This is a genomic window from Veillonella montpellierensis (assembly GCF_947090115.1).
Classification (GTDB): Bacteria; Bacillota; Negativicutes; order Veillonellales; family Veillonellaceae; genus Veillonella; species Veillonella montpellierensis.
The window spans coordinates 1-57,671 of record NZ_CAMUMS010000003.1 but is presented as its reverse complement, the minus strand read 5'-3'; the positions used below and the strand labels follow the sequence as shown (position 1 = coordinate 57,671).

53 protein-coding genes, 1 other RNA gene and 1 other annotated feature (1 of these 55 running past the window's edge) are annotated in these 57,671 nt (G+C 33.6%); of the genes, 41 read left to right on the top strand and 13 right to left on the bottom strand.

All coding sequences use genetic code 11. The annotated features are described in order from the left end of the window. Together P6940_RS02255 and P6940_RS02250 are read right to left on the bottom strand one after the other, a co-directional pair. Nucleotides 1-166, bottom strand: the 5' portion of a protein-coding gene (locus tag P6940_RS02255) for a (2Fe-2S)-binding protein (RefSeq protein WP_028257074.1). Its footprint begins 59 nt before the window's first position; only the first 166 of its 225 coding nucleotides appear in the window; its start codon is at nt 164-166; its stop codon lies beyond the left edge, outside the window. Between the two features lie 220 nt (nt 167-386). Further along, complete coding sequence (locus P6940_RS02250) at nt 387-656, bottom strand: (2Fe-2S)-binding protein (RefSeq protein ID WP_051211951.1); 270 nt, start codon at nt 654-656, stop codon at nt 387-389. 131 nt (nt 657-787) lie between these two features. Here P6940_RS02250 and msrB point away from each other — a divergent pair, with 131 nt between their 5' ends. Continuing rightward, nucleotides 788-1,774 (top strand): peptide-methionine (R)-S-oxide reductase MsrB, encoded by a 987-nt coding sequence (gene msrB / locus P6940_RS02245; RefSeq protein ID WP_071838021.1) that lies wholly within the window; start codon nt 788-790, stop codon nt 1,772-1,774. 4 nt (nt 1,775-1,778) lie between these two features. After that, nucleotides 1,779-2,450 carry an HAD hydrolase-like protein gene (locus P6940_RS02240; RefSeq protein ID WP_277293083.1) on the top strand — a complete coding sequence of 224 codons (672 nt, stop codon included), beginning with the start codon at nt 1,779-1,781 and terminating at the stop codon, nt 2,448-2,450. 28 nt (nt 2,451-2,478) lie between these two features. Here P6940_RS02240 and P6940_RS02235 read toward each other — a convergent pair whose 3' ends face one another. After that, entirely contained in the window at nt 2,479-2,985 is a 507-nt protein-coding gene (locus tag P6940_RS02235; RefSeq protein ID WP_028257072.1) for an S-adenosylmethionine decarboxylase family protein, read from the bottom strand. 241 nt (nt 2,986-3,226) lie between these two features. Between P6940_RS02235 and P6940_RS02230 the strand changes: the two genes are divergently transcribed. The 16 genes from P6940_RS02230 to bioF all read left to right on the top strand — a co-directional run bounded on the left by P6940_RS02230 (nt 3,227) and on the right by bioF (nt 19,972). Next, the gene (locus tag P6940_RS02230) at nt 3,227-3,724 is read left to right on the top strand and encodes a CtsR family transcriptional regulator (protein ID WP_028257071.1); all 498 of its coding nucleotides are present in this window, start codon (nt 3,227-3,229) and stop codon (nt 3,722-3,724) included. 6 nt (nt 3,725-3,730) lie between these two features. Beyond that, nucleotides 3,731-5,113 (top strand): DNA repair protein RadA, encoded by a 1,383-nt coding sequence (gene radA, locus P6940_RS02225; RefSeq protein ID WP_277293082.1) that lies wholly within the window; start codon nt 3,731-3,733, stop codon nt 5,111-5,113. 41 nt (nt 5,114-5,154) lie between these two features. Continuing rightward, a complete protein-coding gene (locus P6940_RS02220) occupies nt 5,155-6,312 on the top strand; it encodes a PIN/TRAM domain-containing protein (RefSeq protein ID WP_277293081.1) in 1,158 nt (385 codons plus the stop codon). Nucleotides 6,313-6,327: 15 nt separating this feature from the next. After that, complete coding sequence (gene ispD, locus P6940_RS02215; RefSeq protein ID WP_277293080.1) at nt 6,328-7,533, top strand: 2-C-methyl-D-erythritol 4-phosphate cytidylyltransferase; 1,206 nt, start codon at nt 6,328-6,330, stop codon at nt 7,531-7,533. Between the two features lie 18 nt (nt 7,534-7,551). Continuing rightward, the gene (gltX, locus tag P6940_RS02210) at nt 7,552-9,021 is read left to right on the top strand and encodes a glutamate--tRNA ligase (protein ID WP_277293079.1); all 1,470 of its coding nucleotides are present in this window, start codon (nt 7,552-7,554) and stop codon (nt 9,019-9,021) included. Between the two features lie 369 nt (nt 9,022-9,390). Then, nucleotides 9,391-9,591, top strand: a binding site (T-box leader). A gap of 60 nt (nt 9,592-9,651) precedes the next feature. Continuing rightward, entirely contained in the window at nt 9,652-11,106 is a 1,455-nt protein-coding gene (gene cysS / locus P6940_RS02205; protein WP_277293127.1) for a cysteine--tRNA ligase, read from the top strand. Continuing rightward, nucleotides 11,096-11,575: a Mini-ribonuclease 3 gene (locus tag P6940_RS02200; protein ID WP_038151694.1), complete on the top strand. Its 480-nt coding sequence runs from the start codon at nt 11,096-11,098 to the stop codon at nt 11,573-11,575. The genes cysS and P6940_RS02200 overlap by 11 nt, the downstream gene beginning before the upstream one ends. A gap of 17 nt (nt 11,576-11,592) precedes the next feature. Further along, nucleotides 11,593-12,324 carry a 23S rRNA (guanosine(2251)-2'-O)-methyltransferase RlmB gene (gene rlmB, locus P6940_RS02195; protein WP_028257064.1) on the top strand — a complete coding sequence of 244 codons (732 nt, stop codon included), beginning with the start codon at nt 11,593-11,595 and terminating at the stop codon, nt 12,322-12,324. Beyond that, a complete protein-coding gene (locus tag P6940_RS02190) occupies nt 12,321-12,857 on the top strand; it encodes an NYN domain-containing protein (RefSeq protein ID WP_038151693.1) in 537 nt (178 codons plus the stop codon). The genes rlmB and P6940_RS02190 overlap by 4 nt, the downstream gene beginning before the upstream one ends. A 219-nt stretch (nt 12,858-13,076) precedes the next feature. Continuing rightward, on the top strand, nt 13,077-13,733 hold the full coding sequence (gene sigH / locus P6940_RS02185; protein WP_277293078.1) for an RNA polymerase sporulation sigma factor SigH: 657 nt from the start codon (nt 13,077-13,079) through the stop codon (nt 13,731-13,733). A 21-nt stretch (nt 13,734-13,754) separates the two neighbouring features. Continuing rightward, nucleotides 13,755-13,991: a preprotein translocase subunit SecG gene (secG, locus tag P6940_RS02180; protein WP_156004851.1), complete on the top strand. Its 237-nt coding sequence runs from the start codon at nt 13,755-13,757 to the stop codon at nt 13,989-13,991. A gap of 71 nt (nt 13,992-14,062) precedes the next feature. Further along, a complete protein-coding gene (gene rnr, locus P6940_RS02175; protein WP_338114764.1) occupies nt 14,063-16,498 on the top strand; it encodes a ribonuclease R in 2,436 nt (811 codons plus the stop codon). 15 nt (nt 16,499-16,513) lie between these two features. After that, nucleotides 16,514-16,984: an SsrA-binding protein SmpB gene (gene smpB, locus P6940_RS02170; protein ID WP_028257060.1), complete on the top strand. Its 471-nt coding sequence runs from the start codon at nt 16,514-16,516 to the stop codon at nt 16,982-16,984. Between the two features lie 285 nt (nt 16,985-17,269). Beyond that, nucleotides 17,270-17,764, top strand: a complete 495-nt coding sequence (locus P6940_RS02165) for a hypothetical protein (RefSeq protein ID WP_038151692.1) — start codon at nt 17,270-17,272, stop codon at nt 17,762-17,764. Between the two features lie 80 nt (nt 17,765-17,844). Continuing rightward, nucleotides 17,845-18,621: a 6-carboxyhexanoate--CoA ligase gene (locus tag P6940_RS02160; RefSeq protein WP_277293077.1), complete on the top strand. Its 777-nt coding sequence runs from the start codon at nt 17,845-17,847 to the stop codon at nt 18,619-18,621. 190 nt (nt 18,622-18,811) lie between these two features. Beyond that, complete coding sequence (gene bioF, locus P6940_RS02155; protein ID WP_277293076.1) at nt 18,812-19,972, top strand: 8-amino-7-oxononanoate synthase; 1,161 nt, start codon at nt 18,812-18,814, stop codon at nt 19,970-19,972. A gap of 306 nt (nt 19,973-20,278) precedes the next feature. Here the strand turns inward: bioF and ssrA are convergent. Continuing rightward, nucleotides 20,279-20,622: a transfer-messenger RNA gene (ssrA, locus tag P6940_RS02150) on the bottom strand. A 317-nt stretch (nt 20,623-20,939) separates the two neighbouring features. Between ssrA and P6940_RS02145 the strand changes: the two genes are divergently transcribed. The 12 genes from P6940_RS02145 to glpT all read left to right on the top strand — a co-directional run bounded on the left by P6940_RS02145 (nt 20,940) and on the right by glpT (nt 37,507). Beyond that, a complete protein-coding gene (locus P6940_RS02145; RefSeq protein ID WP_277293075.1) occupies nt 20,940-21,350 on the top strand; it encodes a TetR/AcrR family transcriptional regulator in 411 nt (136 codons plus the stop codon). Nucleotides 21,351-21,502: 152 nt separating this feature from the next. Then, nucleotides 21,503-22,642 carry an efflux RND transporter periplasmic adaptor subunit gene (locus P6940_RS02140; protein WP_277288080.1) on the top strand — a complete coding sequence of 380 codons (1,140 nt, stop codon included), beginning with the start codon at nt 21,503-21,505 and terminating at the stop codon, nt 22,640-22,642. An 11-nt stretch (nt 22,643-22,653) separates the two neighbouring features. Further along, complete coding sequence (locus tag P6940_RS02135) at nt 22,654-25,767, top strand: efflux RND transporter permease subunit (protein WP_277293074.1); 3,114 nt, start codon at nt 22,654-22,656, stop codon at nt 25,765-25,767. A 210-nt stretch (nt 25,768-25,977) separates the two neighbouring features. After that, a complete protein-coding gene (locus P6940_RS02130) occupies nt 25,978-27,258 on the top strand; it encodes a manganese-dependent inorganic pyrophosphatase (RefSeq protein ID WP_028257054.1) in 1,281 nt (426 codons plus the stop codon). A 75-nt stretch (nt 27,259-27,333) separates the two neighbouring features. Continuing rightward, nucleotides 27,334-29,523: a DNA helicase PcrA gene (gene pcrA / locus P6940_RS02125; RefSeq protein WP_277293073.1), complete on the top strand. Its 2,190-nt coding sequence runs from the start codon at nt 27,334-27,336 to the stop codon at nt 29,521-29,523. An 11-nt stretch (nt 29,524-29,534) separates the two neighbouring features. Then, nucleotides 29,535-31,532, top strand: a complete 1,998-nt coding sequence (ligA, locus tag P6940_RS02120; RefSeq protein WP_156004859.1) for an NAD-dependent DNA ligase LigA — start codon at nt 29,535-29,537, stop codon at nt 31,530-31,532. Between the two features lie 261 nt (nt 31,533-31,793). Further along, the gene (gene gatC / locus P6940_RS02115; protein ID WP_028257051.1) at nt 31,794-32,084 is read left to right on the top strand and encodes an Asp-tRNA(Asn)/Glu-tRNA(Gln) amidotransferase subunit GatC; all 291 of its coding nucleotides are present in this window, start codon (nt 31,794-31,796) and stop codon (nt 32,082-32,084) included. Then, nucleotides 32,051-33,553, top strand: coding sequence for an Asp-tRNA(Asn)/Glu-tRNA(Gln) amidotransferase subunit GatA (gatA, locus tag P6940_RS02110; RefSeq protein ID WP_277293072.1), 1,503 nt, complete (start codon nt 32,051-32,053; stop codon nt 33,551-33,553). The genes gatC and gatA overlap by 34 nt, the downstream gene beginning before the upstream one ends. Continuing rightward, nucleotides 33,550-34,992 carry an Asp-tRNA(Asn)/Glu-tRNA(Gln) amidotransferase subunit GatB gene (gene gatB, locus P6940_RS02105; RefSeq protein ID WP_277293071.1) on the top strand — a complete coding sequence of 481 codons (1,443 nt, stop codon included), beginning with the start codon at nt 33,550-33,552 and terminating at the stop codon, nt 34,990-34,992. The genes gatA and gatB overlap by 4 nt, the downstream gene beginning before the upstream one ends. A 214-nt stretch (nt 34,993-35,206) precedes the next feature. Beyond that, nucleotides 35,207-35,548 carry a hypothetical protein gene (locus tag P6940_RS02100; RefSeq protein ID WP_028257048.1) on the top strand — a complete coding sequence of 114 codons (342 nt, stop codon included), beginning with the start codon at nt 35,207-35,209 and terminating at the stop codon, nt 35,546-35,548. A 96-nt stretch (nt 35,549-35,644) separates the two neighbouring features. Then, a complete protein-coding gene (locus tag P6940_RS02095) occupies nt 35,645-35,818 on the top strand; it encodes a helix-turn-helix domain-containing protein (RefSeq protein ID WP_169712399.1) in 174 nt (57 codons plus the stop codon). A gap of 360 nt (nt 35,819-36,178) precedes the next feature. Continuing rightward, nucleotides 36,179-37,507, top strand: a complete 1,329-nt coding sequence (gene glpT / locus P6940_RS02090; RefSeq protein ID WP_038151669.1) for a glycerol-3-phosphate transporter — start codon at nt 36,179-36,181, stop codon at nt 37,505-37,507. 132 nt (nt 37,508-37,639) lie between these two features. Here glpT and rarD read toward each other — a convergent pair whose 3' ends face one another. After that, nucleotides 37,640-38,542 carry an EamA family transporter RarD gene (gene rarD, locus P6940_RS02085; RefSeq protein ID WP_277293070.1) on the bottom strand — a complete coding sequence of 301 codons (903 nt, stop codon included), beginning with the start codon at nt 38,540-38,542 and terminating at the stop codon, nt 37,640-37,642. 382 nt (nt 38,543-38,924) lie between these two features. Between rarD and P6940_RS02080 the strand changes: the two genes are divergently transcribed. From P6940_RS02080 to P6940_RS02045, 8 genes are all read left to right on the top strand, one after another. Next, nucleotides 38,925-40,709: a B12-binding domain-containing radical SAM protein gene (locus P6940_RS02080; protein WP_338116622.1), complete on the top strand. Its 1,785-nt coding sequence runs from the start codon at nt 38,925-38,927 to the stop codon at nt 40,707-40,709. Next, entirely contained in the window at nt 40,699-41,691 is a 993-nt protein-coding gene (locus tag P6940_RS02075; protein WP_277293068.1) for a TIGR01212 family radical SAM protein, read from the top strand. Before P6940_RS02080 ends, P6940_RS02075 begins: the two co-directional genes overlap by 11 nt. Nucleotides 41,692-41,894: 203 nt before the next feature. Then, entirely contained in the window at nt 41,895-42,872 is a 978-nt protein-coding gene (locus P6940_RS02070) for a PhoH family protein (RefSeq protein WP_277293067.1), read from the top strand. After that, nucleotides 42,873-43,346 (top strand): rRNA maturation RNase YbeY, encoded by a 474-nt coding sequence (ybeY, locus tag P6940_RS02065; protein WP_028257043.1) that lies wholly within the window; start codon nt 42,873-42,875, stop codon nt 43,344-43,346. It abuts the gene before it with no gap. Next, nucleotides 43,339-44,229 carry a GTPase Era gene (gene era, locus P6940_RS02060; protein ID WP_277293066.1) on the top strand — a complete coding sequence of 297 codons (891 nt, stop codon included), beginning with the start codon at nt 43,339-43,341 and terminating at the stop codon, nt 44,227-44,229. Before ybeY ends, era begins: the two co-directional genes overlap by 8 nt. 59 nt (nt 44,230-44,288) lie before the next feature. Continuing rightward, nucleotides 44,289-45,614, top strand: coding sequence for a CNNM domain-containing protein (locus tag P6940_RS02055; protein WP_277293065.1), 1,326 nt, complete (start codon nt 44,289-44,291; stop codon nt 45,612-45,614). Nucleotides 45,615-45,754: 140 nt separating this feature from the next. Continuing rightward, entirely contained in the window at nt 45,755-46,477 is a 723-nt protein-coding gene (recO, locus tag P6940_RS02050) for a DNA repair protein RecO (protein ID WP_277293064.1), read from the top strand. Continuing rightward, nucleotides 46,474-47,727, top strand: a complete 1,254-nt coding sequence (locus P6940_RS02045) for a chloride channel protein (RefSeq protein WP_277293063.1) — start codon at nt 46,474-46,476, stop codon at nt 47,725-47,727. Before recO ends, P6940_RS02045 begins: the two co-directional genes overlap by 4 nt. A 48-nt stretch (nt 47,728-47,775) precedes the next feature. On the opposite strand, the gene P6940_RS02040 is transcribed toward P6940_RS02045, so the two are convergent. Continuing rightward, nucleotides 47,776-47,958: a hypothetical protein gene (locus P6940_RS02040; protein WP_277293062.1), complete on the bottom strand. Its 183-nt coding sequence runs from the start codon at nt 47,956-47,958 to the stop codon at nt 47,776-47,778. 311 nt (nt 47,959-48,269) lie between these two features. Here P6940_RS02040 and pepD point away from each other — a divergent pair, with 311 nt between their 5' ends. From pepD to P6940_RS02025, 3 genes are all read left to right on the top strand, one after another. Further along, on the top strand, nt 48,270-49,745 hold the full coding sequence (gene pepD / locus P6940_RS02035; RefSeq protein ID WP_277293061.1) for a beta-Ala-His dipeptidase: 1,476 nt from the start codon (nt 48,270-48,272) through the stop codon (nt 49,743-49,745). Next, a complete protein-coding gene (locus tag P6940_RS02030) occupies nt 49,709-50,671 on the top strand; it encodes a DUF1848 domain-containing protein (RefSeq protein WP_277293060.1) in 963 nt (320 codons plus the stop codon). Before pepD ends, P6940_RS02030 begins: the two co-directional genes overlap by 37 nt. A 406-nt stretch (nt 50,672-51,077) precedes the next feature. Further along, a complete protein-coding gene (locus P6940_RS02025) occupies nt 51,078-52,088 on the top strand; it encodes a site-specific integrase (protein ID WP_423839099.1) in 1,011 nt (336 codons plus the stop codon). Between the two features lie 337 nt (nt 52,089-52,425). Here the strand turns inward: P6940_RS02025 and P6940_RS02020 are convergent, their stop codons facing one another. From P6940_RS02020 to eno, 7 genes are all read right to left on the bottom strand, one after another. Then, a complete protein-coding gene (locus P6940_RS02020) occupies nt 52,426-52,737 on the bottom strand; it encodes a LysM peptidoglycan-binding domain-containing protein (RefSeq protein ID WP_051211944.1) in 312 nt (103 codons plus the stop codon). Nucleotides 52,738-53,451: 714 nt separating this feature from the next. Beyond that, nucleotides 53,452-53,769 carry a YjcQ family protein gene (locus P6940_RS02015; RefSeq protein WP_277293059.1) on the bottom strand — a complete coding sequence of 106 codons (318 nt, stop codon included), beginning with the start codon at nt 53,767-53,769 and terminating at the stop codon, nt 53,452-53,454. 1 nt (nt 53,770) lies between these two features. Continuing rightward, the gene (locus P6940_RS02010) at nt 53,771-54,001 is read right to left on the bottom strand and encodes a hypothetical protein (RefSeq protein ID WP_277293058.1); all 231 of its coding nucleotides are present in this window, start codon (nt 53,999-54,001) and stop codon (nt 53,771-53,773) included. Next, nucleotides 53,994-54,653 carry a polymorphic toxin type 50 domain-containing protein gene (locus tag P6940_RS02005; RefSeq protein ID WP_277293057.1) on the bottom strand — a complete coding sequence of 220 codons (660 nt, stop codon included), beginning with the start codon at nt 54,651-54,653 and terminating at the stop codon, nt 53,994-53,996. The genes P6940_RS02010 and P6940_RS02005 overlap by 8 nt, the downstream gene beginning before the upstream one ends. Nucleotides 54,654-54,950: 297 nt before the next feature. Then, complete coding sequence (locus P6940_RS02000) at nt 54,951-55,127, bottom strand: hypothetical protein (RefSeq protein ID WP_277293056.1); 177 nt, start codon at nt 55,125-55,127, stop codon at nt 54,951-54,953. Nucleotides 55,128-55,176: 49 nt separating this feature from the next. Further along, a complete protein-coding gene (locus P6940_RS01995; protein ID WP_277293125.1) occupies nt 55,177-55,761 on the bottom strand; it encodes a TNT domain-containing protein in 585 nt (194 codons plus the stop codon). 475 nt (nt 55,762-56,236) lie between these two features. Further along, on the bottom strand, nt 56,237-57,520 hold the full coding sequence (gene eno / locus P6940_RS01990; RefSeq protein ID WP_028257317.1) for a phosphopyruvate hydratase: 1,284 nt from the start codon (nt 57,518-57,520) through the stop codon (nt 56,237-56,239). Between the last annotated feature and the right edge of the window lie 151 nt (nt 57,521-57,671).

The window sequence follows — 57,671 nt, the reverse complement described above, 5'->3', positions numbered from 1 at the left end:
TACAAGAACCAGTCATAGCACGTGTTTGTTCTTTAATTTGTGGAATTGATGTGCAGCCATTATGAATGGCTTCTTTTAATGTTTTACGACTAATACTCCGACAAGTACAAACTTTTGTATACTTGTCTAAAATACTGTCTGGAATAGTTTGTGTTTCAAAATCCATTATAGTCTCCTATATTACATTAAATAAATACTTATTATTCTAATTTTCTTCCTTATTTCTATCATACAATTAAGTACATCTAGTATAGATAAGGTGGGTGATGTTTGTATAAGAAATTTCCCCTCACAAAGAGTAATCTATACGAAAACTAAAAAATCTAAAAATATACGATTGTAGATTAAATAATTAGAGTCTGCTTTCATATACATCTAAGAACTCACTATGGTGTATTATTTGAATCATATTCCTCACTGTCTTTTATTTGATAGGGAAGTACATTAGCTTCTTTTAGTAACGCTACAATCTTAGCGGCACAATATTTACCTTTACACATTCCTAACGTAGCACCAGTTTGTGATTGAATTTGTTTCATTGTACATGCGCCTTGATTGATAGCTTTTTTTATCGTATACGTAGTGATGCCACGACAAGTGCATATTTTAGTATGAGTATCTCTAAGACAGTAATTTATAGTTGTAGTAGATTTCATAATATTTCTTTCATATTTTTTATTATTTCTAAATTTATCTATATATAGTGTATCATAGTTATTACTTAGAGTCTATGCTAACCCAATTAAAACCAGTATAATAGTAACATCATATAAATTAGGAGGATACCATGAGTAGAATGAAAAAAATAGATACAGCAAATGATAATCGTATCATCTATTTAGCTGGAGGATGCTTTTGGGGTGTAGAAGCATATATACAACGTATATATGGTGTTATAGAAACCGAGGTTGGCTATGCAAATGGCATAACTAATCATCCTACGTATGAGGAAGTTTGCACAGATACAACGGGATTTGCAGAAACTGTAAAGGTAATCTATAACCCATCCCATATTAGTTTATATCGTTTATTACATTATTACTTTCGAATTATTGATCCCACTAGTATAAATCGACAAGGTAATGATATAGGAAGTCAATATAGAACAGGTATTTATTATATAGATCAAAAGGATGTTGATACAATTACAGCCATGTGTTCACATATAAGTTCTCTATATAAAGATCCTATTGTTGTCGAAGTGGCTCCCCTAGAAAACTTTTATAAGGCAGAAGACTATCATCAATCATACTTGGCAGCAAACCCTCATGGCTATTGCCATATTCCACAAACTATTATGAATGAACCATTGATTATCAAAGATGAATATACATGTCCTGATATAACTACACTGAAAGACACTTTACCTAATTGGTCCTATTATGTAACACAAGAAAATGGAACCGAACCACCATTTTCTAGTGAATATTATCAAAATATGTTACCAGGCATCTATGTAGATATTACAACAGGAGAACCTCTATTTTCTTCAAATGATAAATTTGATAGTCATTGTGGCTGGCCTAGTTTTTCTAAAAGCATTAGTAATGATGTAGTTATTTATTCACGTGATACATCACATAACATGGTTCGTACAGAAGTAAAAAGCAGAGTAGGTAATGCACATTTAGGTCATGTATTTGATGATGGTCCCTCTGAATTAGGTGGTAAACGATATTGTATTAATGGGGCTGCTTTACGATTTATTCCTTTGGATAAGTTAGAAGAAGAAGGCTATGGTTATTTATTACCTTTATTTACTAGTAAGGAGTAAGGACATGAAGTTAGTTGTATTTGATTTAGATGGCACATTAACTGATTCCGCAGAGGGCATAAAGAACTCTATAAAATCAGCTCTAGAAAGTGGAGATTTACCAATTCCTACTAATGACATTTTAAATTTATTTATTGGACCTCCTATTGTCGATTCATTTAAAGAGCATTGTCATATGGATGATACAGAAGCACATATATATTATCAAGCATTTAGAAAACGATATGTATCAATTGGAAAATTTGAAAATAAAGTGTATCAAGATATTCCTTATGTGTTATCTACCTTACGAAAGAAAAATTATATACTGGCTGTTGCAACGGCTAAGCCAGAAGAACAAGCCAGAGAAATATTAGAACATTTTCAATTAGCATCATATTTTCATGTGATTAAAGGTGCTAATTATAACACAGGTATTATTCGAAAAGATGGAATTTTGCATGCAGCATTAGAGGCCTCATATCAGTTATTACCATCTAATTGTAATTATACCGTTCAATATATGGTTGGTGATCGTATGTATGATATGCATGCAGCTAAAGAATACGACTGCAAAGGGATTGGTGTATTATATGGATATGGTACATTAGAAGAATTAAAAAAAGCAAATGCTACATATCTATGTGATACACCGTTAGATGTATTAGATGTTATTTTGAAAAATGATTACACCTAAAATAAAAAAAGACAGTAGATGAAATAATCTACTGTCTTTTTTTATTTTGCTTTGTAATGGCTTTAAATACTTTCGTACCGGTTGACTTTAATTTTGTCCCTGTTTGTTTAATTTGAATGCGTGTGCGATTAACTCGTCCTAATGCAGTTAATGTAGTACGACGACGAGGCTTCATATCTCGTTCTGAACCGAAATCAGCTCGACGAATGCTAGTAGCTTTTACTTTTTCTGCATGAAATGCACGTTTTAATTCTTTCATTAATAGCGTAGCAGGTACGGTGTTATTAAATTCATAAATATCTACTGCTACATACCCTAATTCTGGATAGGTATGAAGACAAACGTGAAAATGAGGTGCAATAGCAATCAATACAATTTCATCATCCATTACTTGACAACTTATTTCATCAATATGTTGATTAGCAACTTCCATAGCGGTAGCTAAGCTCTCTTGTAATAAAATAGGAGATGATACGGATTCGCCTAAACAGGCATAAAAATCAATCAATAAGTGCTGTCCTAATGCTTCTGACACGGATATATCATCCTTTCAAATAGATTTTATAATTATAATAATTGACATATCGTAACATACTTTAATTATATAAACTATATACATAGTATATTGGTACTCATTATCATACCATATATTGGGTAAAAGTAAAATATATAGTCTTAAGATTGTATAGAGTTGACATTTATTACTAAGTTACCTATACTTTAAATATAAAAGACAAAAAGTCAAAAATAGTTTTTTCTAAGGTTAGGTGATAGATATGAGTATTTTGGCAGATAAAATTGAACAATTTATACTCGATAAAATAACAGAAGATCCTGAACAAAATATATTACGACGCAATGAATTGGCTGATAAATTAGAATGTGCTCCTTCACAGATTAGTTATGTATTGAGCACTCGATTTTCTAATGAAAAAGGATTTATTGTAGAATCAAGACGTGGCTTAGGAGGGTATATTCGTATTACTCGTATTCCTATTGAACTTGACAAAAACCTTCCTGCACCTATGAATAACCAGGAAGTGTATCAACAAGATTTACAAACACAATTATACCAGGAACGACTTATTGAAATAGATGATATTGATAAAGAATTATATACATTGATACAATCAAAAGGTATGACGCATCGAGAAGCAATGCTTATGCATGACGCATTTACTAGTCTTATTGAAACAACGCGTTCTGATCGAAGAAATCAAGCAGTACGTGCATTATACAAAACAATGCTTTCTACTTTACAGGAGGTTGTGTAAGGCCATATGGCAAAATTAGGAAAGAAAAAGACTGTATTCTTTTGTAATGAATGTGGTGCAGAAAGTCCTAAATGGATGGGGCGATGCCCACAATGTGGACAGTGGAATACACTAGTGGAAGAAGTAATGTATGATACGCCACTAAAAAGTCAAAAAAATTCTACTGTAAGCGAATCTAATAATAAACCTACACCGATCAATACAATTGAAGTAACGGATATAAAACGTATTTCAACAACGCTCATAGAAGTAGATCGCGTACTAGGTGGTGGCATTGTACCAGGCTCACTTATATTACTCGGAGGAGATCCAGGTATTGGAAAATCTACTTTATTATTACAAGTGTCTGCACATATAGCCTCCACGAAAGGTATTGTTCTATATGCTTCTGGAGAGGAGTCGCAGCTACAATTAAAGGTACGTGCTGAGCGGCTAGGAATTAATAATACTACGTTACATGTATTAGCGGATATTAATTTAGACTATATTTTATCACAAGCACTAGTGGTGCACCCAGCCTGCATTATTATTGACTCTATTCAAACTATGTTTTGCGATACCATTGATGCAGCACCTGGAAGCGTTAGCCAAGTGCGCGAATGCACCGCACGATTACTACGATTTGCTAAGGAAGAGAATATACCTATTATCATCATTGGTCATGTAACCAAAGATGGTAATATTGCAGGGCCACGCATGTTAGAACATATGGTGGATGTAGTTCTTTATTTTGAAGGCGAGCGCTCTTATCAATTTAGAATTTTACGGTCTATAAAAAATCGTTTTGGGTCTACCTCTGAAACAGGTATTTTTGCCATGAAAGAATCAGGTCTTGAAGAACTAAAAGATCCATCCATTTCTTTATTAGCCGAACGATCTGACGAAGAAAATGGCTCTGCAGTTATGATCTATTTAGAGGGTCTTAGGCCTTTATTAGTAGAGGTACAAAGTTTAGTAGTAGCTACTGCATTTGGAATGCCTCGTCGCACTTCTATCGGCTATGATTTAAATCGTCTCATTGTACTACTAGCTGTATTAGAAAAACGGTGTGGCTGTACACTCAGTAATAAAGACGTATATGTCAATGTTATTGGCGGTCTTAAAGTAAATGAACCTGCCTGTGATTTATCAATTGCTGTTGCTATCGTATCCAATTTAAAAAATCGTTCAGTTCCATCAGATATGATTATTTTAGGTGAAGTTGGACTAACTGGTAATGTAAGAAGCATTCCTCGCATTGAACAACGCATAGGGGAAGCAAAAAAATTAGGATTTAAACGATTCATTATACCGAATGGTAATATGGCACAAGTAACAGATACTTCTAGCATTGCCATTCGTGGCGTAAAAACGATTCAAGAAGCAATGCACTTAGTATTTACTTCATAGAATATAATATAAATATAGTATCCATGAAAGGAGGTGAGCTTATGTTATTCAACTTATTACGATATGTAATTGCCATTTTAATTGGAATTATGGGATTTATGGTTGTTGATAGTGTTATGCCTATGTTATCACCTATAATTGCTATGAAATTTCTAAATTTTGGCATTTTAGGCGTTTCTGCCGTTAAAATTATCGCTATCGTATTAGGCGGTGTTATTGGAGGTATTATCGGCTATATAGTTTCAGCTTCTATTTTATTACAAGGTTTACATATATCGAAAATATTAGAGCGAATCTTATCACGTATTCCTAGTAAAGATCTTATTGCCGGCGCCATTGGATTATTATTTGGACTTATTATTGCTAACTTAATTGGTGTCGCTTTTTATCGTGTTCCATTTGTAGGGCCTTATATACCTATAGTGCTAAGCGCTATTTTAGGATATTTAGGTGTAAAATTAATGGTACAAAAAGGGCCGACTCTATATTCAACATGGATTGAAAACAAAAATGCCCACAAAACAAGAGAACTTACAGTAACAGATGAATTACTGAAAGGTAGTGCAAAAAAACGATTTACTGCACAAACAGTAGCAAAACTAATAGATACATCTGTTATCATTGATGGACGCATTAAAGAATTATGTAAGACTGGATTTATAGAAGGTCCATTAGTAATTCCTGTATTTGTTTTAGAAGAATTGCAACTGATTGCTGATTCATCAGATTCTCTAAAGCGCACAAGAGGACGTCGCGGGTTAGATATGCTTCGAGAAATGCAGGAATTAAATATCATAGATATTATAATCATTAATGATGATTATCCAGAAATTCAGGAAGTAGATACCAAATTAATGCGTCTTGCCTTAGATAAACACTTAAAATTATTGACAACGGATTTTAACTTGAATAAAGTGGCTAGTCTACAAGGAATACACGTATTAAACCTAAATGAACTAGCTAATGCAATGAAATCAAGCTTAGTATCTGGTGAATGGATTCGCGTTGATATTATTAAGGCTGGAAAAGAAGATAATCAAGGCATTGCTTATTTAGATGACGGAACTATGATTGTCATTGAAGATGGTGGTCCCTATATTCATCAGAGCATCGATGTAATGGTAACCTCTATCTTACAAACTAATGCGGGAAAAATGATATTTGCTCGTGTTGATGGACAAAAAGATAGTAATAATTAAATATGAAGGATAATTATGATAAGTTGTATTCTATTAGCGGCAGGGTCAGCCCGCCGTATGAAAGCAAAAGAGAATAAAGTGTTTCTTTCCTTGGGGCCTTTATCAGTATTACAATGGGACTTATTTCATCTGTTAGATGTAGATGATATAGCACAAGTAATTATTGTCGGGGCTACTCATGAGTTAGATCGGTTAAAACGTGAGTCACATAATTTTCAAAATTATGTAACTCATACATTACATCGAAAAGTTCCTTACATAATAGAGTATGTTGCAGGTGGAACAGAACGTCAAGATTCAGTACGAGCAGGGCTTTCCAAAGTAATGGATACTACTGATATCGTTCTTGTCCATGATGGTGCAAGACCAGTTGCAAAGGCAAAATTATTTAATGATGTTGCTATATCTGCCAAACAACATGGTGCTGCTGTAGCAGCTATTCCTGCTATTGATACAATTAAACGGGTCGATGAAAAAGGATTTATACAAGAAACATTAAATCGAAACGAATTATATCATATGCAAACACCACAAGGATTTAAAAAAGATCTGTTTAAAAAAGCTCATCAAAATGCCAAAATACATAACTATGTAGGAACAGATGACGTATCATTAATTGAATTATTGGGAGCACCTGTTAAAGTCATTACAGGTGATTACCGTAATGTTAAATTAACGACTCCCAATGATATCCCTGTTATAAAAAGTCATTTAGGTATTTTTGAAAGTGAGGAAAACTCTATGATGCGAGTTGGATTCGGCTATGACATACATCGTTTTAAAAAAGGGCGTCCCTGTATATTGGGAGGTGTTTTGATTGATTCTCCAATAGGACCAGACGGTCATTCTGATGCTGATGTTCTTATCCATGCATTAATGGATGCTTTATTAGGTGCTGCTGGTTTACGTGATATTGGTTATTATTTCCCACCCAATGATGAAACCTTTAAAGATATTTCTAGTATGAAACTACTAAAAAAAGTAATTTCTTTATTGAAAGAACATAGCTTTCAAGCTTATAATATAGATATTATGGTAATTGCAGAAGCGCCAAAGTTGAAACCACATATTGAGGCCATGAAACTGAATATACACACTATAATGAATATTCCAGTAGATCGAATCAGTATCAAAGCAACTACCAATGAGCAACTTGGTGCTATTGGTCGTCACGAAGGAATTGCTGCGCAAGCAGTAGTTTCTATTTACGAAATAAAATAACAAGGAGAGATTATTATAATGAGTACAATGAAAGTTCGTTTTGCTCCCAGCCCTACAGGCCCTTTTCATATCGGAGGAGCTCGTTCTGCCTTATTTAACTGGCTTTTAGCTAGAAAAGAACAAGGTACTTTCCTCGTCCGCATCGAAGATACAGATTTAGCACGTTCCAGTAAAGAAAGTGAAGAAAATATTAAAGCTGCTTTGCGTTGGCTAGGAATGGATTGGAATGAAGGAATTGACGTAGGGGGTGATGCTGGACCTTATCGTCAAACAGAACGATTAGATATCTACAAAAACGTTGTAGACCGTCTACTAGCTGAAGGAAAAGCATATTATTGTTACTGTACACAAGAAGAATTAGATGCAGAACGTACTAAACAAATGAACAAGGGGGAAACTCCTAAATATAATGGTCATTGTCATCAATTAACAGAAGAACAAATTGAAACGTATAAAAAAGAAGGCCGTAAACCTACTATTCGCTTACGAGTACCATTAAATGAAACTTATGTTGTAGAGGATATGGTACGTGGTAACGTATCCTTTGAATCTAATGGCATTGGAGATTTTGTCATTGTAAAATCAGATGGCATGCCTGTATATAATTTTGCCGTTGTAGTAGATGACCATACAATGGGAATCACACATGTTATTCGTGCAGAAGAACACTTGTCAAATACACCACGTCAAATTGCTATCTATAAAGCATTAGGCTGGTCTATACCTAAATTTGGACATATTTCATTAATTTTAGGCAAAGATTATAAAAAAATGTCTAAGCGTCATGGTGCAACCTCAGTAGATCAGTATCGTCAATTAGGATATTTACCAGATGCACTCATAAATTTTTTAGCACTATTAGGATGGTCACCAGAAGGAGAACAAGAATTATTCACCAAAGATGAATTGATACAGGCTTTTTCTATGGATCATGTAGCCAAAAATCCTGCGGTATTCGATATTGATAAATTAAACTGGATTAACTTTAACTATATGAAAAAACTTACTAATAACGAATTGTTAGAGTTGTGCTTGCCACATTTACAACAAGCTGGCTATGCGCCTAGTACACTAACAGAAGAGCAACGAGATTGGTTTACAATGTTATGTGCTACTGTGCGTGATCATATTAGTTTTGGTGCACAAATTGTCGAACACGTCGCTCTTTTCTTTGCTAATACAGTAACACTTGAAAAAGAGCACAAAGATGAGTTACTAGCTGTACTAGCAGAAGAAAGTGCAAATACAGTATTAACTAGTTTTCATGATAAATTATCCGCCATGGAAATTCTATCACCAGATGAAGTTAAAGCAGCTATTAAAGCAGTTATGAAAGAAACAAAACTAAAAGGTAAATTTGTATTTATGCCAATTCGCGTCGCATTAACTGGACAAATGCATGGACCTGATTTAAATAATATCATCACATTACTAGGCAAAGACACATGTCTAAATCGTTTGACCCATGTTAGCGATTTATTAAACTAGCAATAGGTATCCATAAAAATAGTGCATCTTACATATAAGGTGCATTATTTTTATTTATGTAGAAATAGCTCATTATTGTATACACTATTGATTTTTCTCTGAAAAGAAATCATGGGGAAGATTTTCTCTAGTCTATAAAATGAATATAAGCACCTACTGCATTTATAAAAGTATACAGCATCTCCAATATGGCGAAACTAATTAGAAGCTTAGTAAAAAAGAGCGCCCTATGACATCTAAAGTAACTAAGGATTTAAATTTATATAGACATAGCGATTAACATACATACACTGCCAATGAATCGACATAAAATCGAAATAATTTGACAACTCATATCTATCAATATATAATTATTGTATATTGATAGACATAAAGGCTATGATTGAAAGAAGTACTTTAAAACTAACGTTTGAGCGAGAACTGATGGTGAGAGGGTTTACGGATAGATAAAGGAAATGCCTTCAGGAGCTGACATTCCGATATGTAGGATTGTACGGTATCGTCCGTTATGCGTTTGAGTGATTGTGTACTACAATTAACAGAGTGGAACCGCGGGCCATCGTCTCTGTATGAGATGATAGGTCTTTTTTTATGTATAGATACGTTAAGAAATTGGAGGCATCGGTAACGATGAGAGATATTACTGTATTTAATACCATGACAAGAAGTAAAGAGTTATTTAAACCTGTTCATGAGGGAGAGGCAAAAATTTATGTCTGTGGCGTAACACCATATAACCACCCTCACATTGGTAATGCTCGCCCCTTTGTTACATGGGATGTGATTAGAAGATATTTAACGCATGTAGGTTATAAAGTTACATTGGTGCAAAATTTTACCGATATTGATGACAAAATTATTAATACATCGAATGGAGAAGGCGTAGCTTGGAGTGTAATTGCCAATCGTTATATTGATAGTTATTTTGATGTAATGGACGCACTTCATGTAAAACGAGCTGACATATATCCACGTGTATCAGAACATATGGAAGATATTATTACTATGATTAAATCATTAATTGACAATGGCTATGCTTATGAACTAGATGGTGATGTATATTACAGTGTAGAAAAATTTGAAAACTACGGAAATTTATCTGGTCGCACATTAGAAGATATGCAAGCTGGTGCCCGTATTGACGTTGATGATAGAAAACATAATCCTATGGATTTTGCACTTTGGAAAAGTGCTAAACCGGGCGAGCCCTCTTGGACAAGTCCTTGGGGCGAAGGACGACCTGGCTGGCATATTGAATGTTCTGCTATGAGTAAAAAATACTTAGGTGAAGAATTTGATTTCCATGGTGGTGGTAGTGACCTTATTTTCCCACATCATGAAAATGAAATTGCTCAATCAGAAGGCTGTTCTCATCATCATCCATCAGTTCGTTATTGGTTACACAATGGATTTATTACAATTAATCAGGAAAAAATGAGTAAATCCTTAAATAATTTTTTCCTAGTTAAAGATATATTAGAACAGTACACACCTGATGTGTTACGATATTTCTTATTAAGTACCCATTATAGAAGTCCTTTGGATTTCAGTGATGAACGACTAGACGAAGCTATTAAATCCTTAGAACGATTTACTACGGCTATTGAAAATGTACTGTATCTAGAATCTTGCCCTGAAGGACCATGTGCTGAAGAAGCAGCTACATTGTTAGATAAAGCTAACGATTATAAAGAGGAATTTGAAAAAGCTATGTGCGATGACTTTAATACAGCACTTGCCAGTTCTTCTATGTTTGGCTTAGCCAAAGAAATTAATATTTATTACCAAATTGTACAAAGCAGTAACGGAACTGTATGTAAAGAAACATTAGCTACTGTAAAAGAAATTTTTAAATTCATGACAGATATCATTGGTATCTTATCATCTGCATGGAATGGAGCTAAAAACAGTAATAGTGCTAAAGAATATGATGAACTAATGAATGTTATCTTGCATATACGCCAAACATGTAGAGAGAAAAAACAATGGGAGTTAGCCGATACAATTCGCGATAGCTTGTCAGATATAGGCATTACTATTGAAGATTCTCCACAAGGAGCACGGTGGAAAAAACGTGAAATTTAAACAGTATCAATTTTTACGGCAAGAAGCAATTAAACGCCTAAAAGCAAAAGAAATACGTAGTGCGTATGAAAAAATATCACTCCCTATTGATATAGCTAAAACTTTAGATCCTATTATGTTAGCCTATATTGGCGATGCAGTATATTCCATGTATGTACGAGTAGAATTATGTAGCATTTCTATTAGCAAAGTACAAATTTTACATGCATTAGTTACTGATTTTATTAACGCCAAAGCACAAGCTACATCATTTGTAACTATTTCTAATTTATTAAACGAATCTGAAGCACTCATAGCTAGACGTGCTAGGAATAGTCATGTTAATGTACCCAAGAGCAGTAGCGTTCAAGAGTATAGAGCTAGTACTGCATTTGAGGCTATATTAGGTTTTCTATACATTACAAAACAAAAAGAACGGCTCAATTCATTCATGGATACAGCATTTTCCATTACATTAGAAACGCTGTAGTTAGAGAGGAGATAGGTGTGGACAATTATATTGTAGGAAAAAATGCTATACGAGAAGCATTGCGTGCCAATCGTTCTATACAACGTATATTAATTGATGACAGCAAAGATTCTTCTGCTTTTAGAGATATACTAGGCTTAGCTAGAGAACAAGGTGTGGAAATTAGAACAATTAAAGCTAAACACCTTCAAAAATATGCTGATACTATCCCCCATCAAGGAATTGTGGCGCTCGTTAGTAGTATCAAATTTCAAGATTTAGGCGATATATTACAGCGTTTCTCTAAAAGTACAGCACCACTACTAATTTTGACAGATGGTATTGAAGATCCTCACAATATGGGAGCCATTATTCGTACAGCTGAATGTGTTGGTGCCACAGCGGTACTAATTCCTAAGCGACATAATGCACCTATCAATGCTACGGTTGCCAAAACATCGGCTGGTGCCATTGAATCTATCCCTCTCATACAAGTAGGCAATGTGGTACAAACCATTACCATGTTAAAAAAGCAAGGCTTTTGGGTGATGGGGGCTCATATGGATGGAGATAAAACTTTATATGAAGCCGATATGACAGTACCTACTGTACTAGTTATAGGCAATGAGGGAAAAGGAATTAGTCGTCTTGTTAAAGAATCCTGTGATTTTCTAATTAGAATTCCCATGAATGGTGTTATTAACTCTCTAAATGCATCAGTGGCTGCTGCAGTTCTTATGTATGAAGCGTTGCGCCAGAGGTTAGTATGAATAAGGATATTTTAATTATAGATGGATATAATGTCATTTTTTCCTGGATAGACTTACAATCACTAGCCAATGAATCATTGGAGCATGCACGTCTACAATTACGTGATATATTACTAAATTATGGAAAGTATAAAGGTTACTTTATCATATTAGTGTACGACGGACAATATGCTCATACAATGCCTAAAGAAGAATATATTACAGATGATTTTATTGAAGTATATACTTCACCGGGATTAACAGCAGACTCGTATATTGAAAAGAAAGTATTTGATGAAAAAGGGCAATATAAACATATTTATGTAGTAACCTCAGACGGAGCTGAACAAACGCAAATCTTAGGTTCCGGAGGATTACGTATTCCTGCTCGCGAATTATGGAGAATGGTTCAACTTTCAAAAGAAGAAGAACGGAACCATTATAAAAATGACCATACAAGAGATGCTATACAAATCAAACGTAATGAACTAGGATCTTTACTAGATACTTCCATATCAGAAAAATTAGAAAAAATACGTCGTGGATTAAAATAATCTATTGCAGTTTGATTTTTATGATGTGTATCTATCATTATTGGTTACTCTTTTTTAGATACGAATCATATGTTGCAGAATACTATATATATTTCATAGACCTTATCTATACAGATACTTCGTAGAGATATTTTTATGTATTTGATAGAAAGTTGCAGAATTAATAACTATCAAGTATAATGGTATGTATATTTGTTTTATTAATAGGACAAGGATACTATGGATACGATACATAAGGAAACATCTGACTATAGGACTATGACAGATGAAACTCTTATTAAACTTGCACAAACAAAAGATGATGACTCTGCTATTGATTTCATTGTAAACAAGTATAAAAATTTTGTTCGTGCTAAAGCAAGATCCTATTTTCTGATGGGAGCTGATTATGAAGATATTATTCAAGAAGGAATGATTGGATTGTATAAAGCTATCCGCGACTTTAAGCCAGAAAAACAAGCTTCATTCCATGGTTTTGCTGAAATCTGTATTGTTAGACAAATGATTACAGCTGTTAAGGCTGCCACTAGACAAAAACACATGCCGCTTAACTCATATATATCTTTAAACAAGCCTATCTATACAGAGGAATCTGAACGAACCTTGATGGATATGCTTTCAGAAAGGGCGATTACTGATCCAGAAGAATTGTTAATTAGTCAAGAACAGTTCAAAGATACTGAATTAATGATGGGAAAAATGTTAAGCAACCTAGAATGGGAAGTCTTATTAGCATATTTAGATGGTAAACCTTACCAAACCATCGCTGAAGAAACAGGTCGTAGTATAAAATCAATCGATAATGCATTACAACGTGTAAAACGTAAATTAGATAAGTATTTAGAAGAGCGCTTAGCTAAAGAACAGAATGTATAGTAATTAAGAAGGGTGATTATTGTGAGAACATTTTTAATGGTAGTCGAAGTAATTGTATCTATTCTATTAATTTTATCAGTAATTTTTCAATCTTCTAAAACAGCCGGAATGGGAAGTGGTGTTTCTGGTGCCGCTGACCAATCATTTGGTGGAAGAGAAACTGGATTAGATGGCTTTTTATCAAAGTGTACGATTATATTAGGCATTATTTTTGCGGTCTTAAGTCTTATACTTGGTGCCTATCTTAATCAATATTAATCAAAAAGCCTGCTATGCAGGCTTTTTTCTATATAACTAATTATCAACAAAAGTGAGAGTCTATGAATTCTATACGAACACAGTTAATTTCTTTTTTTAAAGAAATTGCACCTGAATCCTATCATATTGAAGATGCTGCTTATATTCTTCATATAAAGGGCGCAGATGCATTAAACAATTGTATCAAAATAGCTCGGCAATTAGCGAACGAAGGTATTTTATGTACAACTAATTACCAAGTATATTCTTTTGGTACCGCCTATGAAGAATTTGAAGGTATTTATAAAGCATATCGATCAACATATGGCTTTGTACTAATGCCAAATGGCGTCGAAGATATTTATATCAGTGAAAGTAATCGTTATAAAGCTATGCATAATGACAAAGTACTAGTGCGTTTATTGTCTAATTCGCCAAGTACAAATCATCATCGCGAAGGAATGATTGTCAAAATTTTAGAACATGCTAACGAAACAATTGTAGGTACGTATGATCGATTATTAAAATTTGGCTTTGTTACACCGATTGACGAACGACTAGGTGATGATATTTATATAGACTTATCTAATGCACTAGATGCTCGTTCTGGTGCTAAAGTTCTAGTAAAAATTACACAGTGGCCAACAGAAACAAAAAAAGCAGAAGGTAAAATCATTGAGATTTTAGGCTATAAGGGAGATACCGGATTAGATATTAGTCTAATCATGGCTAACCACCATATACCATGTTCCTTTCCCGCAGAAGTTATCGATGAAAGTAGTGCTATATCGAAATCTGTTGACTATAATCAATCACGCATGGATTTACGCGATGAGTTGGTTATCACTATCGATGGGGAAGATGCAAAAGACCTAGACGATGCTGTTAGCGCTAAACGATTAGATAATGGTCATTTTGAATTAAGCGTGCATATCGCTGATGTAAGTCATTATGTAACATCTCGTAGTGCTATTGATCAAGAAGCCTATAATCGCGGAACTAGTGTATATTTAGTAGATCGTGTAGTGCCCATGTTACCAGAAATATTATCTAATGACATTTGTAGTTTAAATGCTCATGAAGACAGAAATACTATGACATGTATCATGGAGATTAATGCTCATGGGAAAGTGGTAAATTATAAAATAGCACCTTCTATTATCAATGTGGGGCGTCGCTGTAACTATAAAGAAGTTTATAAAGCGATTACCCAACAGATTATCCCTGATGATTTAGCGCCTTTCATGGATATGATTCGATTATTATATGAAATATCTAAGATCCTAAAAGCTATGAGGAAAAAATCAGGCGCCTTAGATTTTAATTTTCCCGAATATAAAGTACTATTAGATACTGATGGAACTCCACTTAGAATTGTAAAAAGGGAACGTACATTAGCCGAAGAGTTAATTGAACAATGTATGTTACTAGCTAACGAAACCGTAGCTTCCCATTTAGAAAAAACGCAACACACCTCTATCTACCGTATTCATGAAAAGCCTAGTGAAGAGAAATTAAATCAATTACAAACCGTTACTCATTATCTAGGCTCTTCTACTACATTTGATGCAAACACAATCACACCTAAAGCCATACAAGAATTTTTAAACTATAGCAACGGTACTGATTTTGAAGTAGTGGCACAAATAATGACATTACGCTCCATGCAACAAGCTAAATATAGTACTGAAAACAAAGGTCATTTTGGATTAGCCTCATCCTGTTATACACATTTTACTTCCCCCATTCGTCGCTATCCTGACTTAATGGTGCACAGATTGTTAAAGGCTAACTTACATTGGTCATCTGGATATATAAAACGTGATTATAATGAACAGTTTTTAATGAAAGCTGCTGAGCATGCATCAAAACAAGAACAGATAGCTGTAGCAGCTGAGCGAGATGCAGAGGATTTAAAAAAAACAGAATATATGGTGCCATTTATAGGTGATACTTTTATAGGAAAAGTTAGTAGTATTACATCGTTTGGAATGTTTGTAGAACTAGAAAATGGCATTGATGGTCTTGTCCATATTAATATGATGAATGATGATTATTATTTTTATGAAGAAGAGCACTTTGTATTAGTTGGAAAACGGACTGGTAAAATATATCGATTAGGTCAAGAGGTTGAAGTAACCTTAATTAAAGCGGACATAGAGAAAAAACAAATCGACTTTGTACTTGGCAAGGTTGATAATCTACGGAGCTTACAAAATCAACTAGAGAAAAATGTGAATAGTAATTCTAAAAAAACTGATTATTCCCGTAAGAAAAAAGAAATTCATAAAACACACCATACTAAAGACAAGAGAAAAATAGATCGCACATCCGCCTCTCATCATCACAAAACTAGTAATAAGTATAAATCAATATCAAATATTTCTAGCAATCTAGAAAATAGTGAGCTCTACAATGACACGGAAGAATACTATATAAAAAAATTACACTACAAAGATAAAAATAATGGAAAAAACCCGATAAAGAAAAAACATAAAACTCGCTGTGCTAAGAAGAAGCATATATAACAAAAGGAGATAGCTATGTCTAAAAAAACGAGCAATTCTTTAATTACAGATAATCGTAAAGCTCGACATGATTTTAATATTCATGATACATTTGAAGCAGGAATTGCATTAACTGGTACAGAAATAAAATCAATTCGTCAAGGAAAAATAAATTTAAAAGATAGTTTTTGTCGTATTGAAAATGGGGAAATCTTACTATATCAAGTTCATATTAGCCCTTATGATCAAGGTAATCGATTTAATCATGACCCTGAACGAACACGAAAATTACTTATGCATAAGTCTGAAATTCATAAATTATTAGGACAGATTAAGGAAAAAGGATACTCTTTAATCCCTCTTAACTTTCACTATGCACATGGTTATGTAAAGGTTACATTAGGATTAGTAACTGGTAAAAAAAATTATGATAAACGTCATGATATAGCAGATCGTGATGCAAAGCGTGACATTCAACGTCGCTTACGAGAACAAGAAAAATATTAATCCCCTTATCATTAAATTACTAGTATCATAGCTATGCTTGCATCTATTTATGTACTCATCTGAGCTTTGATACATAAATACGTGAAACTGGCATTGTATGATCCTATAAAATTATATATCTCTAAAAGAGAATGCCCTATAGTCTATTAAGTATTGACTGTAGGGCATTCTCTTTTATATTTTAAATTTCTTATTGATAATTAAGACAACTTTATTTATAATTAAATCAAATGTAAACCTTATTTTATTATTTTAGTTAACAATTTTATTTATCGAGGTGCTGTGATGAAAACAAAATCTATTATCGAAATTGCTATTCTTGCTGCTTTAATTAGTATTGTAGGGGCTATCAAAATTCCTAATCTTATACCTGGATTAGAATTTCAATTATCTGCACCATTAGCGATTGCAATATGTGTATCTTTTGGATTCAAAAAATACATTATTGCAGGATGTATTTCTAGTCTGTTGGGATTATTACTCGGTACGCAAACAATAGTCAATGTTATGATTGCCCTACAATTTAGATTAATCGTAGGACTAATCATATATCTTGGCCAACGTCATATACTATCAATTATCATTGCTGGCCCAATTGCTTCTACGTTATCTCGGATTTCCCTAGGTATATTTTTTGGAAAACTAAGTATTGCATTGGTAGCTGCAGCCGTTCCAGGCATGATATTTACTGCAATAATGGCCCCTATTTTATCAAAAGTCATGATACTAGTCGTAAAACGCAGTAAAGCACTGTCTGCCACAACAAGTTGCCTATCCTAATTAAGAAGAAATTTTTTAATTTCCTATCAAGTGAAAGATGATACTAACTCGTCATCACTCGTATTATAAAATAATAATGAATGATAAGTAAATTGATAAAGGATCATATTATGTTATACAGTATTCGAATGAGAGCAGCCAAGGGTGGATCGCATGAAACAGGAGGTACACATATTTCAGGTGCAGAACGGATTGTAGCAGATAACGAGTTATCTACCATTGCATCAGAATTAATCACTAGGGCTTTACATCATGCCAAGGGACAAGCAGACTATATTAATCTTACTATTGATACCGTTAATAAAGACAACGTCATCTATATTAACAGCTTACCGATAGAAACTCATACTGTCAATTCTGTAGAGGAAGGACATGCAACTGCTACAGATTTATTAGTAAAAAGTGGTATCACTCCAACGGCCTGTAATCGTGCTATCCAATTATTGCTTACATTAACAACCAATATGCGTGGTGCCATATTACTGGATGCCGTAACAGGCAAACGATTAGATTCTACTAATGATCGTGGTATTCGAGTAAGTCATATGGATGCTATACAATCTAATACAGTTCTTTCAGGTAAACACCATATGTATGAAGCACTCACATTGGCTAGTAAGGTATCATCTTGTAACGGTGTATTAGGAGAACTATGTTGGTCAGATGATCCAGAATACGTAATTGGCTATGTCAGCTGTAATCATACGTATCATAGAATTAGTAAACTGAAAGTTCCTTCATCACCTATGGGAGGACGCGTATTTTTTATTCAACCTCATATGCCAGTAGAACCTATTATAGATTACTTAGAAAATACTGATGTACTAGTTGATATAAATCAAGCATGTATAAAATAAAAGTTATTCGTAAAATCTACTACACAAAGTAGTAATTTATTGAAGTAGTGCTAACATATATACAAGCTAGTATATGTAAAAATTAATTACAAAATAGTAGATATGTTAGTATTCATAGTGAATAGCACTCATTTTTATAAGTAATTTTTAGAAATAACAACTATATCACTATATTGATAAGGAATATGCTATGAATTTAATTAAATATATAACGTTATTAGAAAATAAAAGAATAGAAAAATTATATCGTCATTGTACAGAATATTACCCTAAGTCTCCCTCAACAGTTGTATTAGAAGGGAAAGAATATGTAATGATGGCCTCTAATAACTATTTAGGCCTCACACATCATCCTAAAGTTATACAAGCGGCTATACGTGCACTAGAAACATATGGTACAGGTTCTGGTGGTTCTAGACTAATTAATGGTACGCATAAATTATTCACTACATTAGAAAAAGAATTGGCCACCTATAAAGAGACGGAAAAGGCTCTAGTATTTAACACAGGCTATATGGCAAACGTAGGAACTATTAGTGCCCTAATGGGAAAAGATGATCTCATCTTTAGCGATGCCTTAAATCACGCTTCTATTATCGATGGTTGTCGCATGAGTAAAGCTAATATTATTACGTATGAACATTGTAATATGAACGATTTAGAGAAAAAATTACAATCTTATGGCAATCAAAGTCAAAATAAATTAATTGTAACAGATGGCGTATTTAGTATGGATGGGGACATAGCACCACTGGATAAATTAGTTTGGCTAAAAGAAAAATATAATGCCTTATTAATGGTAGATGATGCCCATGCTACTGGTGTCATAGGAAATGGTAAAGGGAGTGCCCATCATTATCATCTAGCTCATAAAGTAGATATACAACTTGGTACACTAAGTAAAGCACTTGGCTCTGTTGGTGGATTTGTTGCAACAAACTCCATTATTTCTGATTATCTAATAAATACTAGCCGTCCTTTTATTTTTTCTACTGCCTTGGCGCCTGCTAATATAGGAGCCGCCTTAGCGGCATTAGAACTAATCGAATCAGATACAACTTTGATTAATAAATTATATGATAATGTAAAATATTTATCTAGCCGATTACAACGAATAGGTCTTTTAGCTACCTCACATACACCTATTTTCCCGATTATTGTAGGTGATGCAGAAAAAGCATTACGCCTATCAGATATATTGAAAGAAAATGGTATTATAGTAACTGCGATTAGACCGCCCACTGTACCAAAAGGGGAGTCAAGATTACGTTTAACAGTTACTGCCTCCCATACAGAAGAACAATTGAATCAAGTAGTGGATGCATTTATATCTATTTTTAATAATACATGATAAATAGGATATACAACTCACTTCCAGTAAAGTATATGTACAATTATTACTGCATGACCACACTCCATGAAACTCCTCTATACATAAGAAGAGAATTAGACTATAAAAACAACAGAGTATGTCTGTATTATCGTATATAAGCAGTAAAATTAATTTTATTATACATATAAACAGCAACATCTAAGCAAGAACTAGTCCGTAAAATTATAGAATATTACGCCTAACAAATCATGCACAAGATGTTGCTGTTTTCTACTAAAAAACAGTAATAAAAACTATCTCTTATTACTGTTAATACTATATAGATGGTGGAGATGACGGGAGTCGAACCCGTGTCCAAAAGCGTTGCCATATAAACTTCTCCGAGTGCAGTTAATGTTTTATGATTTCAAAATAGTTTTTGTACATTAACAAACTAGACTATTTCTAACTCATGTAATTTTACTTAATTTATATGAGTCTTTAAATTAAGCTAGCCCGTTGTTTGACGTTCTTTCTATCCCTGCGGGCCAGAGATAGAAGAACGTAGCTTATGCAGCTAATGCAAAATTTTCTTCTGCGTTTAAATGTTTTCCACCGTTTATCGGCCTAATGGAACGCCGACTCGCTATTTATACCACACTCGCCCCTGTCGAAACCTTTACATCCCCAGGTATGTGTTATTTCATTATAAAAGTCATACCTATTATTGTCAATATCAAATCCTATCATATGAGAACAGAAGCGCCCGCAGCACTACCTCTCCATAATGATATAAAAAATACTTTAACACATGATATAAAAATTCTATGAGAAGATATTAATACTTACATATTTTAGAAAACTTTATAAGCGATATGCCACAATATATCTATATTACAATAGATGGGGGATGTTTGACACACCTCTTTTTTTTCAGTAAAATTAGATGTGGTACTGAATTAGCCTTTTTAAGTTTTTACTAATTCTACTTATATATGAGGACCATATGAAAGATAAAATTTTAGAAGCCGCTAAAATTGCCATTGAAACACAAGGTGTTATGTTTAAAATGGATGATTTAGCTAAAAATTTGAACATCAGTAAACGTACTTTATATGAGCACTTTTCATCAAAACAAGAAATCATAGAAACAATTATAAATAACTTAGTAAACGACTTTCATAAAGTACATCATGCTATACTAATCGATACTACATTAACGGTAGAAGAAAAATTGATAAAGTATTTTTCCTATCGTTCGCCTATTTTTAGCTCATTACAAGGAGAGTATTATCGTGAATTATATATTAAAATGCCTGATGTATTAGAATTTTGTACAAAGCGTACAGAAAAAGATTGGCAAGAGCTAAAAGAGTTTTTATGGGAAGCGCAAAAAAAAGGCAAATTCGTAACGTAGATATTGATACAACTATTTTATTGCTGAAAGGTCTTATGCAGCTTATATTTTATGATAATTCTAAAAGCTTAGATGAATGTTATCAATACTGTCTAAAAGGGACTGATATTATACTAAAAGGGATAATCCGTTAAATGAGAGGAGTTACAGTAATGAAATTATTTAACACTAAATTAGTAGTATTACTATCAGCTATAAGTCTGTCTATAGTCATGATAGCTACTACAGGATGTGGACATCAGGCACCACCAAAAGGAGATATTATCGTCAACTCCTATAAACTTTCTAGTTCAGATGTACAAACTAATTCTTCTTACACTGGCACGATTATTGCACAAAATAAAACTGCTATTCATGCACGTGTAACAGGTTATGTTATCGAAAAATATGTAAAAGGTGGCGATCATGTAGTGGCTGGTCAACCACTATATAAATTAGACTCTCGTCAATATGAAGCTGATTTAGCTAGTGCTCAAGCTAGAGTAGCCAGATCAACTGCTGCCTATGAAAATGCTCGTCGTGATTTAGAACGGTATCAACGACTAGCTAATGACAATGCAATTGCTCAACAAACAGTAGATACACAAGCTGCTACAACAGAACAATCTATGGCTGCAGTACATGCCGATGAAGCAGCTATGCAAATTGCAGAAAATAATGTTTCAGATACTATCGTATATGCACCATTCACTGGAACCCTTGAAATGAATGATGTCGACTTAGGAACCTATGTAACAGCAGGACAAACCACATTAGTTACCATCGATTCTATTGATCCTATCTTTGTTCAATTCAGTCTTACAGAAGCTGAGTATTTGAGCCTTATGAAAGAATTCGGACTTGGAGCAAATAACAAATTACAACTTAAACTTGGCGATGGTTCTTTATATCCATATATGGGAACTATCATGCAATCTGCTAAGACATTAGATCCTGGTACGGGTAAATTAATTATAAAAGCTTCTTTCCCTAATCCTGACGGCTTGTTAATACCTAATATGTTTGCTACTGTAATGGTTCCTGGACAGGTTGTTAACAATGCCATATTAGTACCATCCAGAGCAATTGTCCAAGTATTGGATAAGAATTTTATCTATATTCTTGATGAAAACGGAAAAGTCACTCAAAAACCAATTGAAATAGCAGGAACACAGGGAATTTATACGATTGTAAAATCTGGAGTTGCTACTGGCGACGAAATTGTTGTAGATGGTATTACTAAAATAAAAAATGGTGCTATCGTAAAGGCCAAATGTATTAGCAAAAATGAATTAGAATCTACTGGTAAATAGGAGGTAATAACGTGTCCAAATTTTTTATTAACCGACCTATATTTTCTATTGTTATTGCTATTGCTATTACATTGATTGGTGTCCTATCTATGGTAAATTTACCAGTAGCTAAATATCCACAAATTACACCACCCACTGTACAAGTGAGAGCCATATATCCTGGAGCAACAGCAGAAATAGTTAATAACACTGTTGCCTCTGTTATCGAAAACCAAGTTATTGGTGTACAAAATATGGATTATATGGTATCTAATAGCTCTAATAATGGTTTTTATTCATTATCTATCCAATTTGATCAGGGGACTGATGCAGATATGGATACAGTAAATGTACAAAATCGTGTGGCAGCAGCAGAAGCTGCATTACCAAGTGAAGTAAAAAACATAGGTGTTACTACAGTAAAATCAACGGGGGATATGGCATTTATATTTAGTCTTAATTCCCCCAATGGAACCTATAATGATGTGTTCTTAAAAAATTATGGTAGTAACTACTTAATGAATGCCATAAAGTCTATCAATGGGGTAGGGTCAGTCCAAGAATTTGGAGCAGATTACGCTATGCGTGTTTGGTTAAATCCATCCAAAATGGCTCGCTATAATATTACTATTGCTGACATTACTAAAGCACTACAAATGCAAAACAAGCAGGCCGCTGCTGGTACGATTGGTTCTAATCCTACTAGCGGGGATCAACAATTTGAATACCCTATTAAAGTAAATGGTAAATTACAATCTGTCGAAGAATTTGGCAATATTTCACTGTCTAATATAAATGGTAATGTATTGCATTTACGAGATGTTGCACGAATTGAATTAGCTAGTAAAAGCTATGACTTTGTAGCACAAGTTAATAACAAGCCAGTTGCAGGTTTTGCTATTTCTTTAACCAATGATGCCAATGCATTAGAAACAATTAAAGAAGTACGTAAGGTGTTAGACGAAGAATCTAAAAACTTTCCACCAGATTTGGAATACAATATCGTTGTTGACAATACGGAGTTTGTAACCGCTTCCATTGAGGAAGTACTACATACATTTGTAGAAGCTTTATTATTAGTTTTATTAATTGTGTATATCTTTTTACAATCTTGGCGTTCTACAATTATCCCTATGATTGCTGTACCAGTATCTTTATTAGGTACATTTGCAGCATTCCAAGTATTAAACTTTTCAATTAATACATTAACATTATTTGCTATGGTATTAGCCATCGGTCTTGTCGTAGATGATGCCATTGTAGTAGTAGAAGCTGTAGAATATGAATTGAAATATAATGGATTACGGCCTAAAGAAGCTGCTTTAGCGGCTATGAAAAATGTACAAGGCCCAGTTATAGCCATTGCTTTTGTATTAGTATCCGTTTTCGTGCCTGTATCATTTATGGGCGGGATGACAGGTATATTATATAAACAATTTGCTTTAACCATAGCCGTATCAGTCATTATATCGGCTATGGTAGCCCTTATAGTAACTCCAGCCTTATGTGGCACAATGTTGAGACCACACAAATTAAAGGAAAAAGAGGATATTATTCATCGTGGGCTACAGCGTTTTAATGCTTGGATTGATAAGTTCACGAATTGGTATGGATTTGCTCTTGTTAAACTAAGCAAAAAGTTATGGTTATCGATTCTTGTATTAGTAATATTTGTAGTTACTTCTTTAGGCGCATTAAAACTTACACCGACTACATTTGTACCAAGTGAAGATAATGGTTTTTATATCGTAGCTGTCAATCTTCCTGACGGAGCAACTAATTCAAGAACTAATATGATCCTAGAAAAAATAGCTAATTTTTTACGAAGCGATTCAGATATACGAACTGTGTTTGCTGTATCAGGATTTGACTTATTAGGAGGAAGTCAAAAATCAAGTGCAGGTGCTATCTTTGCAGCACTACATGATTGGGATCAACGAACTCGAATGGAACAACAATTAAATACCAAAATCAGAAAAACCTTTGGCTTTGCAGGAAAAGAAGTACCAGAAGCTACTGTATTAGCCCTCAACCCACCATCTATACCAGGACTTGGTGCAACTGGAGGTATAACTATGTACTTAATCAATAAGGCCGGAGATAGCACTGATTCTATGGCAAATGTTGCTAAAGAATTTGTAGCAGCAGCTAATCAAGATCCATCCATTGCACGTGCATTTACGACATTTAGTAATACAACACCGACATTAGATTTTGCGATTGATCGTGATAAAGCGGCACATGATGGAGTTGCATTAACAGATATTTATACAGCTTTACAAGGATTCTACGGAAGTTTGCAAGTGAATGACTTCACAGAATTTGGTAAAAATTATAAAGTAATGCTTCAAGCCGACCAAGAATTTAGGCAAAATACAGATGCATTACATATGATTTACGTTAAAAATTCCGCAGGTAAATCAGTACCAATAGCTAATTATATTACTAAAAAACAATCTGGATCCGCTGCTACATTAACACGATTTGATAATGCCTTAGCAATACGAATCAATGTAACTCCAACTGGAAGCTCTGGCAATGCAATGGCCGCATTAAAAGCAATTCCATTACCTTCAGGATATTCTATTTCATGGGCGGATCAATCTCGAGAAGAGAGCAAGGCTAGTACACAATCGGCTATTATACTGGGACTCGGTTTAATATTTGTATTCTTAATCTTAGCCGCTTTATATGAATCTTGGAAAGTACCATTTGCTGTACTTTTCTCCGTTCCTTCTGGCATTTTTGGAGCCGTAGTAGTTCCTATGTTATTAAACTTTACCGGATTTTTCCTATTATCGAATAATTTATACTTTCAAATAGGATTATTAACATTAGTAGGATTAGCTGCTAAAAATGCAATTCTCATCATAGAATATGCTAAAATTCGTGTCGATCATGGAATGGACTTTGTATCCGCTGCTATTGAGGCTTCTAAAATTCGCTTACGACCTATTCTTATGACATCGTTAGCGTTTATTCTTGGTACTATACCATTAGCACTTTCAAGTGGCGCTGGTGCTGCTTCACGTATATCCATGGGGATAACCGTTGTAGCAGGTATGACTACAGCAACTATATTTGGTATCTTTATCATTCCCATGTTATTCATTCTAATTGAAAAATTAGGCCAACGTAATGATTAAAGCGTATAGGTTAATTTCCATTTATGACCTATCTAATAGACTAATAATAAGCAATCGTGCTATACGTAATATCATAACTCATTTCTCGTTTGTCATATTCCTTATGTATTCTCAAGGTGACTAATTGAAGAAAATTTATAAAATATGCTATAATTATAGAGTTAAAAGTAAGATAAATACCAATAAGTATCAATGTATGAGGTGATATATATGAGTAAATCAACAATTTTAGTAACAGGACATAAAAATCCTGATACCGACTCCATATGTTCGGCTATTGCTTATGCTAATTTAAAGCAACAATTAGGTGTTAATGCAAAAGCAATTTGTGCTGGAAAAGCAAATAAAGAAACTTCATTTGCTCTCAACTATTTTGGATTCAAACAACCTGAAATTTATACAAGTTTTGCTGTACGAGTGAAAGATGTATTAGTTTCAATCGATGGGATAGATACAAACGCTGATTTAAAAGCTATTGATGCTTGGCGCAAAGAAACAGGGATGAATCGTATTCCTGTAGTTAACGGTTCTTCGTACATAGGTGTCATTACCCCAAAACATTTATTAGATGCTATGAGCGATGCATTAAATGGAAAAAATCTTACTATTACTGCTGGAGAAATTGCAAAAACAACTGCGTGTCAAGTAATTTCACCATCTCTAAAATTAAGTGATTTTAATCGTGGTCATAGCGGTGCATTTCCTGTTGTAGAAGATGGTGTTTATTTAGGTATGGTATGGGCTAATGCAGAACCACCTAAAGAAAAACAAAAAGTTATTTTAGTTGATCACAATGAAGCTAAACAAATTATTGATGATATTGATGAAGCAGAAATCATCGAAAATATTGATCACCACAGAATAGGTGGATTAGTTACAGAAAATCCTATTTTTATTCATTATGAACCTGTAGGGTGTTCTTCTACTATTATTTCTAATATGTATTGGCAAATGAATCAAGATATTCCTAAAAATATTGCGGGATTAATGTTATCTGCTATTATTTCAGACACAGTTTTATTCCGTTCTCCAACTTGTACCCCAAAAGATAAAGACGCAGCTACACGACTAGCTACTATTGCTGGTGTAGATTTAGAGACCTATGGTATGGAGTTATTAAAAGCTGGTGCCGATGTATCTGATTTATCTGATGAACAACTTGTGCGCACTGATATGAAAGAATTTTCCGCTGGTAACGACACTATTTCTATCGGACAAATATCTGTAATGGATACGACAGATATTTTAAATCGCAAGTCATCTATCATAAAAGCATTAGAAGAATTGCGTCAAAGTAATGGATATATAGGTTCCTACTTAATGATTACTAATATTTTAGAAGAAAGTACTGATTTAATATTTAGTGGTGATATAACTGATACAGTCAAGAAAGCCTTCGGCAAAGAAGTGTCAGACAACGCCATCTTCTTAGAAAAAACAATGTCTCGTAAAAAGCAAATTGTCCCTCCAATTTTAGGTGCAATGAAATAAAAGAGTAGTACATAATAAAAACGTTGCATTTTGCAACGTTTTTATTATGCGTGTGAATGGATGAAAGGAAGTACTATGAATCCACTCTTACTAGAATTAAATAAAGAACAACAAGAAGCAGTAAAACACACAGAAGGCCCATTACTCATATTGGCTGGTGCTGGATCCGGAAAGACAAAAGTATTAACATCACGTGTAGCCTATCTATTATCACAAGGTATTAGTCCATATGAAATTTTAGCTATTACGTTTACTAATAAAGCTGCCAAAGAAATGAAAGAACGTGTAGAAAATTTGGTAGGAGAGCAAGCTAAAAATATCTGGTTAAGTACGTTCCATAGCTTTTGTGCTAAACTCTTGCGTTTTGAAATTGATGGATATATGGGATATACCCGTAATTTCACCATTTATGATACCTCTGACTCGCAAGCTGTCATCAAGCATGCATTAAAATCTTTAAATTTAGATGACACCTACTTTCCGGTAGGTTCCATGCTAACAGCTATATCATCAGCCAAAAATAAACTACTATTTTCTTCTGAGTATAGGAAATATGCAAGTGATTTTTATAGTCAAAAAGTAGCCGATGTCTATGAGTTTTATGAAGGGGAGCTGAGAAAAAATAATGCCCTTGATTTTGATGATCTATTATTGGTTACAGTAAAATTATTACAATCTAATGCAGCCCTACTCGATAAATACAGTCATCGTTTTCGCTATATTATGATTGATGAATATCAAGATACTAATCACGCCCAATATATATTATCTCAATTATTAGCCTCCCACTGGAAAAATATATGTGTAGTGGGGGATGTGGATCAGAGTATTTATGCATGGCGTGGTGCAGATATTCAAAATATTTTAGATTTTAAGACAGATTATCCAGAAACCGTTCTAATTAAACTAGAACAAAACTATCGGTCTACTAAAATTATTTTAGATGCAGCCAATGCAGTAATTGATAATAATCAAGGCCGACCTGCTAAAAATTTATGGACCGATAAAGTAGATGGCACTAATATACAACATTTCACAGCTCAATCAGAACATGAAGAGGCTGCTTTTATTGGCGATACTATTTATAAAAAATATAGCATTCATTCAATTCCTTATGGGGATATGGCTATTTTATACCGCACTAATGCACAATCACGTATACTGGAAGAAAATTTAATAAAACGTGGTATTCCGTATACTATGGTGGGAGGCACGAAATTCTATGACAGAAAAGAAATTAAAGATGTACTAGCCTATTTACGTGTTTTATATAATCCATTTGATGATTTAAGTTTATTGCGTATCATTAATGTACCTAAGCGAAGTATTGGTACTACAACGGTTACTAAACTGCAAGAGTATGCAAAGGCTACTGGCAATTCTATTTTTATGGCCTTAACCCAATTGCAGTCAATTCCTACCATCAAAGGTAAGACAAGAGAGAAACTGGAAGAATTTGGAATTCTCATTTTTAATCTTGTGGCCACGATGAATGAAAAAAATGTACTAGAATTATTAGAAAGTATATTAGAAGAAACAAAGTATTTAAAAAATCTAGAAGATAGTGATGATCCACAGGATGAAGTACGTGCAGAAAATATTGGTGAGTTATTATCTGTAGCTAAAGATTTTATTGATAGTCATGAATCAGGCACGGTAGAAGATTTTCTTGAACAAGTCGCATTAGTCAATGATGTTGATTCCTTTGAACAAGAAGACTCTAAGGTTACATTAATGACACTTCATGCAGCGAAAGGCCTAGAATTTCCCATTGTATTTTTAGCTGGTTTAGAAGAAGGTCTATTTCCACATAGTCGCACATTAATGAATCCAGAAGAAATTGAAGAAGAACGTCGTTTATGCTATGTAGGTATTACAAGAGCAGAAAAAGAACTTTATATTTCAAATTCTATTACGCGAACTGTATTTGGTCGCACGTCTAACTATTTACCATCACGTTTTTTAGGAGAGATTCCTGAAAATTTAATGGATCAATTACAGAATAAGCAAAAAGTTTCCAATGATATAAAACGAGTTGTACCACCACATATGTCCGTATCTACTAAACCTAAGATTAAGCCAATTATTAGAAATACAGAAATTGAAAATTGGCAAGTAGGCGATACGGCTATCCATGCTAAATGGGGAAATGGCACAATCATTGATGTAGTTGGTAATGGTGCTGCAATGAAATTAAAAATTGAATTTCCTACTATGGGTATTCGTATGGTAATGGCCAAGTTTGCACCAGTGAAGAAAGGGTAATTCATATTATGATAGAAATCAAAGAACGAATTGAAAAACTTCAGAAAGATTTAAATCATTATGCATACTTATATTATGTAAATGATGCGCCAGCTATTTCTGACTATGAATATGATATGTTATATCGTGAATTAGTAACATTAGAATCAAAATATCCAGAATATATTACACCCTATTCGCCTACACAGCGAGTGGGTTCCAAAGTAGAGGGTGGCTTTAATAAAGTTGTTCATGGTCGTCCTATGCTTAGTTTAAGCAATGTATTCAACGATGATGAAGTACGTGCCTTTGATAATCGCATACAAAAAGAATTAGGACATGCCCCCACCTATGTGGTAGAACTAAAAATTGATGGACTAGCAGTCAATTTACACTATAAAAATGGGCTTTTTGTAAAAGCTGTGACCCGCGGAGATGGTAAGATAGGAGAGGATATTACACTCAACGCGAGAACGATAAAATCAATTCCTTTATATATCGAAAATGCTCCCTCATATATAGAAATTCGTGGAGAAGCCTATATGCCGCATAAAGCCTTTAAACGTATCAATATAGCGCGCGATGAAGAAGGGCTTTCTCCCTTTATTAACCCTAGAAATGCTGCTGCTGGATCATTACGTCAACAAGATCCAGCAATTACAGCCGATAGGGAATTAGCTTTTTTTGCCTATGCCATTGGTGAATCTGATGGAGCAACGATTAGCTCTCAACAAGAATTATTGGAAACACTTCATCACTATAAATTTTCTGTTAACACTAATTATCGTGTATGTAAAAACATAGATGAAGTCTTAGACATGATTCATGAATGGAGCGATAAACGGCATACATTACCTTACGATACAGATGGTATTGTTATTAAAGTCAATTCTTTTAAAGACCAAGAAATATTAGGGTCCACAATCAAAGATCCAAAATGGGCAACTGCTTACAAATATCCTCCAGAAGAAATCGAAACTGTTCTCAAATCAATTTCTATCAATATTGGCAGAACTGGCGTTTTAACACCAACCGGTGAATTAGAGCCAGTTTTCATATCAGGAACTAACGTTAGCCGTGTCACATTGCACAATATTGATTTTATTAAAGAAAAAGATATCAGAATTGGAGATCACGTCTTAGTACATAAAGCGGCAGAAATAATCCCTGAAATCATTCGTGTAGTACCAGAAAAGCGTACTGGTCAAGAAATACTATTTACTATGCCAACACATTGCCCTGTATGTCATTCACAAACAATCCGAAAAGAAGGTGAGGCTGCTGTCCGTTGCAGTAATGCCCACTGTCCAGCTGTTGAAAAAGAAAGTATTATTCACTTTGCTTCGCGCGATGCTATGAATATTGATGGGTTAGGTCCTAGTATTGTCGATAGCTTAATTAAAAATCATTTGGTAGAAACAGTAGTTGACTTATATCATCTTACTACCGAAGAGTTAATAACCATGGAACGTTTTGGTCAAAAATCGGCAGAAAACTTAATCAATGCTATTGCCTCTTCTAAAAATAGAGGATTAGATAAAGTATTATTTGGATTAGGGATTCGCTTTATAGGTGCAAAGGCAGCTAATACAATTGCCACCTATGTACATTCCATTGATAAATTATTAACCATTAGTAAAGACGATTTAATAGCCGTTGAAGAAATTGGTCCAACTATGGCAGAAAGTATCATTAACTACCGAAATGATGATTACCATCGCCATATTATCGAAGGTTTACGACAAGCTGGTGTCGTCTTAACGATGCATACGCCACAAGCTAGTAGTGAAGAACTAAAAGGTGAAATCATAGTATTGACAGGCAAACTTGCTATCATGGGGCGCAGTGAAGCAGCTAAATTACTAGAAGCTCATGGTGCTAAAGTAACTAATTCAGTTAGTAAAAAAACAACATTAGTAATTGCTGGGGAAGATAGTGGTAGTAAATTATCGAAAGCACAAGAATTAGGCATTCGTATCATAGGAGAAGATGAATTTATACAATTAACTAATCAATTAAAGAGTACGTAAAGCATCCAGCAAATCTATCCTTTAACGTATTATTGATTTTTATTACTTCTACGTCATATATTATGCTACTAATGATGATAGATGCATATTACTAGGGTCCATAAAATATATATCCAAAACTACCATTTCATAAATCTAGAAACCTAATGCATATACTGAAACGGTGATTAGACTACTATTTATTCCCTTATAATTCTTTTTATTTCACTATATTTTGTAGTATAATGATAGGCGTATACTTGTTTGAAAGGATGTGTATTCATGAAAATTACTAAGGAAGAAATTAAAAATATTGCGCTTCTTTCTCGTTTAAGCATTCCTGATGAAAAAATGGATGAAACCGAAAAAGCCTTAAGTGATATCTTAACATATGTAGATCAATTAAATGAACTAAATTTAGAAGGTGTGACTCCTATGCCTCATGCAGTAGAATTGCACAATGTTTTACGTGAGGATGTAATGAAACCATCATTAGATCATGATTTAGCACTATCCAATGCACCAGAAGAGGATGACGGATGTTTCCGAGTACCTCGTGTTGTTCAAGAATAGGAGGCATAGCAGTGACAATTCACGATTTACATAATAAATTAGTCAACAAAGACATATCTGCAGTTGAATTAACCCAAGCCATGATTGCACATAAAGAAAAGGTAGAACCGACTGTTAACGCATACTTATCAGATTCGCACGAAGAAGCCTTAGCTACAGCAAAAACGATTGACAAGAAAATTGCTGCTGGTGAATCAATTCCTATGTTAGCAGGTATTCCCGGCGCTATAAAAGATAATATCTGTATTCAAGGACAACCTGCTACCTGTGCTTCTAAAATGCTAGAAAACTTTATTCCTCCATATAATGCTTCAGTTATTGAAAAATTAGAAAAAAATAATTACATTAGCTTAGGCAAAGTCAACATGGACGAATTTGCTATGGGTGGCTCTACAGAAAACTCTGCCTTAAAAAAAACAACGAATCCATGGAATACTAACTATGTACCTGGTGGATCTTCAGGTGGTAGTGCCGCTGCTGTTAGCTCTGGTTCTGCTATTTGGAGTTTAGGATCTGATACAGGGGGGTCCATTCGTCAACCCGCATCCTATTGTGGCGTTGTCGGCTTAAAGCCTACTTATGGCAATGTTTCCAGATTTGGATTAATTGCGTTTGCCTCTTCCTTAGATCAAATTGGCCCTGTTACTCGTGATGTAACCGATGCTGCTATTGTGCTAAACGCTATTTCTGGACACGATGAAAAGGATTCCACATCTATCCCTGGCGATCGACCTGATTATACAAAAGCATTAATACAAAATGTAAAAGATGTAACAATTGGACTACCAAAAGAATTTTATACCGATGCATTAGATGCAGATGTGCGTAATGCATTAGATAACGCTGTTGAAACCTATAAACGACTAGGGGCTAATATTATTGAAGTTAGTTTACCGACTATTAAATATGGTTTGTCTGCCTATTATATCGTAGCCTTAGCGGAAGCGAGTTCAAATTTAGCCCGTTATGATGGTGTTAGCTATGGACTACGTGTTGACGCTGATAATTTAGTAGAAATGTCGACTAAAACGAGAACTATAGGCTTTGGTCCAGAAGTACAACGTCGTATTTTGTTAGGTACTTATGTACTTAGCTCTGGATATTATGATGCCTATTATTTAAAAGCACTAAAAACTCGTCGTTTGATCAAAAATGAATTTGATAATGCTTTTGCTAAATGCGATATATTATTAACGCCAACAGCACCACATACAGCATTTAAATTTGGTGAAAAAATTAATGATCCATTAGCTATGTATTTAGAAGATATTTGTACAGTCCCAGTTAATTTAGCTGGTATTCCTGGCATAAGTATTCCTGCTGGTATATCATCAAATGGTTTACCAATTGGTATGCAATTATTAGCACCGGCTATGGGAGAAGAAGTATTACTTCGTACTGCCTATACATTCGAGCGAGCTTGTCCTGAATGTAGTAGCGTCGCACCAACTGGGGAGGTTATTCTATGAAATATGAAACAGTCGTTGGTTTAGAAGTTCATACAGAGCTAAAAACTAAATCTAAAATTTTCTGTGGTTGTACTACTGAATTTGGTGGAGCCCCTAACACCCACGTATGTCCAGTTTGTTTAGGCTTACCAGGTGTTTTACCTGTGATTAATAAAAAAGTAGTCGACTACGCTATAAAAGTAGGATTAGCATTGCATTGTGATATATTACAATTTAATAAATTCGATAGAAAACAATATTATTACCCTGATTTGCCTAAAAATTTTCAAACCTCACAATATGATTTACCAATTTGCTTAAATGGATATTTAGATATCGAAGTAGATGGTAATACTCGTCGTATCGGCATCACTCGTATCCATATGGAAGAGGATGCTGGTAAACTCGTACATAGTGGTAATACTATTTCTGACTCCAATTCATCAAATGTTGATTATAATCGTACTGGTGTGCCTTTATTAGAAATTGTATCAGAACCAGATATTCGTTCTGGGGCAGAAGCTAAAGCATATGTAGAAAAACTACGTTCCATTCTGCAATATTTAGATGTATCTGACTGTCGTATGGAAGAAGGCAGTTTACGGTGTGATGCCAATATTTCGATTCGATTAATGGGAGATACAAAGTTAGGTACTAAGTCAGAAATAAAAAATATGAATACCTTAACAGGTATTCAAAAAGGCATTGAGTATGAAGCACTGCGCCAAGCCCAATTAATAGAAGATGGTGGCAGTGTTGTACAAGAAACACGTACATGGGATGATGCACAAGGTATTACATTATCGATGCGTAAGAAGGAAAAAGAAAATGACTATCGTTATTTCCCAGAACCAGATTTAGTACCTATTATTATCTCTGATGAACAAATTGAAGCCGCACGCCAATCATTACCTGAATTACCTGATCAAAAGTTAGCACGTTTTATAGAAGAGCTTAAATTATCTCGTGAAGATGCAACTATTTTAACATCTACTCGACAATCTGCTGAATACTTTGAATCTGCTATTGCAGCTGGCTCTGATCCTAAAACTGTAGCAAATTGGATGTTAGGTGATTTATCTAAAATGGTGAACGAAAATAATCTAACTTTTGACAAAGCGAAAGTAACACCTCAACAATTATCCACTATGATTGCATTGATTGAAAAAGGTACTATCTCTGGGAAAATTGCTAAAAAAGTAATCGTTTCTATGTGGAATACAGGAAAAGATGCCGATACAATTGTAAAAGAAGAAGGATTAGTACAAATTACGGATACGAGTGCTATTGAAGAAATTGTAAAGCAAGTAATCGCTAACAATCCAAAGCCAGTAGAAGATGTAAAATCAGGAAATAATAAGGCGATTGGTTTCTTAGTCGGTCAAGTTATGAAAGAAAGTAAAGGTCGTGCAAATCCAGGTCTTGTAAATCAATTATTACAGAAACTGTTACATGCATAACCTATATAGTAGTTCGTATCTATCTATATAACTATGTATAATTCAGTATCATCTTATATTTGTAGACCTTCAATCTATCTATATGTTTGACTATATTATATAAACAATATATTACATTAATACTCTTCCTATATATGAGTAGAAGAAACAGAATTATGAGAAGACACATAATTCTGTTTCTTCTCATAAATAGTGTATGCTTATGGGAGATACGATGAATAAGGAAACTATACACAATACATCTAATACAACTATCTTGACTGATGAAGATCATCAAACTTTTGATGGTATAACGCTTGATGAAAAAGGCGAAGAGATTCATGATGAACCTATAACCTCACAACATGCTAATTCAAAGCGCACTCACTATGAATATCAAAATTTTAAAGTATATACAGTGACTCCAAAATCATTATTACTAAAACTTGCTATTGCCGCTATTCTAATAGCAGTGATTATAAGTATTATCATCTTTGGAGGAATCTACTTAATCGGCTTTGGAATAATTGCCGTTATTGGTTTGATTATTTCCTTATTAACAGGATTATTCTTCTAATAAATCTTATATTTCAAATTTTTAGCGCTTTTATTATATATTATCAGTATATAATTTATTAATCATATTAGGAGTATTATGAAACTATAGGATGTAATGACAACGCAAGAGGCAGGGGAACGTTGGGATATTCCAGCGGACTCAATCAAGCAATGTTGCTTAAAGAGGTATACAAATAAACAGTTTACACATGATGAAGCTATAAAATCAGGAAAGAATTGGCTTGTTACACGTCAGGGACTGGAACGATTATATGAGAAAATAAAATAATGATTCCAATAAGAACTAGTGAAAATGGCAAAACTAATTATAATGTATTGATAGTTAGTAGGTTAATTTTATAACTTGAATGATTAAGAACAAGCCATTTTATATAGTTTTATTGCATTTTAATAAAATAATTTTATACATTAAGATATGTATGCATATATACAACTCAATAATAAATCGAAAGTGTCACTTAATTCTATGGTTGTAAGCAATTAATCGATGTATATTCATCATAATTGCTAGCACCTGTAAATCATGCTATCATGGGGAGTAGTTATTAGTTCATTACAACACTCATAGCAAGAATGAATATAATAACATAATTTTTATAAAGTTATATTTTAGGGAGGATTGGTTTGTATGTCAATATTTTCACCAGCTCCATTCAAGGAACGCTTACCAGAAAGTCAAATTGATGCAACCTATAATCGATTGCGTAAAGAAGTATTTGCTGGCACATTTCTTGGATATGCTACATTTTATTTAATTCGCCAAAATTTTAGTTTAGCTGTTCCATATATGATTGCTGAATATGGGTATACAAAAGCTGATCTTGGCATTGTCATGACCATGTTATCTGTTGCCTATGGCATTAGTAAATTTGTAATGGGGAATGTATCGGACCGATCAAATCCTAAATTCTTTGCTACTGCTGGTTTATTATTAAGTGCATTTGTAATGCTATTATTTGGTACAGTGCCTGGTATATTAAGTAGTATTCCAATCATGTGCGTACTAGCCTTTCTAAATGGTTGGTTCCAAGGGATGGGATATCCTCCATATGCTAAAAATATGGTAACGTGGTTTTCTAAAACAGAACGCGGAGCCTGGTGGTCATGGTGGAATGTATCACATAATTTAGGTGGCGGTATTATCGCGCCATTAGCTACATTAGGTATTTTCTTATTTGGTACATGGCATAGTATCTTTTTCTTTCCTGCATTAATTTCTATAATCCTTGCCATAATTACCTTCTTCTTATTGCAAGATACACCTCAATCTTGTGGATTGCCACCTATTGAAGAATATAAAAATGATTATCCCGACAAACATGTAGAAGAAAATAAAAAATCATTTAAAGAAGTATTTAGCAAATATATTCTTCATAACAAATTTTTATGGTATCTAGCAATTGCTAATATTTTCGTTTATTTTATCCGATATGGTGTTGTCAGTTGGGCTCCAACTTATTTGACTGCCATGAAAGGTTTTTCTAAAGAAGGCTCGCGTTGGGCATATTTCTTATACGAATGGGCAGGCATCCCAGGCATGCTAGTAAGTGGTTATTTAAGCGATAAATTATTCCGTGGCAGACGTGCACCAGCTACAATTTTATTTATGGTATTTGTTATTTTAGCAATTCTCGTGTACTGGTTCAATCCAGCAGGTAATTTACTTATCGATAATTTAGCTTTAATCGCTATTGGCTTCTTAATTTATGGACCAGTTATGATGATTGGTTTACAAGCAGCTGATATGGTTCCTCGTGAAGCTACTGGTGGAGCTACCGGTTTAACTGGATTACTTGGTTATCTCGTTGGTTCTGCTGGTGCCGGTGCCTTCATGGGACTTATGGTAGACTTATATGGATGGGACGGGGGATTCGTAGCTCTCGTAGGTGCATGTATTTTAGCAATTATTTTCTTGCTTTTAACATTAGGCGATAAAAAATCACAATATACTAATTAGTCTATACCCTATAGACCATATGAATTTCTATGATTACACAGTAAAGCCTCAGTATAATAATCAATACAATAGATTATCATACTGAGGCTTACTACTTTATCATATATAATGGTTATATTATGCTTACCCTCATTATTTTTTTGTAATGATAAATCTTTCAGACATACTAAATATGACTAAAGAAATCCATATACAACTAATGGCTAATAATTGTGGCCAATCAAAGGGTTCCTGAAAGTAAAATACTGCCAATACTAATGCTATCGATGGAGAAATATATTGTAGGAATCCTAATAAATTTAATGGTAAATGATTCGCTCCAAAGGAAAACAAAATCATAGGTGCTGCTGTAATAAGTCCCGTACCAATTAATAATAAGGCGATATCAATAGTACTACTTGAATAATACGTCCATGATAGAGGATTAACACATAATAAATAATATATCGCTAAAGGAGAAATCAAAATAGATTCTAAGGCAATACTAGAAAAAGGGTTGAGTTGCAACTGTTTTTTTGCAGCACCATATAAAGCAAAGCTTGCTGCTAGTGCTATAGAAATCCACGGAAACGTTCCCAATTGAATCGTCAATATAACGATGCCTATGGCTGCTATACATACACTAATTTTTTTAGCTATAATAATGTATTCTTTAAATATGACACGTCCTAACACAACATTTAATAACGGTGTCATATAGTAACCGATGCTAGTATCTAATACATGATTGGAATTAACTGCCCATATATATACGAGCCAATTAATACTAATTAACAGTGAAGCAATGACTAACAAAAGAATTCGTTTTTTCTCTTTCCACAACTGAAAGATATCATTAATGAATTTTTTAGATTGTGTGATTAATACTAATACAAGCACAAATAGAGCTGTCCAAATGACTCTTTGTGCTAGTATGCTATTAGAATCAAGCTTAGATAACATAGCCCAGTATAGAGGTAATAACCCCCATAAAACATAAGCTGCTAACGATGTACACAAACCAAGTGTGTAATTTTTATAATTTTCAGAATTCATACTATACCTCATATATATAATACGTAATTTTTATATTAGCATTGTCTATTATACTGATTATTAACGATAGGAACAAGTAAAATATATAGCACTATTTAGATGTAATCAATTTGACTGACAACAAAAGGCTATACTAACTACTAATTTTCAGTAACTGCACACATGATCTGTAAATTTTATAATTAACTTTATAATAGTAATTTTGCCATATTGATTGTGTAATACAATGAATAGTTCTATTAGTAAATCATTATACGAGTCCAATACAGCTCCGTATGTATCAATGTGTACTGTTATCCTTTAGGTAATCTATGATATAATAATAGTATTATGACGATAGACGGTGAGACCAACTCATTCGATGAATTACGACGAGGTATACATGAACGTAGTATTAACAACTTTAAATTCTAAATTTATACATTCTTCATTAGCATTGCGCTATTTAAAAGCGTATGGTAAAAGTCAAGGACAGGCATATGATATAGTAGAATATACTATTAATATGCCTGTTTTGAATATCCTTAGTGATATTACAGAACGAGATATTGATGTTATTGGCTTTGCCTGTTATATTTGGAATATTGAAATGACGCTTCATGTAGTAGCCTTATTAAAAACAGTAAAACCAGATATTATTATCGTTTTAGGCGGTCCAGAAGTATCCTATGTAGCCGATGAAATTTTACATCGTGCACCTTCCGTAGACTATATTGTACAAGGTGAAGGAGAAGAGATTTTCACCGCACTGATTCAACATTTATCTACCTATAAAACATTAGAAAATTACACTATTGATGGAATTCGTAGTCGAGATGTACATGGACAACCTTGCGGCTCATCTAGCGTTGTAGAAGTAAAAGATTTATCCGTAATTCCATTTCCCTATACAGAAGAAGACATGAGCGACTTAGCACACAAAATCATCTATTACGAATCCTCCCGTGGATGTCCTTTTTCATGTCAGTATTGTTTATCAGGTAATAAAAACACAGTAAGATTTTTCCCACAAAAACGTACAATTTCTGAATTACAATGGTTCATTGACCATCATGTAAAACAAGTAAAATTTGTCGATCGCACATTCAACTGTGCGCCTATGCATCATCTTCCCCTTATGGAATTTATAAGTCAAGCTGATACACGTACTAACTTTCATCTAGAAATGGAAGCTGAACTAATGGGGGAACGGGAAGTTTCCTATTTATGCAACGCCCCCAAAGGACGTATCCAAATTGAAGTGGGTGTTCAAAGCACCTATCCAAAAACATTAAAGGCCATACATCGCTACAATAATTGGCAACATATAAAGAAAGTAATTCGTCCTATTATAGAAAGTGGGAATACCCATGTGCATATGGATTTAATAGTAGGATTGCCGCATGAAACTAAAAAACGATTTGGCCTTTCTTTTGACGACTTATTTAGTTTACAACCGCACGCTTTACAAATCGGCTTTTTAAAGCTATTAAAAGGGTCTGGTATTCGCGCTATGGATGACTATCACTATATATTTGATCCATTAGCACCTTATGAAGTATTAGGATCCCATGTACTACCTTATGAAGATGTACGATTTTTAAAGTATTTTGAAGATGTATTTGAACGATTTTATAACAGTGAACGGTATCGAACTGTATTCACCTATATAGGAAAACAACTGATTGATAATCGAGAAAGTGCATTTGATTATTTTTCTAACATGACCAAAGCATGGCTTGCAGCCGATAATCATAAGCGCAATCTGAATGATAAAGATCAAATAGAATTTTTATATTCTTTTTTTAAAAAACATAACGATATAGTGGCCATAGAATTATTGCAATATGATGTAATTATGAGCTATAAAGGAAAAATTCGCACTGAAACAATCGGATTGCCTGTACAGTCAAAAAAATTGCTACAATCCAGCGAATATTTTTGGAAAGATGAACAATTAGTCCGCCGTTATATACCAGAATATTCCTTTAAAGAATGGCGTCGTATTCGTCAAAATTACTTTGAAGTCAATCTATCTGCTGCAACAGTAGACTATTTAGGTATTAATCAAAATACTAATGATGATTACATGCGTGTCAATGAAAAAATACCTATTATTATTGATGTAATGAATACTGTCAAGCCTTTTATTCGTCCTGCTATGAAAGAGGAGTCTTATGGAAGCTAATCAAAAAACGAAACGTTATAATGTATATTCTCAGTGGCTTCGAGCTAAATATGGGGAGAAAGTCTATAAATTACCAGTTGCCTTACCACTCACATGCCCAAATCGTGATGGTTCTGCTGGTGTAGGTGGTTGTGTGTTCTGTGGAGAAATTGGTGCGGGTTATGAAAATCGCCCTGCTTGGATGACAGTGAAACAACAATTAGAAGAAAACATTGCCCATATAGCGCCTAAATATAAAGCGTATAAATATATTCCTTATTATCAAAATTTTAGTAATACCTATCTACCATTAGAAGATTTTAAAAATTATATGACTGCAGGTTGTATTGATACAGCTGTTGGAATAGCAATTGCCACTCGACCAGATTGCATTTCCGATGAATATTTGTTGGTCCTAAAAGAAATTTCAGAAGAAAAAAAGATTGATATATATATTGAATTAGGATTACAAACTGTAAATTATCACACCTTAAAAAAAATCAATCGTGGGCATTCTATGGCAGAGCTCATTGATGCAGTATTACGTATTAAGCGATTTGGCTTTAATGTATGTGTACATATGATATTAAATCTTCCATGGGATACTATGGAAGACGTCATAGAAGGTGCTAAGATTCTATCCGCATTAGATGTTGATCAAGTAAAACTTCATGCATTATATATTGTTAAAAATACGCTAATGGCTAACTGGTATGAAACTGGTGAATTAAATCTCATTAGTGTAGAGGAGTATGTTGAACGAGTTGTCACATTTATTCGCTATCTATCTCCTACTATTGTCCTTCAACGATTAGTGGGCAGGGCCCCTGAAGATAATACTTTATTTACGAATTGGTCTATGGGATGGTGGCGCATTCAAGACTTAATCGATCATGCATTAGAAGAAAAAAATGCCTATCAAGGCGATTTATGTAACTATCTAAACGGTTCTGCTATAAGGAAATTTATAAACACTACTAATACAGGCAGTTCAAACCATTAAGATCCCATCTACTAATTAATGATTATCTTAATTACTTTGTAATTCATATAGCCATAAACTTTTGTTCTTCTACTAGTAGCTTTATTACAAATAATACACTGTTATAGCTATCGTTTTATTTCATCCGGTTAGAAAGGAGAATATAGTAGTTAGAGATTTATTAGAATCAAGGAATATCCTCTATTACTATACTAAAAATTATTATGAGTCAACAAATGTTTACATTTCCTAACTATGAATTAGCTGCACAAATCTTAGGTCATCAAAATAAACATTTAAGTATTATTGAATCACAGCTACCTTGTCACGTAACAAGTCGTGGCGATATGGTTATCCTAAACGGTGATGACACAATCGTCAATCAATTTATAATTGTATTAAAAGAGTTAGTATTTTTATATCAACAAGGTAGTACAATTAATGAACAACAAACAAAAATTGCAGCTAAATTAGTTAAAGAAAATAAAGTCCATCTATTGCATACTATGTTTGAAGATACTTTAAATGTATCTATCCGTGGTAAAAGCATTACCCCAAAAACAGAAGGACAAAAGTCTTACGTAGATAGTATTAGAAATCACACTATTACGTTTGGCATTGGCCCTGCTGGTACAGGAAAGACCTTTTTAGCCGTTGCATTAGCAGCATTTTATTTAAAAAATAGAGATGTAGAAAAAATAATTTTAACCCGTCCTGCTGTTGAAGCAGGTGAGCGATTAGGGTATTTGCCAGGTGATTTACAAGAAAAAGTAGATCCCTATTTACGGCCACTCTATGATGCATTACACGATATGTTTGGCATAGAACAAGTCACACGTTATATGGAACGTGGTATTATAGAAGTAGCACCACTTGCTTATATGCGCGGTAGAACACTAGAAAATGCTTTCATTATTTTAGATGAAGCACAAAACACAACACCTGAGCAAATGAAAATGTTTTTAACACGACTTGGTAATCAATCTAAAATGGTGATTAATGGTGATAAAACACAAATTGATTTACCGCATAGAACGATATCTGGATTAAGCGAAGCTGAAAAAGTATTACGCCGTATATCAGGTATTAGTATGATATATTTTAGCGATGAAGATGTAGTAAGACATGATTTAGTAGGTAGGATTATTAAAGCCTATGATGTATATGCATTACATAATGAAAGAAAGGAATTGGATACGTAAATGGAAATTACCATTAGTTATGCCGACGGGACCTCTGTGAATCAAGAAGTAGAACGAGTAATTAAACTAGTCTGCAATGAAGTCTCCCGTGTATATGGCTTAGAAAATGATGAAATGAGTGTTCTTTTATGCGATAATGAAACGATTCATAAATTAAATTATACATATCGTCACATTGATCGACCTACTGATGTGTTATCATTTGCGCTAAATGAGGGAAATGAGTGGCAAGGGGAGGAAGAATCGCATTTATTAGGTGATTTAATTATTTCTTTAGAGCGAACTGCTGAGCAAGCCAATACCTATGGCCATAGTTTTGAACGAGAATTAGCCTATTTAACTACCCATGGATGCCTACATATTTTAGGGTATGACCATATGACAGATGAAGACAAAGCTATTATGCGAAAAGAAGAAGAATTTATACTAAGCAATTTAAACTATGTAAGAGAGGATGCTCCATATAATGAATAAACCATTTAAATCGGGATTTGTGGCTGTTGTAGGTAGACCTAATGTAGGAAAATCTACATTAATTAATGCATTAATAGATGATAAAATCGTTATCGTTTCCGACAAAGCACAAACGACACGCAATCGTATCATCTGTGTGTATACAGATGATGAAAAACAGATTGTCTTTATGGATACACCTGGTATTCATAAACCAAAACACAAATTAGGTGAATTTATGGTTAATGCAGCAGTGGAATCATTAAAAGAAATAGAAGCTGTATTATTTGTTGTAGCTGGCAACGAAAAACGTGGACCTGGTGATAATTTTATTATAGAACAACTAAAAAAAGTGACTGTTCCCGTTTTTTTATTAATTAATAAAATTGATACATTAACAAAAGAGGAAATAGTAAAAAATATTATTACTTATCAATCCGCCTATCCTTTTGCAGATATTATTCCTATTTCTGCTAAAGAAAAAAGTAATCTCTCCGTCATATTAGAGGAGTTGGCCAAAAATTTACCAGAAGGTCCACAATATTTTCCAGACGATATGATAACTGATCAACCAGAACGTCTTATTATTTCAGATATTATACGGGAAAAAATTTTATTGATTACTCGTGATGAAATTCCACATGCTATTGCCGTTGATATTGATGAAATAAAAACTCGGTCTGATGGAACTATGTATGTACGAGCTACGATTTACTGTGAACGTGACTCCCAAAAAGGTATCATCATAGGAAAGCACGGCACTCTACTTAAAGAAATAGGTGCTAGCGCAAGAAAAGATATAGAACGTTTATTAGCTACTAAAGTCTTTCTTGATTTATGGGTAAAAGTAAAAAAAGATTGGCGTAATAAATCAGCTATATTGTCAGAGCTAGGGTATAAATAATACATAATGATAGAATATTATTATAATAATAGGATCATAGAAAGGAATTTATTTTCATAATGGATATAATAGATGGGGTAGTACCACTGTTAATTGCAATTATTTGTTTACTAATTATAAATTTTTTAGTAATTGCCAAATTTTCATTTGCACGTCTACGAGAAGAACATGTAGATGATATGAAAACACTAAGTGAAGATAAAAAAAATTTTTTAAAAAACTTATATAAACAACCTGAACAATTCATTAATACAACACAATTTTTAATACTTTTTTTCATTATTTTATTAGCCGTCCTAACTAGTAATTTTATAGGAAATATTATAGATATATGTCAAGTTAAATTAAATATTATGCATTCTTGGGTAGGATTATTATTAGATGCTATTATTCTACTCATCATTAGCATGATTATTCTTATTTTTGGAGAAATCATTCCTAAAGCACTCGGCTTATCATTTCCTGAAAAGTACATCAGTACTAGTGCTACAATTGTTGTATTAATTGGAAAATTAATTAAACCATTTGTTTGGTTTGGAAACCGAATAGGCAACTTATTATTAACACCTTTTGAAACACCTTATCGAACAGAACTCGATCTCGTCCACACTGAAGATGAAATACGAATGATGATTAATCGGAGCCATATGGAAGGTGAATTAGACCATGTGGAAAGTGAATTAATCGATAATGTATTTGACTTTGTAGATCGCATGGCTAAAGAAGTTATGATACCACGTCAAGATGTAGATTGTGTATTTCTAGAAGATAGCTTTGAAGAAACTATGAATACAATTCGATCTACTGTTCATACTCGATATCCCCTATGTGTAGAAGACAAAGACCATGTAATTGGTTTAATTCACATTAAAGATTTAATGGAACATCAGGCAGAGGCAAAATCCAGTTTAAAAACAATTCGCAGAGATATTTTAACCATTCCAGAAGTTATGAAATTATCAACTTTATTACAGTACATGCGCACGCGTCGTATTTATCAAGCTATCGTGGTTGATGAATACGGAGGTATGGTAGGTCTTGTTGGTTTAGAAGATATTATTGAAGAATTAGTTGGCGATATACAAGATGAACACGAATCAAATGTGCCTCCTACCGTCCAATATGATAATGGTTCCTTTGAATTTGATGGTAAAGTGCTAGTTGATGACGTAGAGTCATTGATGAATGTAGAATTTAGTAATGTGGAAGAAGATACAATTGGTGGCTATATTTTTGGTTTATTAGAGCGAACGCCTTGTATTGGTGATACTGTTGAAGCAAGCGGGTATCTATTTAAAGTACTAGGATTGCAAGGATACCGCATCACACGATTGAAAGCAGAGCCCTTAAACGAATCTATAGATATAGAATCCAATAAGATGTAACTGTATGTTCCATAACTAATAAGCGAGCAATAGAATTCAGCGTGTCTATTAGCTAGCGTTTTATCTATTTTCACCACTATATATCCTAAAAATTATAGTTATATAGTAAATGAATAATGTACACTTTTACAGGCTATGATATGAGAGTTAAACGTATGATTAATTTTAAAAACACCCTAACAACAGAAGCTATCGTAATTTGGCGAAAAAAACTTAAAAATTATTCTAAATTTACTCTAATTAGTTATCACTGCGGTTTAATTACATGCACCATGGATCATAAACGCTTACAAAGATTAAAAAATGCCAGTTATTTAACCCCATTTAGTAAGATATATATTACTATCAATCCTACTCGTGATCATTACCATATAGAGCAAATTGATGGTATTACCATTTTTTCTACTATTGAAGGAAATTTGGAAAGCATTGCCTATACATCAATTATCAGTGAATTGATTCTTAAACTAACCGCCAAAGAAGATATGGATACATCATTGTATGAGTTAGTCAATCAATTCTCTCAAATGATACATACAAAATCGATTAAACTGGCCTCATTGATTATGGGGTGGCAATTATTAATGTTAGCTGGATTCACACCAGATAGAGAAGCTATCCTTAGCAATAATGGTCTTTCTGAATTTTGGAAAGAATTAGCACATATAACACCATCTCCCATAACAAGTGAAGTCCAAAGCGGTTTGTTGCAAGTCTTAACATATCAATGGAACCATAAAGAAACGATTAATTTGAATAAATCAGTATGGCAAAAAATAGAGTTTCTATTGTATGCCTATGCTGCCTATCAACTCAATGATCAATTACAATCAGTACAATTTCTAAAGGATATAGTCTTATGAAAGTCACAAATATACGAGTATTAATAACCATTATTGTTATTGGATTGTTAGCTGGAATGATTGGTATTGTATTAACAGAATTATTACATGTAGTCCAACAATTAGCCTTTGGATCAGGAAATTCAACAACACATACATCCTTTAAAATCTTAGTTGAAACATCCACTCCACTGCATAGACTATTAGTACTCTTACTATGTGGTGTATTGACGGGGTTTGGCTGGGTATTATTACATCGATATGGTTCTGGCATTACGGATATAAAAAAAGTGATACAAAATAATGCAATATCAATGCCTATAGGAACAATGATATTGCATCCAATATTACAAATTATTACTGTCGCTTTAGGTTCTCCATTAGGCAGAGAAGTAGCACCGCGTGAAATGAGTGTAGCCTTAACAACAGGGTGGTTAAAATGGACCAATTGGGATATGGCACTAGATAACAATACCAAAAGAGTCCTACTCGCTTGCGCTGCCGGTGCTGGCCTCGCTGCAGTATACAACGCACCATTATCATCAACAATTTTTATTTTAGAAACTCTATTACTATCTTGGTCAATGAATCATATAATCGCTGCCTTATTATCCTGTTCTATTGCCACGTTTGTAGTACGTATGGGACTAGGGGATACTTTACAATATCCACTATCATCTGTATCCTTTACAGATTACTTAATCATATGGGCCGCTCTTATGGGCCTATGTATTGGTATCAGTGTTCATTATTTCAATAAATCCTTTTCGAAACTATCCATACTACCTCGTACTAGTTGGTATATGATTCCTGTAGCCATAGTATCATTTGGAATAATCGGAATTATGAGTATATACTTTCCAGAAATTTTAGGAAATGGTAAACCTGGTGTATACTTAGCATTCACTACTAGTCTAGATTGGTCCTATGCTGTTGGCTTATTTGCTACAAAATGGGGGGCTTTACTATTAGCAACGATAGCAGGCGCTTATGGTGGTCGTATTTCACCATCCATGATGCTAGGTAGCCTATTGGCCTTTATAGGTGGATCTATCTGGAATAGCGTATTACCTCTATACACACTACCATTAGAAGTATGCACTGTAGTCGGCGCTGCTACGTTTCTAGGATGTGCTCAAAAAATGCACTTAACGGCTATTATATTTTTATTAGAATTATCAAGATTTTCTCCCTCTTATTTTTTTCCCATCTGCATATGCATGGGCACTTCCATGATTATTGTTGAACTATGTAACAAGAAATCCCTATAGTTATATCTAGAACTACAGAAAGTACTCAGGCTATCAAGTAATGTAATATTACTTGATAGCCTTTATACAAAACATGGGTGCCGTAATATAAAATTCATCCTCTATTTCATATATACGAGACCCCACAGTTGTATCAACGATACATTGTTGCGGATGATATTGTTCTAGTATCTCTTTATCCCAATCTGGTCTAGTATAATGACTAAAAAAATCTAGATCCACAACCAACATCTAAAATCCGTAATGGATAATCCGGGATATGCTTAATGATTTCATCTTTCCATAAATAATATTTTTCACATGCAGAGCATGACTTCTAAGAGTGGTAAAACCTTCTGCTCGTTCATTCCAATAAGCGGCAATATTTTTTTCTTGTCTTATCAATACTAATAAAGTCTTTTGATGTATGTAACACTGTTTTCTCCTATTTTACTGAATAATTTATTATAATGAATATATGTTATATAATGAATAACAATACAAAGCAAAATACTAGTATATAATCTTTACTTTGTTTTCAAACATGAAGGAGTATATAGCCTATGCCTACTACACTTGATTTACTAACAGAAAAGTACAATCCGAATAATATTGCCTATTATTTTTGGAAAATTTCACAAGTCCCAAGACAATCAGGTCACGAAGAAAAAATTAGTAACTTTTTAGTTGATTTTGCAAAAGAACAAAGCTTATCATACATCCAAGATAAAGTAGGGAATGTTATTATTTACAAACCTGCTGCACCAGGATATGAGAACCTAGCTCCTGTTATATTACAAGGACATATGGATATGGTATGTGAAAAGGTTCCCACAAGTACTCATAATTTTTCCACGGATCCATTAGAATTAATAATTAAAGAAGACTTTCTTATGGCGAATGGCACTACATTAGGAGCTGATGATGGTATCTCATTAGCCTATGGATTAGCCATATTAGCAGATACCACATTATCTCATCCAGCCTTGGAAGTAGTGTTTACTGTATCGGAAGAGACAGACTTTACAGGTGTGGCAAACTTAGATTATTCGCTATTGAAAGGAAAAGAGCTAATTAATATTGATAGTTCTAATGACCAACGACTTACTGTCAGTAGTGCTGGAGGCGCTAGCTTTATGCTTACTCAAACTCTTAACTGTATGCCTATCAGTCAAGAGTATACAACATTATCTGTAGAAATAGATGGTGGCATTGGTGGGCATTCCGGAGAAGATATTCACCGCCAAAGAGCAAATGCTATCATTGAGCTAGCTACTAGTCTTAGCAACTTAAAAACATATATATCTACTGATAAAATAGAACTTATAGCAATAAATGGTGGGGCAGCCTCTAATGCAATACCACGAAGTGCGCAAGCAATTATTGCCATTCCACACAATGAACTATCAAAAATAAATGTATGGCTTTCTTTCGAACAAAAAAAATTAAAAGAACGCTATCAGCATAGTGATCCACATATTTCATTATCTATAGCTCCACTGATAACAAGTCAGCTTCCTATGAATCACATCTGCAAAAATGAATTACTTTCTCTATTACTAAGCGTTCCGGTAGGTATTATAAAAAAAGATGCTACTATACAAGACTTCATTCTTACATCTAATAGTATCGGATGCATTAAAACTGTAGAAAATAGTATAACCATATTCGGTGAAATCAGAAGTGTAGATACCAAAGAAGCTAACTTTGTTTTTCAAGATATTGAAGCTATCACAAATTCAATGATAACCATAACAAGTCATTGCCTAATGACATATCCTGAATGGGCTTTTAAAAAGGAATCCTCATTACGAGATAAATTTCAAAAGGCGAGAATACACCTATTAGGTACGCGTGCTGAACTAGAAATGGTACATGCAGGTCTAGAATGTAGCTATTTTTCCCAATATATGCAAGATATTGATTGCATATCTATAGGGCCTACAATTTATGATTTACATACACCACAAGAACGAATGGAGCTTACATCCTTTGTAACTATGTGGCATATATTAATAGAAGTGTTGACCATGAAATGATATTACAAACAGGACAACGTACAGATATACCTGCTTTTTATGCAGAGTGGTTTGCTAATCGAATACAAGATGGATATGTGTTAGTGCGTAATCCTTATCGTAAGTTATCCGTAAAGCGATATATACTCCATCCCACTATAATTGATGGTATTATATTTTGTAGTAAAAATCCTAAGCCAATGCTGACATATATGAAATTATTAGCATCTTACAGACAGTATTGGCATGTAACAATAACTGGATATGGCAAAGATATAGAACCTAATGTTCCATCAATTGACAGCATTATTAAGACTTTCAAACAGCTATCAAACTATGTATCGCCTTATCAATTAGTGTGGAGATATGATCCTATTTTTTTCACGTCTACATATACGTTAGCGTATCATCTACGTACATTTAACTATATTGCAAAACAGCTAAAAGATTATACAGATACAGTTATTGTAAGTTTTATTGATTTATATCCAAAAGTGCGTCGTAATTTTTCAACTCTTTGTCGACCAACAAAAATAGAAACTTATAAAGTTATAGAAGCGTTAGTAACTATTGCCAATTCTTATGGAATGAAACTTAAGACTTGTGGGGAATTGATTGATTATACATCACTAGGGGCTGACACATCTGGGTGTTTTAATAAAAATACCTTTAAACGTGCGTTTCAAACAAATCTTATATTGCCTAATAAACCACCAGCAAGAAAGCAATGTAATTGTTTTATCCATGATGATATCGGAATATATAATTCCTGTGGTCATTTCTGTCGGTATTGCTATGCAAATACCGATATAGCAACAGTAAGATACAACATGAAGCAACATAACTCTAAATCACCATTTTTAATAGGTTCATCTACACCTTTAGATATCATATATGATGCTAGTGAATCAAGTTGGGTTGACAATCAAATGAGATTAGAATTTTAACCATTGATAATTGAGTATATTAAAGATGTATCAATGGTCTAAATCAATATATATCACATGTATTACATACTAGTATTAATTAAAAAATTTCTCTAATATAATTAGTCTAAGATAATCTATTTCTTGTATACGCAGTATACGGTAAATCCATAGGAACTCGTAAGAGTATATTGGAACAAATACAGGTATACTAAAGGTACAACCAATAGTACAACCGTCAGAAATAGAACCTAGTCAGTACCTATACTTAACCACATTACTTCCGATAATATATCGTTATCGGAAGTAATGTGGTATAATAATATATACATGATATAATACATATAGATGTATGATTCTATATATAATGTATCATGCAATTGTACACTACTATATGATACTGTTATACAAATGTTAAATTGGAGATATGATGACTATAAAATCTAATACGCAACACTTTTTCTTGCGTCATAATGATCAGTTGCTAAATAGCACTAAATTATCAGCAAAAGCCAAGAAAAGTATTTTACTATCTAAAGCTGAACATACTATTGATGCCTATGAATCGGATTGGTCTGACTTTGTTGATTGGTGTCACTATAATCACGTAGAACCATTTCCACCCACACCAGAAACAATTGTTAATTATATTAATGATTTGGCTGATTATGCAAAAGCTAATACTATATCAAGACGTATCAGTGCTATTTCTGAAAATTTAAATGCTTCTGGATTATCTAGCAACCCATGTACCTCACCACTAGTAAAAAGTGCGCTCCGAGGCATTAGAAGATTTAAAGGTACTTTCCAACAAGGGAAAACTCCCTTACTATTGGAAGATATCAAGGATATTATCAACTATATTAACGAAACAACAATTGACATTGACATGGTTGCCACACGAGATAAGGCAATTTTACTATTAGGATTTATGGGTGCATTTCGACGCAGTGAAATAAGTGCCATTACAGTAGAAGATATTACATTTTCTCCTAATGGCATGGAAATTTTTATTGCCTCCTCTAAAGCCGATCAAGAAGGTCAAGGAGCAATCGTCGCTATACCATATATCGACACTAAAGAATTATGCGCTGTAACACATATAAAAAAATGGTTGGCCTTATCTCATATTAAATCTGGTCCATTATTCAGAGGATTTACAAAAAATGGTTCTCTTAGAAAAACAGCATTAAGTGATAAAAGTGTTGCCAATATTGTAAAAAAATATGTATCACTCATTGGATTAGAACCTGATATGTATGGCGCACATAGTCTACGACATGGTTTTGCTACAACTGCTGCCTCATATGGTGTAGAAGAAAGAAATATCATGCGGCAAACACGTCATCATAGTGTTAACATGGTTAGGCGCTATATTAATGAAGCTAATAAATTTGTAGATAATCCTATCTCTTCTATCTTTAACAAAAGAAAATAGTAGCCGCCAAAAATATACTATTATCCAGAATTTACATGCTTTACATAATTTTATATGGTCTAAATGATCATTGCCATGTGTAAAAGTTTTATGTTAAACACATAAGCTTACTATGTATTAGAGAATTACAAAAAGATACCGTTCTATATATTAGAAAGTATATTTCTTAAATTTAAAATACCACACTTAACGTACGCTATAAAAATAATAGTGATATATCAATTTATATAAATTATCATCGACAAAATAGCTCCTAATAGAAATTCTACTGATACTGTAAAAGTTTCTATTAGGAGCTATTATATGTCATGTTAACTTATACACTGGACACATTATTTTAGTTTCTAGCTATATAACTAGTATCAAATAATGGTTTAACTACTTTAATAGTTGGTATTTTTAACTTACTACCAGGCACTAACTCTCCAGACTTTTCAATATGATTTAAATCTTTAATCGAATACACTACATCTCTTATGTCTACATCATTTGACGAATTTTTTTCTGCAATACTCCAAATAGTATCTCCATGAGATACCGTAACCAGCTGTACATTGTTTGTATCTAATACAACAGTTTCTCCCATTACATGATAACCAATCATTATCATCAAGCATAATGTCACCATCATATATATTTGTCGTTTCATTGTATCTCCACCTTATACATTTTATAACCATAATATAGAACATAAAATCTACGAACATTTGTTTGCCTACACGGAAATTATACCATACGAATATATGTTCGGTCAATAGTAAAAACGTATGCAATGAATTTAGTAATGAATTTTCATATTTACTTTCTAAAATATATATGATTATCTTTTCTGCCCTATCTTTCTTTATGTCTTTTTCCCTCTCTATGATTAAAATATATCTTATCGTAGGGAAAAAATATCTACATACTATTCAGCACAATTAAATCACTGAAAATACCATTCTTCTTATCCTTGATTACATCCAATAATTCAAAGGTCTGCATTAATATTTTGTTTGATTTACACCTATGTGTTACCTCCTTGTAATTCAAATTCTCGTTACACTTACTTTTCGTGATCCACACCTCACGGTACAGTCTTGTTCTTTTTCGCCTGCAATACTAAAAAGGCAATATAAAAAGCCCTGCACCGGGTACAAGGCTTTGTTATTAAATTATGTATCATAAAAAATATATAGAATCAAATATGCAATAAGTATAAATATGATGATACCTGCTATAATTATCGTTAAGCACCAACCCCACAATGGCATTTGCAACTCAGATGAATGGTTAGTACTTAACAATAACGTCTGTAGTAATAGTAGCTTCATAAAACTTACTCCTAAATGTGTATAAAAAAACCACCTACCTAAGTAAGTGGCTATATCCCTGGCGTTATATTCTTAATTCCTTTTAACTCTCTATAGGCTTTTTTCATCATTGTATTATCTCCTAAATACTCCATGCCAGCTAATGTGAGTTGTGGCAAAATTAAAACATAATAATTTCCAGTTTTTATTGATTCACATTTTATTCCTTTAATATAACCATCATCAACTAATGTCTTCAAAAGAAAATAAAAGCGGTCTTCAGATACTCCAAAATGCTTAGCTGTAAAATGCTCCTCATCAAACTCGGCATAATCCATACATGCTTCGATATATTTAAGGATACTATAAATGACTTTAAAATTATCCATTTTATTCCTCCAATGCCATAACACTTAGTATTTCGCTTTGATAAAACTCATAATGCTTGCCATTTTGATAAATGCCAACAGACATCTCGCCTTCTTTTTCATCTGTTTCATTATCTAAATCACTCGTTAAATCCTCAAGTTTTCCAATCCATTTCTTATGGTTAGTGTCTATAAGGACTACAATGTACCCAATTAATGCATCAAATTCTTCATAAGTATATAATTTACTCATAATCATCCTTTCTAGGTATTATATGAATACCACTATCACCAAAATGGACCATACCAGAATGTGTTGTCATATCTCCTAATTTTGTTGCTATAACGCCTTTTATTTGCGGATGTTTTGTAGCTACTTTTCTATTCCAATCTCCTACTTTTGTTAGTTTTAAATAGCCAATATATATTAATTTTTCAATTTCTTGATTATCTAATTCACTATAATAATAACTTTTCCCTTCACGATATTCGTTACTCGACTTTATGTGGTAATTTTGTCTATTAGTAAACGCTTTTGTGCAGAATGGCGATTTAATATAATCCCAAATTCTTTTTTCAAATACTTCGTCAGTTTCGCCAGGTAACTTCTTAGCTATATTTTCTATTTTTATTTTACCATCCATAATAAATGGTTTCAATGTTTCAGGTATTGAAATTCTACTTGATAGTAACTTACCACTATACCCTCTAGCCTTAGCCGTCCATGATAGACCAGCCTCTACAGCTTTAGCCCCATGTACGCCGAGCAATCGTTCACGCTTATGATTAGTCGTGCCATTTAAATATTCTAGCCCCCCTTCTTCAATGCGTTCTTTAGGTACTTCTCTTTTGTTTACCTTCTTGTAATTAAAATTCTCGTTACGCTTAATTTTCGTGAGCCACACCTCACGTTACAGTCTTGTTCTTTTTCGCCTGCAATACTAAAAAGGCAATATAAAAAGCCCTGCACTAGGTACAAGGCTTTGTTATTAAATTATGTATCATAGAAAATATATAGAATCAAACACGCAATAATTATAAATATGATGATTCCCACTATAATCATTGGCAAACATAAAAACCACAATGGCAGCTGCAACTCATATATCCTATTAATGATTAAAAATAATATCTGTAGCAATAGTAGCTTCATATAACTTACTCCTAAATGTGTAAAAAAAAACCGCCTACCAAGTAAGCGGTTATAAATATTTTTGTGTTGACGGATAATCATATTTTAAATTCTTCAAGATATGTAAGCAAGCATCATGTTCATTATTAAAATACTTTTCATCTTCACGGTTTGCACGTTCCTGCACATAGTATAATAATCTTCCATCGGCCTGTTTTCTAAGACATAATGTAACTTCACTAACCATTTTATCGGATTTATTAAACGAAATATACTTAGCAGGTACATGCTCTCGATTAAGTATGTTTTTTAATTCTAAGATATTCACTGTGAGATACCTCCTCAATAATACCATCATCTAGTAATTTCTGTATGCTAACACTCATTTTATACTGTATCCCGCCGCCCTTTCTACCAAACCATGGAGCAATAACTCCTTCTGAAACATCAAAATCTTGCTTTATTTTATAAAAATGTCTTATGTTTCTAGGTGTAGTTTTATCTTTTACTACAGGCATTGATCTCATCTTCCACGGTGTATCTGCTGGAGCTAAATACTTGCCTGTCGTGGTACCATATCTATCTACTATTAACTCATTAGACTTTAATGTTATACGTCTAATATTACCGATTGCACTTTCATTTTCAGGCCAAATAGGCAGTCCATCATCAGAATAAAAGCCCTCATTGCCTTTCTTACCTTTAGTGTAAATCTTATTTTGCTTTGCTGCAAGGTTATATAAATACTCATCATTTGGCTTTAATAGGTTTAACGCCATTAAATCTCTATCTTTAATCCTACTTTCAAACACTTTCCCACTGTAATTCCGAGTCTTCTCTGTCCAACTTCGTCCAACTTCTACGGCTTTAGCCCCATGCACGCCGAGCAATCGTTCACGCTTATGATTAGTAATACCATCTAAATATTCTCGACCGCCTTCTTCAATGCGTTCTTTCGGTACTTCATTTTTTTAAGTACCTTTTACTATTGGCTTTAAATGGCACATACAATTAGGATGAACTGGTAACTTATCAGCAACAAAGCTATAGCAATGTTAGCTTCATAACACTGACCTCTATTGAAAAAACAGAGAAAATACTATATAATAAATTTAATAAAGCGATTGATACCTTTTCCCCTTGAAACGCTTCGGCGTGGTAGGAAGAGGCCATCAATCGCTATTTTTTTATTTACACTTTTACTAAAAAACCGCCTACCAAGTAAGCGGTTATGTCATTATTGTTTCATATATTATTTTTCCTATAAACTCTTTACTTAATACTTGACGCTCTAATTCTGTTTTAGCATCGTCCCAATTATCCTCAAAATCATAGCAATAGTTGTGTAATAACAAATCATTTATTTATATTATAGAAAACATCCGTTCCATGATATTCAGCTGTTTCTGCTAGCATATCTTCAATGCGAAGTAATTGATTATATTTAGCCACTCGTTCACTTCGAGCTGGCGCACCAGTTTTAATTTGACCAGCATTAACTGCTACGGCAATATCTGCAATAATAGAATCTTCCGTTTCTCCAGAACGATGAGAAATAATACATGTATATCCAGCACGTTTAGCCATTTCAATCGCATTAAATGCTTCGGTTAATGTTCCGATCTGGTTAACTTTTACTAAAATAGCATTAGCTGCACCTAATGCAATACCTTTAGCAAGTCGCTCAGTATTAGTAACAAATAAATCATCACCCACCAATTGAACTGTATCTCCAATTCGTTCAGTAAGTCGTTTCCAACCTTCCCAGTCTTCTTCAGCTAAACCATCTTCAATAGAAATAATAGGGTATTTCTTGCAAAGTGATTCATACATATCAATCATTTCATCTGAAGTTTTAATAACGCCTTCACCAGCTAAATTATAAGTGCCATTTTCATAGAACTCAGAAGACGCAGCATCAATGGCTAACATAAAGTCCTTACCTGGTTCAAATCCTGCTTGCCTAATCGCTTCACAAATAATTTGTAAAGCTTCTTCATTAGAGGATAAATTAGGTGCAAATCCTCCTTCGTCACCAACTGACGTAGCTAAATTCTTTGATTTTAATACTGCCTTTAATGTATGATACACTTCTGCACAATTACATAGGCAATCAGAAAATGATGCTGCCCCGACAGGCATAATCATAAATTCTTGAATATCTACATTATTATCTGCATGGGCACCACCATTCAAAATATTCATCATAGGTACAGGAAGCTCTTTTGCATTAGGTCCTCCCATATATTGAAATAATGGTAAATCATACGATTCTGCAGCAGCACGAGCTACTGCCATAGAAACGCCTAAAATTGCATTGGCTCCAAGATTTGCTTTATTAGGTGTACCATCTAATTCGCACATAATCTTATCAATAGCCACTTGTTCAGATGCATCATAGCCTTCAATGGCAGGAGCGATAATTTCATTTACATTAGCGACCGCTTTTAGCACACCTTTACCATTATAACGTGTGCCACCGTCACGTAATTCAACAGCTTCAAACATACCGGTGGATGCCCCAGATGGGACTGCTGCTCGTCCAATAGTGCCATCTTCTAAATACACTTCAACTTCTACAGTAGGGTTTCCTCTAGAATCCATAATTTCTCTTGCGTATACATCAATAATAGCTGCCATTGATAATACCTCCATTAATTATACGAAATCATAAAGCTAATATAACAATGTATTGTCTGTCTAACCAATACATTATAGCAATTGACAATTATAAAAATTCTTAAATTGCAATATGAAATTGAACAGTATCCAAATCTACAATTCTATTAAC

Excerpts from the sequence above, each read along its gene's own strand:
- P6940_RS02250 (WP_051211951.1), bottom strand. The coding sequence starts at position 656 with ATGAAATCTACTACAACTATAAATTACTGTCTTAGAGATACTCATACT.
- msrB (WP_071838021.1), top strand. The coding sequence starts at position 788 with ATGAGTAGAATGAAAAAAATAGATACAGCAAATGATAATCGTATCATC.
- P6940_RS02240 (WP_277293083.1), top strand. The coding sequence starts at position 1,779 with ATGAAGTTAGTTGTATTTGATTTAGATGGCACATTAACTGATTCCGCA.
- P6940_RS02230 (WP_028257071.1), top strand. The coding sequence starts at position 3,227 with ATGAGTATTTTGGCAGATAAAATTGAACAATTTATACTCGATAAAATA.
- radA (WP_277293082.1), top strand. The coding sequence starts at position 3,731 with ATGGCAAAATTAGGAAAGAAAAAGACTGTATTCTTTTGTAATGAATGT.
- P6940_RS02220 (WP_277293081.1), top strand. The coding sequence starts at position 5,155 with ATGTTATTCAACTTATTACGATATGTAATTGCCATTTTAATTGGAATT.
- ispD (WP_277293080.1), top strand. The coding sequence starts at position 6,328 with ATGATAAGTTGTATTCTATTAGCGGCAGGGTCAGCCCGCCGTATGAAA.
- gltX (WP_277293079.1), top strand. The coding sequence starts at position 7,552 with ATGAGTACAATGAAAGTTCGTTTTGCTCCCAGCCCTACAGGCCCTTTT.
- cysS (WP_277293127.1), top strand. The coding sequence starts at position 9,652 with ATGAGAGATATTACTGTATTTAATACCATGACAAGAAGTAAAGAGTTA.
- P6940_RS02190 (WP_038151693.1), top strand. The coding sequence starts at position 12,321 with ATGAATAAGGATATTTTAATTATAGATGGATATAATGTCATTTTTTCC.
- sigH (WP_277293078.1), top strand. The coding sequence starts at position 13,077 with ATGGATACGATACATAAGGAAACATCTGACTATAGGACTATGACAGAT.
- smpB (WP_028257060.1), top strand. The coding sequence starts at position 16,514 with ATGTCTAAAAAAACGAGCAATTCTTTAATTACAGATAATCGTAAAGCT.
- P6940_RS02165 (WP_038151692.1), top strand. The coding sequence starts at position 17,270 with ATGAAAACAAAATCTATTATCGAAATTGCTATTCTTGCTGCTTTAATT.
- P6940_RS02160 (WP_277293077.1), top strand. The coding sequence starts at position 17,845 with ATGATAAGTAAATTGATAAAGGATCATATTATGTTATACAGTATTCGA.
- bioF (WP_277293076.1), top strand. The coding sequence starts at position 18,812 with ATGAATTTAATTAAATATATAACGTTATTAGAAAATAAAAGAATAGAA.
- P6940_RS02145 (WP_277293075.1), top strand. The coding sequence starts at position 20,940 with ATGAAAGATAAAATTTTAGAAGCCGCTAAAATTGCCATTGAAACACAA.
- P6940_RS02140 (WP_277288080.1), top strand. The coding sequence starts at position 21,503 with ATGAAATTATTTAACACTAAATTAGTAGTATTACTATCAGCTATAAGT.
- P6940_RS02130 (WP_028257054.1), top strand. The coding sequence starts at position 25,978 with ATGAGTAAATCAACAATTTTAGTAACAGGACATAAAAATCCTGATACC.
- pcrA (WP_277293073.1), top strand. The coding sequence starts at position 27,334 with ATGAATCCACTCTTACTAGAATTAAATAAAGAACAACAAGAAGCAGTA.
- gatC (WP_028257051.1), top strand. The coding sequence starts at position 31,794 with ATGAAAATTACTAAGGAAGAAATTAAAAATATTGCGCTTCTTTCTCGT.
- gatA (WP_277293072.1), top strand. The coding sequence starts at position 32,051 with ATGTTTCCGAGTACCTCGTGTTGTTCAAGAATAGGAGGCATAGCAGTG.
- gatB (WP_277293071.1), top strand. The coding sequence starts at position 33,550 with ATGAAATATGAAACAGTCGTTGGTTTAGAAGTTCATACAGAGCTAAAA.
- P6940_RS02100 (WP_028257048.1), top strand. The coding sequence starts at position 35,207 with ATGAATAAGGAAACTATACACAATACATCTAATACAACTATCTTGACT.
- P6940_RS02095 (WP_169712399.1), top strand. The coding sequence starts at position 35,645 with ATGACAACGCAAGAGGCAGGGGAACGTTGGGATATTCCAGCGGACTCA.
- glpT (WP_038151669.1), top strand. The coding sequence starts at position 36,179 with ATGTCAATATTTTCACCAGCTCCATTCAAGGAACGCTTACCAGAAAGT.
- rarD (WP_277293070.1), bottom strand. The coding sequence starts at position 38,542 with ATGAATTCTGAAAATTATAAAAATTACACACTTGGTTTGTGTACATCG.
- P6940_RS02080 (WP_338116622.1), top strand. The coding sequence starts at position 38,925 with ATGAACGTAGTATTAACAACTTTAAATTCTAAATTTATACATTCTTCA.
- P6940_RS02075 (WP_277293068.1), top strand. The coding sequence starts at position 40,699 with ATGGAAGCTAATCAAAAAACGAAACGTTATAATGTATATTCTCAGTGG.
- P6940_RS02070 (WP_277293067.1), top strand. The coding sequence starts at position 41,895 with ATGAGTCAACAAATGTTTACATTTCCTAACTATGAATTAGCTGCACAA.
- ybeY (WP_028257043.1), top strand. The coding sequence starts at position 42,873 with ATGGAAATTACCATTAGTTATGCCGACGGGACCTCTGTGAATCAAGAA.
- era (WP_277293066.1), top strand. The coding sequence starts at position 43,339 with ATGAATAAACCATTTAAATCGGGATTTGTGGCTGTTGTAGGTAGACCT.
- P6940_RS02055 (WP_277293065.1), top strand. The coding sequence starts at position 44,289 with ATGGATATAATAGATGGGGTAGTACCACTGTTAATTGCAATTATTTGT.
- recO (WP_277293064.1), top strand. The coding sequence starts at position 45,755 with ATGAGAGTTAAACGTATGATTAATTTTAAAAACACCCTAACAACAGAA.
- P6940_RS02045 (WP_277293063.1), top strand. The coding sequence starts at position 46,474 with ATGAAAGTCACAAATATACGAGTATTAATAACCATTATTGTTATTGGA.
- P6940_RS02040 (WP_277293062.1), bottom strand. The coding sequence starts at position 47,958 with ATGTTGGTTGTGGATCTAGATTTTTTTAGTCATTATACTAGACCAGAT.
- pepD (WP_277293061.1), top strand. The coding sequence starts at position 48,270 with ATGCCTACTACACTTGATTTACTAACAGAAAAGTACAATCCGAATAAT.
- P6940_RS02025 (WP_423839099.1), top strand. The coding sequence starts at position 51,078 with ATGATGACTATAAAATCTAATACGCAACACTTTTTCTTGCGTCATAAT.
- P6940_RS02020 (WP_051211944.1), bottom strand. The coding sequence starts at position 52,737 with ATGAAACGACAAATATATATGATGGTGACATTATGCTTGATGATAATG.
- P6940_RS02015 (WP_277293059.1), bottom strand. The coding sequence starts at position 53,769 with ATGGATAATTTTAAAGTCATTTATAGTATCCTTAAATATATCGAAGCA.
- P6940_RS02010 (WP_277293058.1), bottom strand. The coding sequence starts at position 54,001 with ATGAGTAAATTATATACTTATGAAGAATTTGATGCATTAATTGGGTAC.
- P6940_RS02000 (WP_277293056.1), bottom strand. The coding sequence starts at position 55,127 with ATGGTTAGTGAAGTTACATTATGTCTTAGAAAACAGGCCGATGGAAGA.
- eno (WP_028257317.1), bottom strand. The coding sequence starts at position 57,520 with ATGGCAGCTATTATTGATGTATACGCAAGAGAAATTATGGATTCTAGA.